At 63.9% G+C, this 53343-nt stretch carries 59 protein-coding genes and 1 tRNA gene (2 of these 60 only partly in view); 25 read left to right on the top strand and 35 right to left on the bottom strand.

What is annotated here, in order from left to right; genetic code table 11:
- Positions 1-359, top strand: the 3' portion of a protein-coding gene (locus JJT62_RS05530; RefSeq protein WP_202071718.1) for a hypothetical protein. Its footprint begins 238 nt before the window's first position; the window shows 359 of its 597 coding nt (coding positions 239-597); its start codon lies off the left edge, out of view; its stop codon occupies positions 357-359.
- 47 nt (positions 360-406) lie between these two features.
- On the top strand, positions 407-886 hold the full coding sequence (locus tag JJT62_RS05525; RefSeq protein WP_202071717.1) for a hypothetical protein: 480 nt from the start codon (positions 407-409) through the stop codon (positions 884-886).
- A 102-nt stretch (positions 887-988) separates the two neighbouring features.
- Here JJT62_RS05525 and JJT62_RS05520 read toward each other — a convergent pair whose 3' ends face one another.
- Positions 989-1864 carry a branched-chain amino acid aminotransferase gene (locus JJT62_RS05520; protein WP_202071716.1) on the bottom strand — a complete coding sequence of 292 codons (876 nt, stop codon included), beginning with the start codon at positions 1862-1864 and terminating at the stop codon, positions 989-991.
- Positions 1865-2066: 202 nt separating this feature from the next.
- On the opposite strand from JJT62_RS05520, the gene JJT62_RS05515 reads away from it, so the two are divergent.
- Genes JJT62_RS05515 through JJT62_RS05505 form a run of 3 tightly spaced genes read left to right on the top strand, consistent with a single transcriptional unit; the run spans position 2067 to position 4793 of the window.
- Positions 2067-2630, top strand: coding sequence for a MarR family transcriptional regulator (locus tag JJT62_RS05515; protein WP_210340580.1), 564 nt, complete (start codon positions 2067-2069; stop codon positions 2628-2630).
- Between the two features lie 6 nt (positions 2631-2636).
- Positions 2637-3413 (top strand): response regulator, encoded by a 777-nt coding sequence (locus JJT62_RS05510; protein WP_202071715.1) that lies wholly within the window; start codon positions 2637-2639, stop codon positions 3411-3413.
- A gap of 9 nt (positions 3414-3422) precedes the next feature.
- Positions 3423-4793, top strand: a complete 1371-nt coding sequence (locus JJT62_RS05505; RefSeq protein WP_202071713.1) for an ATP-binding protein — start codon at positions 3423-3425, stop codon at positions 4791-4793.
- On the opposite strand, the gene JJT62_RS05500 is transcribed toward JJT62_RS05505, so the two are convergent.
- The 4 genes from JJT62_RS05500 to JJT62_RS05485 all read right to left on the bottom strand — a co-directional run bounded on the left by JJT62_RS05500 (position 4790) and on the right by JJT62_RS05485 (position 7723).
- Positions 4790-5458 (bottom strand): helix-turn-helix domain-containing protein, encoded by a 669-nt coding sequence (locus JJT62_RS05500; RefSeq protein WP_202071711.1) that lies wholly within the window; start codon positions 5456-5458, stop codon positions 4790-4792. The genes JJT62_RS05505 and JJT62_RS05500 overlap by 4 nt on opposite strands.
- 72 nt (positions 5459-5530) lie before the next feature.
- Positions 5531-6358, bottom strand: coding sequence for a pyrroline-5-carboxylate reductase (gene proC, locus JJT62_RS05495; protein WP_202071710.1), 828 nt, complete (start codon positions 6356-6358; stop codon positions 5531-5533).
- Positions 6355-6858, bottom strand: a complete 504-nt coding sequence (locus JJT62_RS05490; protein ID WP_202071709.1) for a YbjN domain-containing protein — start codon at positions 6856-6858, stop codon at positions 6355-6357. The genes proC and JJT62_RS05490 overlap by 4 nt, the downstream gene beginning before the upstream one ends.
- Positions 6859-7198: 340 nt before the next feature.
- Positions 7199-7723: a L,D-transpeptidase gene (locus JJT62_RS05485; protein WP_202071707.1), complete on the bottom strand. Its 525-nt coding sequence runs from the start codon at positions 7721-7723 to the stop codon at positions 7199-7201.
- 235 nt (positions 7724-7958) lie between these two features.
- Here JJT62_RS05485 and JJT62_RS05480 point away from each other — a divergent pair, with 235 nt between their 5' ends.
- The 5 genes from JJT62_RS05480 (at position 7959) to JJT62_RS05460 (ending at position 11673) form a co-directional block, all read left to right on the top strand.
- Complete coding sequence (locus JJT62_RS05480; RefSeq protein WP_202071706.1) at positions 7959-8822, top strand: methyltransferase domain-containing protein; 864 nt, start codon at positions 7959-7961, stop codon at positions 8820-8822.
- A gap of 362 nt (positions 8823-9184) precedes the next feature.
- Positions 9185-9994: an SDR family oxidoreductase gene (locus JJT62_RS05475; RefSeq protein WP_202071704.1), complete on the top strand. Its 810-nt coding sequence runs from the start codon at positions 9185-9187 to the stop codon at positions 9992-9994.
- 642 nt (positions 9995-10636) lie between these two features.
- Complete coding sequence (locus tag JJT62_RS05470; RefSeq protein WP_202071703.1) at positions 10637-10849, top strand: cold-shock protein; 213 nt, start codon at positions 10637-10639, stop codon at positions 10847-10849.
- Positions 10850-11142: 293 nt separating this feature from the next.
- Positions 11143-11394, top strand: coding sequence for a hypothetical protein (locus JJT62_RS05465; protein ID WP_202071702.1), 252 nt, complete (start codon positions 11143-11145; stop codon positions 11392-11394).
- Between the two features lie 33 nt (positions 11395-11427).
- Entirely contained in the window at positions 11428-11673 is a 246-nt protein-coding gene (locus JJT62_RS05460; protein WP_202071701.1) for a hypothetical protein, read from the top strand.
- 15 nt (positions 11674-11688) lie between these two features.
- Here JJT62_RS05460 and JJT62_RS05455 read toward each other — a convergent pair whose 3' ends face one another.
- The gene (locus JJT62_RS05455) at positions 11689-12054 is read right to left on the bottom strand and encodes a protease inhibitor I42 family protein (RefSeq protein ID WP_202071699.1); all 366 of its coding nucleotides are present in this window, start codon (positions 12052-12054) and stop codon (positions 11689-11691) included.
- Positions 12051-13529, bottom strand: coding sequence for a glycosyltransferase (locus JJT62_RS05450; RefSeq protein ID WP_202071698.1), 1479 nt, complete (start codon positions 13527-13529; stop codon positions 12051-12053). Before JJT62_RS05450 ends, JJT62_RS05455 begins: the two co-directional genes overlap by 4 nt.
- Between JJT62_RS05450 and rlmN the strand changes: the two genes are divergently transcribed.
- Together rlmN and JJT62_RS05440 are read left to right on the top strand one after the other, a co-directional pair.
- Positions 13480-14661, top strand: a complete 1182-nt coding sequence (gene rlmN, locus JJT62_RS05445) for a 23S rRNA (adenine(2503)-C(2))-methyltransferase RlmN (RefSeq protein WP_202071697.1) — start codon at positions 13480-13482, stop codon at positions 14659-14661. The two genes, JJT62_RS05450 and rlmN, sit on opposite strands and share 50 nt — an antisense overlap.
- 17 nt (positions 14662-14678) lie before the next feature.
- Complete coding sequence (locus tag JJT62_RS05440; RefSeq protein WP_202071693.1) at positions 14679-15311, top strand: SGNH/GDSL hydrolase family protein; 633 nt, start codon at positions 14679-14681, stop codon at positions 15309-15311.
- Between the two features lie 14 nt (positions 15312-15325).
- Here the strand turns inward: JJT62_RS05440 and JJT62_RS05435 are convergent, their stop codons facing one another.
- From JJT62_RS05435 to JJT62_RS05420, 4 genes are all read right to left on the bottom strand, one after another.
- Positions 15326-15982 carry a Crp/Fnr family transcriptional regulator gene (locus JJT62_RS05435; protein WP_202071692.1) on the bottom strand — a complete coding sequence of 219 codons (657 nt, stop codon included), beginning with the start codon at positions 15980-15982 and terminating at the stop codon, positions 15326-15328.
- 103 nt (positions 15983-16085) lie between these two features.
- Complete coding sequence (locus JJT62_RS05430; protein WP_202071691.1) at positions 16086-16619, bottom strand: DUF4142 domain-containing protein; 534 nt, start codon at positions 16617-16619, stop codon at positions 16086-16088.
- A 72-nt stretch (positions 16620-16691) separates the two neighbouring features.
- A complete protein-coding gene (locus tag JJT62_RS05425; protein WP_202071690.1) occupies positions 16692-17198 on the bottom strand; it encodes a disulfide bond formation protein B in 507 nt (168 codons plus the stop codon).
- Between the two features lie 135 nt (positions 17199-17333).
- The gene (locus tag JJT62_RS05420; RefSeq protein WP_202071689.1) at positions 17334-17912 is read right to left on the bottom strand and encodes a YqaA family protein; all 579 of its coding nucleotides are present in this window, start codon (positions 17910-17912) and stop codon (positions 17334-17336) included.
- A 158-nt stretch (positions 17913-18070) separates the two neighbouring features.
- Here JJT62_RS05420 and JJT62_RS05415 point away from each other — a divergent pair.
- Positions 18071-18155: transfer RNA gene (locus JJT62_RS05415), tRNA-Leu, on the top strand.
- A 166-nt stretch (positions 18156-18321) separates the two neighbouring features.
- Here JJT62_RS05415 and JJT62_RS05410 read toward each other — a convergent pair.
- The gene (locus JJT62_RS05410) at positions 18322-19071 is read right to left on the bottom strand and encodes a hypothetical protein (RefSeq protein WP_202071688.1); all 750 of its coding nucleotides are present in this window, start codon (positions 19069-19071) and stop codon (positions 18322-18324) included.
- Positions 19072-19263: 192 nt separating this feature from the next.
- On the opposite strand from JJT62_RS05410, the gene JJT62_RS05405 reads away from it, so the two are divergent.
- From JJT62_RS05405 to metK, 3 genes are all read left to right on the top strand, one after another.
- Positions 19264-19566 carry a putative quinol monooxygenase gene (locus tag JJT62_RS05405; protein ID WP_202071687.1) on the top strand — a complete coding sequence of 101 codons (303 nt, stop codon included), beginning with the start codon at positions 19264-19266 and terminating at the stop codon, positions 19564-19566.
- A 549-nt stretch (positions 19567-20115) separates the two neighbouring features.
- On the top strand, positions 20116-23136 hold the full coding sequence (locus tag JJT62_RS05400) for an HAD-IC family P-type ATPase (protein ID WP_202071686.1): 3021 nt from the start codon (positions 20116-20118) through the stop codon (positions 23134-23136).
- Positions 23126-24301 carry a methionine adenosyltransferase gene (gene metK, locus JJT62_RS05395; RefSeq protein WP_202071685.1) on the top strand — a complete coding sequence of 392 codons (1176 nt, stop codon included), beginning with the start codon at positions 23126-23128 and terminating at the stop codon, positions 24299-24301. The genes JJT62_RS05400 and metK overlap by 11 nt, the downstream gene beginning before the upstream one ends.
- On the opposite strand, the gene JJT62_RS05390 is transcribed toward metK, so the two are convergent.
- Both JJT62_RS05390 and JJT62_RS05385 read right to left on the bottom strand, forming a co-directional pair.
- On the bottom strand, positions 24298-24741 hold the full coding sequence (locus tag JJT62_RS05390; RefSeq protein WP_202072018.1) for a hypothetical protein: 444 nt from the start codon (positions 24739-24741) through the stop codon (positions 24298-24300). The two genes, metK and JJT62_RS05390, sit on opposite strands and share 4 nt — an antisense overlap.
- Positions 24742-24743: 2 nt before the next feature.
- Entirely contained in the window at positions 24744-25061 is a 318-nt protein-coding gene (locus tag JJT62_RS05385) for a DUF5132 domain-containing protein (protein ID WP_202071684.1), read from the bottom strand.
- A gap of 286 nt (positions 25062-25347) precedes the next feature.
- Between JJT62_RS05385 and JJT62_RS05380 the strand changes: the two genes are divergently transcribed.
- On the top strand, positions 25348-27705 hold the full coding sequence (locus JJT62_RS05380) for an Orn/Lys/Arg decarboxylase N-terminal domain-containing protein (protein ID WP_202071683.1): 2358 nt from the start codon (positions 25348-25350) through the stop codon (positions 27703-27705).
- Between the two features lie 101 nt (positions 27706-27806).
- The gene (locus tag JJT62_RS05375) at positions 27807-28391 is read left to right on the top strand and encodes a GNAT family N-acetyltransferase (RefSeq protein WP_202071682.1); all 585 of its coding nucleotides are present in this window, start codon (positions 27807-27809) and stop codon (positions 28389-28391) included.
- Here the strand turns inward: JJT62_RS05375 and JJT62_RS05370 are convergent.
- From JJT62_RS05370 to JJT62_RS05340, 7 genes are all read right to left on the bottom strand, one after another.
- Positions 28388-29170, bottom strand: coding sequence for a tRNA nucleotidyltransferase (locus JJT62_RS05370; protein WP_202071681.1), 783 nt, complete (start codon positions 29168-29170; stop codon positions 28388-28390). The genes JJT62_RS05375 and JJT62_RS05370 overlap by 4 nt on opposite strands.
- Before the next feature lie 414 nt (positions 29171-29584).
- On the bottom strand, positions 29585-29962 hold the full coding sequence (locus JJT62_RS05365; RefSeq protein ID WP_202071680.1) for a hypothetical protein: 378 nt from the start codon (positions 29960-29962) through the stop codon (positions 29585-29587).
- Between the two features lie 156 nt (positions 29963-30118).
- Positions 30119-30694, bottom strand: coding sequence for a YdeI family protein (locus JJT62_RS05360; RefSeq protein ID WP_202071679.1), 576 nt, complete (start codon positions 30692-30694; stop codon positions 30119-30121).
- 74 nt (positions 30695-30768) lie between these two features.
- Complete coding sequence (locus JJT62_RS05355) at positions 30769-31626, bottom strand: patatin-like phospholipase family protein (RefSeq protein WP_202071678.1); 858 nt, start codon at positions 31624-31626, stop codon at positions 30769-30771.
- A 39-nt stretch (positions 31627-31665) separates the two neighbouring features.
- On the bottom strand, positions 31666-32154 hold the full coding sequence (locus JJT62_RS05350; RefSeq protein WP_202071677.1) for a DUF2165 family protein: 489 nt from the start codon (positions 32152-32154) through the stop codon (positions 31666-31668).
- Positions 32151-33281 (bottom strand): GNAT family N-acetyltransferase, encoded by a 1131-nt coding sequence (locus JJT62_RS05345; protein ID WP_202071676.1) that lies wholly within the window; start codon positions 33279-33281, stop codon positions 32151-32153. The genes JJT62_RS05350 and JJT62_RS05345 overlap by 4 nt, the downstream gene beginning before the upstream one ends.
- The gene (locus JJT62_RS05340) at positions 33278-34222 is read right to left on the bottom strand and encodes a hypothetical protein (protein WP_202071675.1); all 945 of its coding nucleotides are present in this window, start codon (positions 34220-34222) and stop codon (positions 33278-33280) included. Before JJT62_RS05340 ends, JJT62_RS05345 begins: the two co-directional genes overlap by 4 nt.
- Before the next feature lie 82 nt (positions 34223-34304).
- On the opposite strand from JJT62_RS05340, the gene JJT62_RS05335 reads away from it, so the two are divergent.
- The 3 genes from JJT62_RS05335 to JJT62_RS05325 all read left to right on the top strand — a co-directional run bounded on the left by JJT62_RS05335 (position 34305) and on the right by JJT62_RS05325 (position 37003).
- Complete coding sequence (locus JJT62_RS05335; RefSeq protein WP_202071674.1) at positions 34305-35009, top strand: glutathione S-transferase N-terminal domain-containing protein; 705 nt, start codon at positions 34305-34307, stop codon at positions 35007-35009.
- A 245-nt stretch (positions 35010-35254) separates the two neighbouring features.
- Positions 35255-35938 carry an orotate phosphoribosyltransferase gene (locus tag JJT62_RS05330; RefSeq protein WP_202071673.1) on the top strand — a complete coding sequence of 228 codons (684 nt, stop codon included), beginning with the start codon at positions 35255-35257 and terminating at the stop codon, positions 35936-35938.
- Between the two features lie 420 nt (positions 35939-36358).
- Positions 36359-37003: a M15 family metallopeptidase gene (locus tag JJT62_RS05325; RefSeq protein ID WP_202071672.1), complete on the top strand. Its 645-nt coding sequence runs from the start codon at positions 36359-36361 to the stop codon at positions 37001-37003.
- Between the two features lie 794 nt (positions 37004-37797).
- Here JJT62_RS05325 and JJT62_RS05320 read toward each other — a convergent pair.
- Positions 37798-38199, bottom strand: coding sequence for a type II toxin-antitoxin system death-on-curing family toxin (locus tag JJT62_RS05320; RefSeq protein ID WP_202071671.1), 402 nt, complete (start codon positions 38197-38199; stop codon positions 37798-37800).
- Positions 38196-38444 carry an AbrB/MazE/SpoVT family DNA-binding domain-containing protein gene (locus JJT62_RS05315; protein ID WP_202071670.1) on the bottom strand — a complete coding sequence of 83 codons (249 nt, stop codon included), beginning with the start codon at positions 38442-38444 and terminating at the stop codon, positions 38196-38198. The genes JJT62_RS05320 and JJT62_RS05315 overlap by 4 nt, the downstream gene beginning before the upstream one ends.
- 104 nt (positions 38445-38548) lie before the next feature.
- Between JJT62_RS05315 and recG the strand changes: the two genes are divergently transcribed.
- Positions 38549-40651 carry an ATP-dependent DNA helicase RecG gene (gene recG, locus JJT62_RS05310; RefSeq protein ID WP_202071669.1) on the top strand — a complete coding sequence of 701 codons (2103 nt, stop codon included), beginning with the start codon at positions 38549-38551 and terminating at the stop codon, positions 40649-40651.
- Between the two features lie 2 nt (positions 40652-40653).
- On the opposite strand, the gene JJT62_RS05305 is transcribed toward recG, so the two are convergent.
- The 10 genes from JJT62_RS05305 to pyrC all read right to left on the bottom strand — a co-directional run bounded on the left by JJT62_RS05305 (position 40654) and on the right by pyrC (position 49217).
- On the bottom strand, positions 40654-41166 hold the full coding sequence (locus JJT62_RS05305; RefSeq protein ID WP_202071668.1) for a hypothetical protein: 513 nt from the start codon (positions 41164-41166) through the stop codon (positions 40654-40656).
- Positions 41167-41559: 393 nt separating this feature from the next.
- Positions 41560-42780: a DNA methyltransferase gene (locus JJT62_RS05300; RefSeq protein WP_246744733.1), complete on the bottom strand. Its 1221-nt coding sequence runs from the start codon at positions 42778-42780 to the stop codon at positions 41560-41562.
- Complete coding sequence (locus tag JJT62_RS19505; RefSeq protein WP_370568485.1) at positions 42761-43294, bottom strand: HigA family addiction module antitoxin; 534 nt, start codon at positions 43292-43294, stop codon at positions 42761-42763. Before JJT62_RS19505 ends, JJT62_RS05300 begins: the two co-directional genes overlap by 20 nt.
- Positions 43295-43349: 55 nt before the next feature.
- On the bottom strand, positions 43350-44486 hold the full coding sequence (gene tgt, locus JJT62_RS05290) for a tRNA guanosine(34) transglycosylase Tgt (protein ID WP_202071666.1): 1137 nt from the start codon (positions 44484-44486) through the stop codon (positions 43350-43352).
- Positions 44483-44755: a hypothetical protein gene (locus JJT62_RS05285; RefSeq protein ID WP_246744732.1), complete on the bottom strand. Its 273-nt coding sequence runs from the start codon at positions 44753-44755 to the stop codon at positions 44483-44485. The genes tgt and JJT62_RS05285 overlap by 4 nt, the downstream gene beginning before the upstream one ends.
- A 59-nt stretch (positions 44756-44814) precedes the next feature.
- Positions 44815-45996 carry a tRNA preQ1(34) S-adenosylmethionine ribosyltransferase-isomerase QueA gene (gene queA, locus JJT62_RS05280; RefSeq protein WP_370568484.1) on the bottom strand — a complete coding sequence of 394 codons (1182 nt, stop codon included), beginning with the start codon at positions 45994-45996 and terminating at the stop codon, positions 44815-44817.
- A gap of 222 nt (positions 45997-46218) precedes the next feature.
- Positions 46219-46677, bottom strand: a complete 459-nt coding sequence (locus tag JJT62_RS05275; RefSeq protein WP_202071663.1) for a peptidylprolyl isomerase — start codon at positions 46675-46677, stop codon at positions 46219-46221.
- Between the two features lie 144 nt (positions 46678-46821).
- Entirely contained in the window at positions 46822-47376 is a 555-nt protein-coding gene (locus tag JJT62_RS05270; protein WP_202071662.1) for a peptidylprolyl isomerase, read from the bottom strand.
- Between the two features lie 27 nt (positions 47377-47403).
- A complete protein-coding gene (gene coaD / locus JJT62_RS05265; protein WP_202071661.1) occupies positions 47404-47901 on the bottom strand; it encodes a pantetheine-phosphate adenylyltransferase in 498 nt (165 codons plus the stop codon).
- Positions 47898-49217, bottom strand: coding sequence for a dihydroorotase (gene pyrC / locus JJT62_RS05260; RefSeq protein ID WP_202071660.1), 1320 nt, complete (start codon positions 49215-49217; stop codon positions 47898-47900). Before pyrC ends, coaD begins: the two co-directional genes overlap by 4 nt.
- Before the next feature lie 356 nt (positions 49218-49573).
- Here pyrC and JJT62_RS05255 point away from each other — a divergent pair, with 356 nt between their 5' ends.
- Entirely contained in the window at positions 49574-49738 is a 165-nt protein-coding gene (locus tag JJT62_RS05255; protein WP_202071659.1) for a hypothetical protein, read from the top strand.
- A gap of 64 nt (positions 49739-49802) precedes the next feature.
- Here JJT62_RS05255 and thpR read toward each other — a convergent pair whose 3' ends face one another.
- A complete protein-coding gene (gene thpR / locus JJT62_RS05250) occupies positions 49803-50372 on the bottom strand; it encodes an RNA 2',3'-cyclic phosphodiesterase (RefSeq protein ID WP_202071658.1) in 570 nt (189 codons plus the stop codon).
- 32 nt (positions 50373-50404) lie between these two features.
- The gene (locus JJT62_RS05245; protein WP_246744731.1) at positions 50405-51019 is read right to left on the bottom strand and encodes an arylesterase; all 615 of its coding nucleotides are present in this window, start codon (positions 51017-51019) and stop codon (positions 50405-50407) included.
- A gap of 97 nt (positions 51020-51116) precedes the next feature.
- Between JJT62_RS05245 and JJT62_RS05240 the strand changes: the two genes are divergently transcribed.
- Together JJT62_RS05240 and JJT62_RS05235 are read left to right on the top strand one after the other, a co-directional pair.
- A complete protein-coding gene (locus tag JJT62_RS05240) occupies positions 51117-51794 on the top strand; it encodes an ABC transporter ATP-binding protein (protein WP_202071656.1) in 678 nt (225 codons plus the stop codon).
- Positions 51794-53343, top strand: partial view of an ABC transporter permease gene (locus JJT62_RS05235; protein WP_202071655.1) — the 5' portion only. It continues 1009 nt past the right edge of the window; only the first 1550 of its 2559 coding nucleotides appear in the window; its start codon is at positions 51794-51796; its stop codon lies off the right edge, out of view. The genes JJT62_RS05240 and JJT62_RS05235 overlap by 1 nt, the downstream gene beginning before the upstream one ends.

Genomic DNA, 53343 nt, shown 5'->3' with positions numbered 1-53343 from the left:
GCAACTGGCGCGGCTTCACGCGAGGGCCCTTCGGCTATTTCGGCGGCGGCTACGGCGGCGGTTATGGCGGCGATGGCGTGGCGATCGTTCCCGGCCCCTCGGCCAACGTCTTCAATTACACCTACAACGACTACCGCCGGCGCGATGGCGGCTTTTACGGCGGCGGCGGCGTCTTCTATGGCGACGACGGCTATAGCCGCCTCTATTCGATCCGCCCGCCGGGGGACTACAGCGAGCCGACCTACGGTCCGACGGGCTACGCGCCCTATTCGGTTTACCGTCCTTCTCAGCACATCTTTTACCTGCCGGACAACAATCCGCGCGGCGCCCGAAAAGCTGCTCGCCATGCAGCCGAGTAATGAGTTTCAATGACGCGAATGTCGCGTCGCATCAGGGGGTGAGTAACATGCGTTTTATTTCGATTGTCCGGTCGCTTGCTCTGGCCGGCGCAGCCGCGGGGGGTCTCGCCGCGAGCAACGCCGTCGCACAGGACTTCGCGACGCCCTTCTTCGGCGGCGCCTATGCGCCGGGGCCGAGCTACGCCTATAGCGGTTACAATGGCGGCTACCAGGGCGGTTACGATGGCGCGGTCGGTTACGACCAGGGCTATTACCAGGGCGGCTACCAATATCCGGCCGGCGGCTATGGCGGCGGCGCCTATCGTCGCGCAGCCTACAGCGCCGCCGACGTCTATCGGAACGCCGGCTATTCCTACGGCCGGACCTATGAGCGCGCCTATGTCGTGCCGCGGACGGTCTATCGGCCTTATGTCCGCACGCATTACGTGCCGGTGACGACTTACCGCACGTACAATACGGTCTCCTATCGGCCGGTCACGCAGTACCGGGTGGTGCGCAAGCGCTGCCACTGCGAAACGATTTACTAAAAAGCAAAGCGGCGGCCCAAAAGGCCGCCGCGACATTTTTAAGACCGCGAGCCTTCAGGCTCGCTTTTTTATTGCGCGCCTGAAGGCTCGCGGTCCGAATACTCAGGCGTGGATCTCTTTATTGTAGTCCTCGACCATCGCCCGCGAGACGGCGCCCGGCGTGAAGCTGTATTTTCCGCCGATCTCGGAGACCGGGGTGACTTCGGCGCCCGTGCCGCAGATGAAGCATTCGTCGAACGACGCCATCTCTTCCGGCATGATGCGGCGCTCGATGATCTCGATGCCCCGGCGCTTGGCGAGGTCGATGACCGTGCGCCGCGTAATGCCGTCCAGGAAGCAGTCGGCGATCGGCGTATGCAGCGCGCCGTCCTTCACGAAGAAGACATTGGCGCCGGTGCATTCGGCCACCCTGCCCTGCCAGTCGAGCATCAGCGCATCGGCGTAGCCGCGCCGCTCGGCCCGGTGCTTCGAAATGGTGCAGATCATGTAGAGGCCGGCGGCCTTCGCCAAGGACGGCGCCGTGCGCGGGTCCGGGCGGCAATATTCGGCGATGTCGAGCTTGATGCCCTTCATCTTTGTGGCGATGTCGAACATGCTCGGCCAGTCCCACATCGCAATCGCGACATGGATGGTCGAATTCTGCGCGGCGACCGCCATCATCTCGCTGCCGCGCCAGGCGACAGGGCGAACATAACAGTCGGTGAAATTATTCGCCTTCAGCGTCGCGTCTTTGGCCGCGACCAGCTCTTCGACGCTATAAGGAATCTCGAAGTCGAGAATTTGCGCCGAATTTTTGAAGCGCTCGGAGTGCTCGACCGACTTGAAGATTTTGCCGCTATAGGCGCGTTCTCCCTCGAAGACGCAAGAGCCGTAATGGAGGCCGTGCGAGAGAACATGCAGTTTCGCGTCGCGCCATGGGACGAGCGCGCCGTTATACCAAATGAATCCGTCGCGCTGATCGAAGGGCGGAACAATCATGGCAAGCTCCGGGAAATGGCGCCTTGACAAAGGCCCGGCTGGCCGCAAGGGCGCGCGACGGAACCACTAGCCATCGGCCAGAAATATGTCAATATAGCTGACGTAAATTCGAGAGGACCGCGAGCCTTCAGGCTCGCTCCGATCCGAGATGCGAGCCTGAAGGCTCGCGGTCCCATCCGCTAGGCTGGCAAGGAAACGCGTCTTGAGCGAGCTTCTCGAGCGAAAGATCGCCCCAACGGCCAACGCCCCTGTCCCGCCTGGCGGCGCCCGGCCGGCGCGCCGTCTGGAAGAAGACGCCGAGGCGCTCGATCTGGTGGAGCTTTTCTTCTTCGCCTATCGCGACTTTGTCGGCGACGCCGACCGCCTGTTGGAGAATTATGGGTTCGGGCGGGCGCATCATCGCGTGCTGCATTTCGTCAGCCGCCGGCCCGGGCTCACCATCGCCGCGCTGCTCGATATTTTGAAAATCACCAAGCAGAGCCTCAATCGCGTTCTGAAGCAGCTTCTCGACGCCGGTTTCGTGGAAGCGCGCGCCGGCGCCGTCGACCGGCGGCAGCGGCTGCTTTACCCCACGCCGCGCGGCGCGCAGCTTGCCCGCGAGCTGGCGGCGCTGCAATCGGAGCGCTTCCGCCGCGTCATGGAGGAGTTGGCCTCCCCGGCGCGCGAGGCTGCGGCGGAGTTCCTTTTCGCCATGATCGACAAGGACGAACGCGAGAGGGTGCGCGCGCTTCTGGGCCGGCCGGACCTCGGCCGCGAGGGACGGTGAGCGCCAATGCGCCCCTCGCCGCCGCTCCGCGCAGTCTCCCCGCAAAATCCAAGCGCCGGCGCAAAGGACGCGCATATTCTCGTCGTGGACGACGATCGCCGAATCCGCGCGCTTCTGACACGCTATCTGATGCGCGAAGGCTATTTCGTCAGCGCCGCCGCCGACGCGCGCGAAGCGAGCGCGCTCCTGGTAGACTTCGCCTTCGATCTCATTGTGCTCGACTGCATGATGCCCGGCGAAAGTGGGACGCAATTCGCCGCGCGGCTGCGCGAAGGGCCTGAACCGTTGCGCTCGGCGCCGATCCTCATGCTCACGGCGCTGCACGAGACCCGCAATCGCGTCGAGGGACTCGAGGCGGGCGTCGACGACTATCTCGCCAAGCCCTTCGATCCCCGCGAATTGTCCCTGCGCATCGCCAGCATTTTGCGACGCGCGCGCCGGCCCGAGAGCGTCGATCCCCTCGTGCGCTTCGGCCCCTTCGCCTATGATCCTGCGCGCGCCGAGCTTACCACGCAGGCCGGCGAGGCGGTGCGGCTCACGACCCGCGAACGGGACATGCTGCAGATTCTGGTCGAACATGCCGGCGCCATCGTTTCGCGCCAGACTCTCGCCAGTCGCGAGTCGGAGCCCAAAGCTGCGGAGCGGTCGGTCGACGTCGAGATCGCCCGCTTGCGCCGCAAGATCGAGCTCGATCCCGGTGCGCCGCGTTATTTACAAACCGTGCGCGGCCAGGGATACCGGCTTGTCGTCGATGCGCCGCGCGCGCGGAAAATGCAGAGTTAGAGGCGCCCAATGTCGCTCGTGATTGCCGATGTTCTTTCCGCGCCGCGCCAGGCGTGGCGCCGTTTCGCCGACTGGCTGCATGCGCGCATGCCGAAGGGCCTTTACGCGCGCGCGCTGCTGATCGTCATCCTCCCCGTCGTGCTGCTGCAGTCGGCGGTAGCCTATGTCTATATGGAGCGGCATTGGGAGGTCATGACCTATCGCCTCTCCGGCGCAGTGGCGCGGCAAGTGGCGACAATTGTCGACATCTATCAGACCTTCCCGGACGACGCCGCCCATAGTCAGCTTCGGCGCATCGCGGCGCTCGATCTGAACATGGAGCTCTCTCTCCTTCCCAAGGAGCCGCTGCCCGAACCGCTCACCAAGAAGCCGATCTTCTCCCTGCTCGACAAAGCGCTGTCGATCGAATTGTCACGCAAGCTGCTGCAGCCCTATTGGATCAACACTGGCTTTTCCAGCGATCGCTTGGAAATCCGTGTCGCCATGAATGACGCGACCCTGCGGATGCTCGTCTTCCGCACCCACGCCTATGCGTCGAACTCCTATATTTTCTTTATGTGGATGGCGATCGCGTCGGTCATCATCCTCGCGATCGCGACGTCGTTCCTGCGCAATCAGATCCGCCCGATCCTGCGGCTAGCGCATGCAGCGGAGGAGTTCGGCAAGGGGCGCGACGTGCGATTCAGCCCGCGCGGCGCGCGCGAGGTTCGTCAGGCCGGGGCGGCCTTTGTGGAGATGAAGCGCCGCGTCGAACGCGCGATCGAGCAACGGACCACCATGCTCAACGGCGTCTCGCACGATTTGCGCACCATTATCACGCGATTCAAGCTCTCGCTCGCCTTGATGGGCGAGGCGAACGAAACGAGCGAAATGCGCAAGGACGTCGATGAGATGGAGCGCATGGTCGAGGCTTATCTCGCCTTCGCGCGCGGCGATGGCGGCGAGACCTCCACGCCGACGGATATAAAGGCCATTCTCGAAGAACTGAAGGCGGACACGGAGCGGCGCGGCGAGGCGGCCACGCTACATGTCGAGGGCGATCCGATCGTCGTCGCGCGACCGGCCGCGATCAAGCGTCTGCTCGCTAATCTCGTCGGCAACGCCCAGCGCTACGGCAAGGCGTTGGCGTTTTCTCTTGTAAATGACGGCGAGTCGATGATCGTCCATATCGACGACGACGGGCCGGGTATCCCGGTTGAGCGGCGCGAAGACGCCTTCCGCCCCTTCTACAGGCTCGATGAATCGCGCAATCAGGACAGCGGCAATTCGGGACTTGGGCTGGCGATCGCGCGCGACATTGCGCGCTCGCATGGCGGCGACATCACCCTCGACCGCAGTCCGCTGGGCGGGCTGCGGGCGACGGTGACGCTGCCGATTTAGGCCGAATGGTGGGGATATTCGTCTTCGGCGTGGCCATGGCGGCGGCGACGCATTCCGCCGCCGAATTCGAAGAGCCGATTCGCCATATCGGCGAAGGGCCGCGCGAAGCGGGCGACGTCCTCGACATGCTCGACATAGCGCTCGCCGCGGGCGATCTCGCGGTCGAGCGTCTCCAAAGCGAAGGAGAACCCGTCCTGGAACCAGGCGTCGAGCACCCTACCCCAGGCCATCGCCAGCCCTTGCAGCTTCAACGAGCCGACCGGACCGTCGCAATCGATGTCGGCCGCCTCCAGCATGAAGCGCATGGAATTGAGAGTTTCGCGATTGAGCGCGGCGCCGGTCAGCGGATCGCGCGTCGACCAGCGGAAGATGCTGGCGAGCGCGTCGCGATGGGGCTCCAGCACCTCCAGCCGCTTGCGCAGCACCTCGTAAAGCCGGTCGCGCGCCGGATCGTGTGAATCCTGGGCCGAGACGGCCTCCAGCACGTCGCGGTCGATCCGCCGGTTGAAGCCGCCGATGATCGCTCCCTTCGAGGGGAACTGATCGCGCAGATCCGCGAGCGAGATGCCTGCCTCATGGGCGATATCGGTGAGGCTGACGTCGCCGAAGTCGCGGCGCGCCGCCAGCCTCAAAGCGGCGTCGATCACCCTGTTTCGGACGCTCATCTTCGTTCTCCGATTGTCTATTGTCTTGCGGCGTAATTTATTGCTCCGCCGCCGAGTGGCAAGCGGGATTGCTCAGCCGGACAGCTCGCCGGCGCGCTTTTTCGCCGCCGTGACCGCGCGAGACATCAAGGGCGCGAGGCCCTCCTCGGCCATCAGCACGGAGAGCGCCGCGGCCGTTGTGCCGCCCGGCGAGGTGACGCGCTGCCGCAAGGTCTCGGCGGAAACATCCGCCTGCCGATGCAGGAGCTCGCCGGAGCCTTCTATGGTGGCGCGGGCGAGTCGGGCCGCGAGATCCGCCGGCAGGCCCGCCTCGACGCCTGCGGCGGCCAGACATTCCACCAGATAGAACACATAGGCCGGGCCGGAGCCCGAGACAGCCGTCACCGCGTCGATCAGCGGCTCGTTTTCGACCCATTCGACCTGGCCCGCGGCGGCGAGCAGCGCATGCGAGAGGGCGCGCTGCGCCTCGCTCGTCTCGAGGCTCGCAAAAGCGCCCGTCACACCGCGCCCTATGGCGGCCGGCGTATTGGGCATGGCCCGCACGATGGCTTTGGCGGCGGGCAGGCGCCCAGCGATGTCGGCGATGCGCTTGCCCGCGAGAATCGAAACGACGACCGACTGAGGCCCCACGAAAGGCGCAGCCGCCGACGTCCCGGCCTCCAGCATTTGCGGCTTGATGGCGAGGATCACCGCGTCGCGCGCGCCGCCGACCGCTGCGCCGTCGCCGAGCAAATAGCCTTTCGCCGCGCAAAGCGCCTGCAGGCGCTCGGAAGGGTTTGGATCGACCACCACGACGCGATCGCCGGCAAGCCCCTCGGCCGCCCAGCCCTCGAGCATGGCGAGCCCCATATTGCCCGCCCCGATCAGCGCGACGGTCTTACCCTCGAGCGCCCGGTTCACGCCTCGCCCTTCGTCTCGAAATTGGCGGCCTCCAGCGCTTCCTTGGCGGATTTGCCCGCCCAGAGGACGAATTGGAAGGCCTGATAATAACGCTCGCAGGATGAGAGCGCATTGTCGAGCAGCGCCGCGCATTGCGGGGCGGAGGGCTGCGCGCCCCCGGAAAGGATCAGGCCATGGCGATGCATGGCGACGTTCTCTTGCGGCCAGAAATCGAAATGGCCGATCCACATCTGCTCATTGATGGCGTTGACGAGCGCCATCACTTCGCGGCGGCGCCGCTCCGGCGCCTTGAGGTCGAAGGCGCAGCTCACATGCAGCGTTTCGAGATGCGGAAGCCAGGTGAAGGCGACGTGATATTCGGTCCAGGCGCCCGAGACAGAAATGCAAATCTCGTCATCGTCTTCGCGATCGAACGACCAATCATTCGTGGCGGCCAATTGCTCCACGACATCCACTGGATGTTCGGCGCGTTCGATTTCTTTTTCTGTAGCGATCAGCATAGCCAACCTTCATCGGAGTGTCAGCAGGACGCGGCGACCAACAGCAACATAATGTGACGCATCACGAAGCGTCGAGTAACAGGGGCGTCTCCAGACGAATCACCTGCCTGAGCCACTATACTCCACCTATCCGCAAACGCATGACGATCGCCATTGGCGCGTCAACTTGGTGCGCAGACTGCGGGATTCGGCTTCCGTCGTCTATGGCCGCGACGCCCTATTCCACAGATAGACGCCGGAGCCCCCAGAAAAAACCTTGGAGAACTCCGGCCGTTACTTTCCGCGCCTGAATTATCTAATGTTTTTGCAACTTTGCCGCGCGCTGGGCCTGTGGATAGGATCAAGGCTGCATGATGACAGGCGATCCGACGCTGACCCGGGAATAGAGGTCGACGACATCCTCGTTCAGCATGCGAATGCAACCGTAGGATGCGGCGGTGCCGACAGAGGCGCGCATTTTCGCCGTTGTGCCATGTATCGCGACCTCGCCGCGGTCGAGCGTCAGGGCGGCCACGCCCATCGGATTGCGGGGCGAGCCGCCGGGGATGAGATTGGGAAGCTCGGGATGGTCGGCGCGAACGACCGCCGGCGGCGACCAGTCCGGCTCGTAATATTTGCCGTCGACGGCGGCGTAGCCCGCCCATTCCTTGCCGCGCTTGGGCACGGCGACCGGATAGCGGATGGCGACGCCGGGGCTCACCACATAAAACAGCCTGCGCTGGCTGGCGCTGATGACGATCGTGCCTGGCTCGACGCCGGGCGCGAAGGCGACGGTGTCACGCGCCGAAGCGGCCTGCGGCAAGATGGCGAAACCGAGCGCCGCAGCGGCGCCGAAAAATACGGCTTTGAGGGACGAGCTACGCATGGGACTCACCTTTGACTGGCCGCTCGACACGGAAGATTCGGATGCTTTGCATTTTAGCTTCAGCTATGGCCTTGTCTAAGCGTTCCGCCTCTTGCGGTTAGGGCTTAACCTTAAGGTTTTCTGCATGTTGCGCTCATGCAACAGCGGTCTTCGCCTTTATTTAGCCCTCTCTGCGCCAAAATCCGTGTGGGCGCGCACTTGCCCCTTCGTGGCGGCGGGGCGTTAGGAAAACACGATGGAAAAACAAAGCTCTCCGCCGAAAATTTTTGATCGCGCGCTGCTGCATGCGCGGCTGCGACGGGCGCTCGCCAAGGGCGCCCCCGACTTCCTGCTGGCGCGGGCGGCCGACGACCTTCTCGACCGGCTTCTAACCGTTAAACGCGCCTTCCCGCGTTCATTGGATTTGGGGGCGCCGGCCGAGCATTTTTCGCAAGCGATCGTCGCCAGCGGCCGCGCCGCGCCGTTGCGGGCGAGCCGGCTCGGCGGCGCCGTCATCGCGGACGAAGAGGCCCTGCCATTCGCGCCGGCCTCATTCGACCTCGTCGTCTCGGGGATGGCCCTGCAATGGGTGAACGATTTGCCGGGCGTCTTCGCCCAGGTGCGCCGCATCCTCGCGCCGGATGGGCTGTTTTTGGCCTGTCTGCCCGGCGGGGCGAGCCTCGTGGAGCTGCGCGTGGCGCTGGCCCAGGCCGAGGAGGAGCTGACCGGCGGCGCAAGCCCGCGCGTCTCGCCCTTCGTCGACGTGCGCGACATGGGCGGGCTATTGCAGCGCGCCGGCTTCGCCCTGCCCGTCTCCGACATCGACAGCTTTACGCTGCGCTACGACTCGGTCCTGGGGCTGATGGCGGATCTGCGCGCCATGGGCGCGGCCAATGTGCTCGTCAAGCGCGCCGCGCGCCCGCTGCGCCGCGACGTGCTGGCGCGCACCGCGCAGATTTACGCCGAGCGCTTCTCGGACCCGGACGGACGGGTGCGCGCGAGCTTCGAAATCGTGTGGATTTCCGGCTGGGCGCCCCACGAGAGCCAGCAGAAGCCGGCCAAGCCCGGCTCGGCGACCATGCGGCTGGAAGATGCGATGAAGGCGGGGCGGCGGGAGTGAACGCCGCGCGCGGTTAAGCAGCCTTCGCTTGGGAAATGAATCCCGCGACAATCATCTTCGTCTTTTCCGAGGGAAGAATATTTTTACGGGCTGCGACAACCTGCTGATTTGGACATTTATCTCATGTCTAAGGAATCTAGCTCCAGAATTACAGGAAACATTATGATGTTGTGATAGTAGTACAATATATCAAGCCACTGCATTCCATGCTGTGAAACCGACATCGCGATCAAGACATAGCCGCGATCTCGACACAAAGCCCCATTATTGCACCGCTCGCGGTAAGAATACTCGCTTATCCGTTGTATCAGACTTCATCTTGGCGTTCTTCCCGAACGCTACTACGGAAAGATTTCTTCTCTATGACTTCCACGACCCAAGACTCCAGAGTCGTATTGGTTACTGGCGCTTCCTCCGGGATCGGAAAATGTTGCGCCGAGCGTCTCGCCGGCGCGGGCTGGCGCGTGTTCGGGGCGTCGCGCTCTGCGCCCGCCGCTGAGCGTTATGACGTGTTGCGAATGGACATCGCGGATGACGAGGCGGTCGAGAAAGGCGTCGCGCATATATTGGCCACATGCGGTCGCATCGACGCCATCGTCAATAATGCGGCTGTCAATTTACGCGGTTCGGTCGAGGACGTTCCGATGACCGAAGGTCGCGAGATCATGGAGATCAATTATTTCGGCACGCTGAGAGTGTGTCGGGCGGCGCTGCCCGCCCTGCGGGCGCGGAAGGGCTCTATTATCAATATAGGCTCCTTCGCCGGCTCGATCGGCACGCAGTTTGGCGGTCATTACGCCGCGTCGAAATATGCCGTGCAAGGCGTGACCGAAAGTCTACGACGCGAACTTGCGCCATTCGGCGTACGGGTCACGAATATTTCGCCGGGTTTTTTCCGGACGGGAATGTCCGAAAACATCGTCGTTTCGGACTCGATGCAAGACGGCGCCTATGCCGAGCGGTTCAGCCGCTTCATGAAAAACGCAGATAAGTTCATGAAGAACATGACCACGCCCGAGCCCGTCGCCGCGCTGGTCCAGGAGATATTAGAGAGCCGTAATCCCAAGGGATATTACTTCATTGGTCCCGCCTACCAGCGCGCCGTGTTGCTCGCGAAAAGGCTCCTGCCACAAACGGCGTTCGAGACGATCATGGATCGCGTGCTCGAGTGATCCTGAACCGCCAGGGCGGCGCGCGATGGCTTCCGGCTTTAGGGAGTGAAAGGGCGCCAGAACATCAAAACAGGCATGTGCGCGAGAACCTCTAACTTCGCAACGTGATACCATTTTCGTTTGAAAGGCTGAAAGCCCGACCGGGAACCCAGAGCCGGTTTTGCTCAGGCCCGTCATTGCGAGCGAAGCGAAGCAATCCAGGGCAGCAATGCGGCGCTGGATTGCTTCGTCGGCTCCGCCTCCTCGCAATGACGGCGGTAATTCCGATCGCTCTTTTTGCGAGCGGCATGATCAACACCGAACCAATCAAGCGGATCTCGTATCAGGCGCGTAATTCCGCGCAAGAATGGGGGCTAGCATGATCGCAGCGAAAATCTTCCCGGGGCGCAGCGCTGAAGCTTAGCTGAACAGGCGTCGAAAAGGAAATTTTGAACACAGATATTACCTCACCGAAATATTTCTCGAAGACAACGATTGTAATTCCAGAAGATAGGATTATGTTGATACCATCGGGTTTCGGCCGGACGTTCGTACTTTCTCTCTTGCCCCTGGCAAGTCGGCTTGTGACCTCCTCTCCAGAACTTTGATTAACTGCGGCGGCGACCCTTCGCCCCGCGCAACTGCTCCTGGAAAGGACATCTCATGCAAGTTGGCGTCGTCAAGTGGTTCAATGCGAACAAGGGTTTCGGCTTTATCCAGCCTGACGCCGGAGGTCCCGACGTGTTCGTTCACGTCACCGCGATCGAGCGCGCCGGCCTCCCCTCGCTCGTCGAGGGGCAGAAGGTCGGCTACGAGCTTTTCGTCGACAAGCGCAGCGGCAAGTTTTCCGCTGACCAGCTTCAACTCCAGAGCTGAGCTATCTCACGCCTTTAGGCCGACCGCGGATGTACCGGCGGCCCGATGGTGAGGGGTTCGGAGAGCGGCGACTGTGTTCGCCGCTCTCCCAGTAAAATCGCTCTCAACACCAAGGCGTAACGGCCATGTCCAAAGAGCAACGCCGCGGCAATCGCGAAGCGAAAAAGCCGAAAAAAGACAAATCCGCCAGCGCGCCACTCCCAGCGAGCGACTCGCCATGGGCCACGGTCGAGAAGTTGAAATCCCGTGACCTCAGCAAGAAGAAATAACCACAAACCACCGAGAGCGCGAACATGAGCGACTATATCGGCATCGGCGCGCGCGAACGCTTTCGAAGCGCCAAAGCAACGGCCACTGCGACCCACAAGTTCGATGTAGGGACGCTCGTCTCCCACCGGATCGGCGCGTCGTCGGAGCGTAGCCTGTTCCGCGTGACGCGCCATCTTCCGGATGGCGGACAGGGACTGCAGTACCGCGTCCGGTCCGAAAGGGATGGCCAGGAGCGCGTCGTTGTCGAAGCGTCTCTTCAGCGGGACATGCCTTAAGCTTAACGTAGAGCAACTGCTTTGGAGGCGGAAATGGATGCAGCGGATTATGCGTCGGAAGCCTCGCTCTATTACGCGAAGAACACGCAGCGAAAGCAGAAATCCTTGGTCTACCGGAAATTCACGGTGGCGGCGGAGGCGATCCGTTTCGCCGTCGAGGAACTCTCGCCCCAGACCCTCAGCGGCTGCTCGCTGGAAGTGAATGACGTGCATTATTTCGGGCGCGAGATCCGCCCACTTTACGACGACGGGGCGTTTCCGTTGCCCCGCCGCGGCTGAGCGCTGCAGCTCCTGCTAGGGTGAAATCTTGAAAACAATCCGCCGGGTCTCGGCCGGAGCCGGCTCCCAGGGACGCTTATAAACGAACTGGATCGTCGCCGTTCCCGGCTCGAGCGCCCGAATTGTCCAGCTATGCGTTCCCGGCGCGCCGGGGAGGCTCTTTCCGGCCTTGTGGCCGCCATCTGAAATAGCGAGAAGATCGAGCCCCGCGCTCGCGCTTGCATCGATGCTCCAAACATATCCCGTCGAGGGGTTTTCCTTATTGGAGACGCTGAAAGTTTCGCCGGGCTTCATCCGGCGCCCCTCATCCGCCAGCGCTTGCAGGCTCCCCGCGCCGAGGGCGAGGTAAAAAGCCACAAAAAATGCAACGCGTTTTCTCATGCCAATGCCTCCTCCTGCGCCAACGTGCGCTGGGCGATAAGCGCTGCGATCCGCAGCGCCGCCAGCGCCGCCCCGTCCTCGCGCCTGGCCTCCTCGGCCATGGCGGAGGCCCGAGCCTCATAGCCCGCATCGAAGGCCGCGAGCTCTTCATACAACGCCTGCGCCGTCGCCGTCTTGCCGTCCAGCACGCGGGCGACGCCGAGCCTTTGCAGCCGCTCGGCATTGTCGAACTGGTCGCCGAGAAACGGCGTCACCAACTGCGGCCGTCCGGCGCGCAGCGCCTGCCCTGTCGTGCCGATGCCGCCATGGTGGACGACCGCGCGCGCCCGCGGGAAGACCAGCGAATGCGGCGCATAGGAGGAGACGTGAATATCCGCGCCCAGATCGCCGGCAAGCTCCGCGACGTCGTCCTCATGCGCGAGCAGCACGGCGCGCCGCCCGAGCCGGCGGGCGGCGTCGATGCAATCGCGATAGAAGTCGCATCGCGCCCGAACGACGAAGCTCCCCAGCGTGAAAACAATCGGCGCTTCGCCAGCGTCGAGAAACGCGGCAAGCGCCGGCGACAGCCGCCCGCCTTCGAGATAGCGGTCATGGAACGTATGCCCGGCAATCAAGGTCCGCCGCCCGTGATCGGGCTGCGGCGGCGCCAGCAGCGGACTGAACAGGCCGACGACAGCGTCGCTGGATTTCACGCCGAGCAGCAGATCGAGCCCATAGCGCGGGTCGAGCCCGACGTCCCGACGCAACCGGCGCAAGGGCTCGGCCCAAAGCGCGATGGCGTGGGAAAGCGACCAGAGCAGGAAGCGGTTATAGACAATCTCGATCGGCCAGGCCGGGGCGCTGCGCAGCGGCATACGCGAGCCGAGCGGCGGATCATAAGCCGAATAGAGCATCATCGGCGAGAGCAGCGCCGTGACGAGCGGCAGGCCGCGCCGCTCCGCCGCAATCCGCGCGGCGAAGGCGAGGCTGTGCGAGACAACCGCGACGGCGCCCTCGCTCGCCAGGAGGAGATCCTCGTAGCTCTCCCGAAGATGCGGGAAAATCAGCGAGTCGAACAGGAACTTGTCGTCCTCCGACATTTTGCGGGCAATCTCGCCCATATCCATGCCGAGCCGAGCCGTCAGATCGTCGGCGTCGGGCCGGATGGGCGCGAAGGCGATCCCCTCGCCCTGGATATAATCGGCATAGGCCGCGCTGGTCGCGATGACCGGCGCGAAGCCCTCGCGCGCCAGGGCATGCGCAAGCGCGACAAAGGGATGCAGATCGCCGAGCGAACCAAATGTCGCGATCAGGATTTTTCGGGGAGACAGAGTGGCGGCCTTTTCTTTCTCTGGATAAATCGCCCAAAAAAGCGCATCTGGAAGATTGGAAACTTGAAATGCCGGCCGCCCGAGCTCGACAAGCGGGGCCAGCCAAAGGTAGAAAATGACTTTCTCACAGACCATCGTCGCCGAAAAGCCCTCGCTTGCCGGCATGACGCGCGCCGAAATCGGCGACGCCCTGCGCGCGCTGGGCCTGCCCGAGCGCGAAATCCGCATGCGCGTCTCGCAAATCTGGCACTGGGTCTATTTCCGCGGGGCGCGGGACTTCGGCGAGATGCTGAACGTCTCCAAGACCCTGCGCCAGACGCTCGACGCCGCCTTCGAGCTGCGCCTGCCGCAGATCGTCGAGGAGCAGATTTCGGTCGACGGCACGCGCAAATGGCTGCTGCGGATGCAGCCTGTCGACGCGCTCGACAAGGGCGCGGAAGTCGAGTGCGTCTATATCCCCGAGAGCGACCGGGGCACGCTTTGCGTTTCCTCCCAAGTCGGCTGCACGCTCAATTGCAGCTTCTGCCACACCGGCACGCAAAAGCTCGTGCGTAATCTGACGACCGCGGAGATCGTCGGCCAGCTTCTCGTCGCGCGCCAGCGGCTCGGCGATTTCCCCGACCGCGAGCGCCCGACCGACGGCCTCGTTCCCATGGGCGAAGGCGTGCGCGCGGTCTCCAATATCGTCTTCATGGGGATGGGCGAGCCGCTCTACAATATCGACAATGTCATGGCCGCGATCGACGTGATGGCGGACGGCGACGGGCTCTCGCTCAGCAAGCGCCGCATCACCGTCTCGACCTCGGGCGTCGTGCCGCAGATCGAGCGGCTCGGCGCCGATTGCGGCCCGGCGCTGGCCATATCGCTGCACGCGGTTCGTGACGATCTGCGTAATGTGCTCGTGCCGATCAACAAAAAATATCCGATCAAGGAGCTGCTGCAGGCCTGCCGCGACTATCCCGGCGTCAGCAACGCCAGGCGCATCACCTTCGAATATGTGATGCTGAAGGGCGTCAACGACAGCCCGGCGGAAGCGCGCGAGCTGGTGCGGCTCTTGAAGGGCGTTCCGGCCAAGATCAATCTCATACCCTTCAATCCCTGGCCGGGCGCGCCATATGAATGCTCCGATTGGGAGACGATCGAGCGCTTCTCGGACATCGTCTTCAATGCTGGCTACGCCAGCCCCGTGCGCACGCCGCGCGGCCGCGACATTCTCGCCGCCTGCGGCCAGTTGAAGAGCGAGACGGAGAAGCTGCGCGCAAGGGCGCGGCTGGCGGCGCAGGAGGCGGCGGAGTAACCACGGCGGCGGATCGCATGTCGCATCTCGTTCTTCTCGGCGACTCGATCTTCGACAACGGCGCCTATACGGCCGGCGCGCCGGCGGTGATTTCTCAGGTGAGGAAGCGCATCCCTATCGGGTGGCGCGCGACGCTCGCCGCCGTCGACGGCGCGACGATGGCCGATGTGGCCGCGCAGCTCGCGCGGCTTCCGGCCGACGCCGACCGCCTCATTCTGAGCATCGGCGGCAATGACGTCTTGCAGCAGGCCGATATTCTGGGCGCGCCGGTGACGACCAGCGCCGAGGCCATCGAGTTGATCGGCGCCGCGGCGCGCCGTTTCGAGGCCGCCTATCGCGACATGCTGCGCCCTTGCCTGCAGATCGACCGCCACACGACGATCTGCACCGTCTATTCCGGCAATTTTACCGAGCCGGCGTTTCAGCGCATCGCCGAGATCGCGCTGACGCCTTTCAACGACGCGATCATCCGCATCGGCGTCGAGCATGGGCTGACCATCCTCGACCTGCGTCTCATCTGCAGTGCGCCCACAGATTACGCCGGTTCGATCGAGCCCTCGTCCATCGGCGGCGGGAAGATCGCAGAGGCCATCGTCAGCGCGGCGAAGAACGACAGGAGCTGGCCGCGCAGCGCGCGAATCATCGGATGAACCGCGGCCCCGGATCAGCTCGTTAAACTCTGCAAACCATCGAGATCGAGGAGCGTTATACGGCCCTGCATCGTCTCGACCAATCCGCGCGCGGCCAGCCCCCGCAGAACCCGCGACACAACCTCTCTCGAGGTCGAAAGATGACGCGCGACCTGCTCTTGAGTCACCTCGACATTGGCTTCGCCTTTCGAACGACGCAGGAGGAAGGCGGCGACGCGGGCTTCCACACCCTGCGACGCCGTCTCTTCCATCAGCGCCATCAGCTCGACAATGCGGCTGGAGAGAGCGTCGAATGTAAATGCTTGAACGGCCGGTTCGAGCGTCAAGAGGCGGCGATAGACGTCGCCGGGGACGATGCTGATTTCCGTCTCCCCTTCACTCTCCACCCAGGCCGGATAGGGATGACGCGAGAACACGCAACTGATCGCCAATATGCAGGATTGGCCGGGGTCCACCCAATACAGCGTCCCCTCCCGGCCTTCCGCGTTGACGTAATAGATCCGCAGCGCGCCGCGCTCGACCAGATAGGCGCCCGCCACCATATCGCCGCGGGCGACAAGCTGTGCGCCGCCAGCGCAGGAGATATGGCGCACCGACGCGCCCAAGAGCTTGCGTCCTTCGGCGGATAATTCGCCGAGCGATGGAAAGAGCCGAAGGGAAGGAAAAGTCATCCGCCGATCATAGTCGGCTTCGGACTCTCGCGTCGACACAGCGGCGAACGACCTTCTTTCACACATGATTGCGGGTCCCCTTCGGCTCTCTGCAGCGGCCCGTTTAGCGGGCGCCAAATTCACGCGCCATCGCGCGCGTTTGCGAAAGATGCCCCTCGAAGGCCGGCAAAATTTCGTGCAGATGGGCGCGCAGCTCCGCACAGCTCGCCGCCGGCTCGAGCAGCTTTTTTGCCGCGTCGATGGCGCCTGCGTGAAAGGCCTCTTCATGGCGCAAATAGGCCTTGTCGAATTCAGCGCCTTGCAGCGCCGCGAGTCTCTGCATCGCCGCCGCATGATCGCTCGCCGCCGCAACGCGCTCAGCCGGCGTCGTGGGGGTGACACCGCATTTTTGGGCGAGATCATAAGCGGCTTTGCGTACGCCGATATGGTCCGCGGCAACATGAGCGGCAAGCTTGCGGAGCGCGGCCGACGCCCCCTGAGCGCGCGCGAGCAACGCGGACTCGATGTCGAAGCTGTTGACCTGGATGTAGATCCCTAAAATCTGCCCATCATCGAGGCCCGCCGCTTGAGCGGGGACGCTGGCGGATAGCCACAGGCCTGTCGCCGCGACGATTTGCAGGAATGTCAATTTTTTCATGGGAACGCCTCCCGGTTCGATTGCTATCGAGGCCGGTGTAAGGCGAAGCCCGTCAGAAGGCTGGAACTAAAGTCACACCTTGGTCGCGGGCGTGCGTTTCGCCCAAGCGGCGAAGGCCGCCGCTGCCGCCAGCGCCGCGGTAACCAGCACATTCCAATTCGCCAGCGTCAGCCCCAGCACATAGAGCGAGGGCTCGTCGCAGCGCACGACCTTCACGGTCTGAAGCTGCTTCATGAAATCCGCCATGGAGCCCGCTTGATTAACCGCGCCGGAGCAATCCGAAGGACCGGCAAAAATCTTCCACTCGACGCCGGAGTGGTAGATCGAAAGCGCGGCGTCGCCGGCAAAGAGCAAGGCGAGCAGCAGAAAGGCGCCGCGCGCAAGCCCCGCCCTGCCCGCCCGCGCGGCGAAGCCCGCCAGCGGCGCCAGCGCAAAGGCCGCGTAATAGGGAATGCGCTCCTTGTAGCAAAGCTCGCAGGGCAGATAGCCGAGGGATTCGTAAAGCCACGCGCCGCCGATGGTTGCGACGGAGGCGGCGAAAATGACTGCGGCCAGAGCCTGTCTTCTATCGAGGTTCATTCGGGACAATCCCCTGGCCCCTCACCCAGCCTCTCCCCGCGCGCGGGGAGAGGAGCCGCGCCGGCGCCGTTCTAATTCCTCTCCCCGCTTGCGGGGAGAGGTCAGGTGAGGGGCTCGGGGCGCGAACCAGAAAAATCAAAACATCTTCGCCGCGAGGGCGAAGCCGCCGACGACGATCGCCGCCATCACACTGACGAAAAGGCCGAAGTGGCTCTCGAGCTTCGCGCGGATGGCGTCGCCGAAATGGTTGATCGCCGCCGCCAGAATGAAAAACCGCGCGCCGCGGGTGATGAGCGACAATCCGATGAACAGCGGGAAATTATAGGCGAGCAGCCCCGAGACGATCGTCACCAGCTTGTAGGGAATGGGCGTCAGGCCCTTCACCAGAATGAAGATCGCCCCCCACTGGGCGTAAAAGGCGCGCAGGCTCTCCATCTTCTCGGTGTAGCCATAGAGATTGATGAGCCACAGGCCGATGGTGTCGTAGAAGAGCGCGCCGAAAGCGTAGCCGAGCGCCCCGCCCGCGACCGAGGCGATGGTGCAGAGCAAGGCGAAATACCAGGCCTTCTTAGGCTCGGCGAGGGTCATCGGCACGAGGATGACATCCGGCGGCACCGGGAAGAAAGAGCTTTCCGCAAAGGCGATCGCCCCCAGCGCAAAGGGCGCGTGCTTGCTGGCGGCCAGCGACATTGTCCAGTCGTAAAGCTTTTTCATTTTGCCTCGTGAGGTCGGGCCGAAGGCCGTCTTACGCCTGCCGGCAGCGCTTAGCACGAAAACTTTGGCCAAAGAAGGAGAGCGCCGGGTTGACGCAGCGCGGCGCCTCGCTAATATCCGCGCCGCTCGCTGGGTCGATTCACAACCGGCCGCGACGGGCCCCTGTGGCGGAATTGGTAGACGCGCTCGACTCAAAATCGAGTTCCGCAAGGAGTGCTGGTTCGACTCCGGCCAGGGGCACCAATCCAAAACGAAGCGACTGATTTTAAAGGCTTTTCAAGCCTGATTCCCGCACCGGATTCAAGGGTGCGGGAATAGATGTTCAGGGTTTGGCCCAAAGAGGGTTTTAGATGCTGCGGCAAGCGGCAAGCGCCCTTCCGTTGATCTTTTCCCGAGCGCCCGAAAATGATCAATCGATTTTGGTGCTTATCTTTTCGATGTTTTCCCATTTCAGGAAATTGATATGTCTCGACGAGTTATCAAAAAATAAAACCCCTTTATCTCCGGAACGAATTATTCTGCCTGAGACGTCGTCGAGCCCTTTTAGCGTGATAGTATGAAGCACGCCACCATCTGACACATAAGATCTGGCAATCATGTGCCCGAGCAAGAAAGACACCACAACAACAAATCCATACGAGAGAGATAGAAACGCGACATGTCTGTAGTCTTTTCTTATACGAAAATAAAGCACAGCAGATACAACAGGATACGCTATCATAAACAATGTCAATAATAGTATATTTGGTAGAAAATATAATATAAACCAAATATATACTAAACAGACAACAAACATGACTACGAATGAACCATATAGTTCGCGACGAACGCCAAACACACTTGCGCTGCCACGAAGCAACCTCTGCGCAAACCAGCGATGCGGAAATATGATATTCGGAATAGTAGCTAGAAAAAACGCAAAAGCAAATGGAATTGCCTCAAGTGTAAATAATACATGCTCACTAAATGCAAATAATGTAAACATATTTATATCAATTCCATAGAAATAACCAACCTCGAATGATATTGAAACAGATAGCGCTAATGCCGATACCAAGCCGGTTAAATTTGTGATGGCACTGAAATCAATTTTGATCCCCATATTTTTTTCTTCTATACGCTCAGAGTAGTCGGCGACTTGCTTGGAATCGAGTTCCATAACCGAAATGCTCCCTGAAAAGTCCCCGATAGCAAATAGGCTAACACATGGCGTTGCGTTTTGAGCCCCTCTCCAGCCTGCTCATCGCCTGCTTCGCGAGCCGGATGCGGTCCGCTTCTTTGGTATAGACCTCAGCCATGCGGCCGCTCTCCCAACTTACCGCGTGCAAATGCTGCATTTACGGAGGAAAGCATGATTGTAATGGTCACCGGCATCCTGCGATTTCCGCCGCAGAACATGGCCGACGTCCTGCCGCATTTGCGCGACCTTGTTGAGGCGACACGGCGGCGCGACGGCTGTATCGCCTATGATGCGGCCGAAGATATTTTCGAGCCGGGCCTGATCCGATTTTCGGAAAAATGGCCCGACGCGGAGTCCCTGGCGCGCCATCTGCAAGCGCCCCACATCGCCCCCTGGCGCGCTGTTTGCCGGGACCAGGGCCTGATCGAGCGGGCCTTCACGGCTTTCGAGGCAAGAAATCCTCGGGAAGTCTGATGCCGCCAACCGCGGACCGGCTAACCATTCCGGGCGGGGTTTGGCTCCACGCGCGAATAATCACTTCGCCCCTTGGGCGAAGGCTTGTCGAGAAGCCAAAGCTCAGATGTCGTTTGTGGAAAGAATCTCCGGGCCGCTCTGCATCGCTGTGGCGCGCGCACAATCACCGGCCGCACAGAGACGCGCAGAAAGCATCGCTCAACCGGAAACAAGTTGCAGGGCGATTATGAACGCCGCAACGAGAACGGAGAGCATAATTGCGTAAGAAATTTCCTCTCGAATGAACATGTGCCCAGCATCCTAGCCCAAAGACGCGCCTAATTGTCGCATCATTTTGGAGAAAGCGCGAGCCGGTCATTTTGATCCGCCGGGCGATTTCGCGCCGCCCATGAGTCGATCCGAGGCGCGTCGCGCTCCGTCTAAACGGCCCGGTCGCTCGACGCGCTAAATAGGCCTCGCGAGAAACGCGTCGGCGCAGGAGCACGCGGCGCCTATTTGTCATCTACGCGGAATAAGCAAACACCGACAATACGAGCCTGGCTGCGCCCGATGCTCCTGTCGAAGCTTGACCCCTCTGTCGACGCCGACGCGGCCATGGGCGCATGGATCGCGCACGAGGCCGTTCCTGGCCGCGTTCGGCTTCGGCATCCGAGCCTCCTCGGGCGGGACGAGGAGAGGCTGCAGATCGAAAAGGCGCTGCGACGGGTTCCGGGCGTCGGGAGCGTCAAGACCAACGGGCTGACGGGATCGGCGCTGATCGCCTTTCATCCGCCGGCGACGGCGCAATCGCTTTCACGCGCGCTCGACGCGGCGGCGCGGGAGGCGGAAGCTTGCGCCCCTCCCCCCGGAACAACGGCGGCTGCATCGCCGAAAAGCCTTTCCGAGGACGCGGACGCCTGTCACGCCGAGCCCCTCGATGCGCTCCTGGCACGATTGGGGGCGCTGCCCGCCGTCGGGCTGAGCGCCAAGGAAGCGGCGGCGCGAATCGCCAAATGGGGTCGCAACGAGCTGCGCCCCGCCGAGCGTCGCTCCGCCGCGGCGATCTTCGCCGAGCAGATGGCCAGCCTGCCGGTCGCCTTGCTCGCCGTCTCGGCGGCATTGTCGCTCGCAACCGGCGGGATCGCCGACGCCGTCATGATCGCAGCCGTCGTCGTGGTGAACGCGAGCATCGCCACGGTCACGGAGCGCGAAGCCGACCGCACCGTCCTCGGCATGATTGCCGAGAAGCGGCAAGTGGCGACTGTCATCCGCGACGGCGTCAGGCAATCGATCGATCCCGCCGCTTTGACGGTCGGCGACATTCTCGTGATCGAACGCGGCGCTTCCGTGCCGGCAGATGCGCGCCTGATCGAGAGCGACGATCTGAGCGTCAACGAGGCGCCGCTCACCGGCGAGGCGCATCCGGCCGCAAAGGACGCGCTGGCGTTGCTGCCGGTGAAAACCCTGATATCCGATCGCCGCAACATGGTCTTTCGCGGCACGGCGGTGACGGGCGGCTCCGGCGCCGCGATCGTCACCGCCATCGGCGCGCGCACGGAAATCGGCCGCGTGCAAGAGCTGATCGGCGCCGCGCGGCCGCCGGAGACCCCGATCCAGCGCGAGCTCGGCGAGGTCGGACGCGAGCTGGTGATCATCAACGGCCTGATCTGCGCGAGCGTTTTTGCGCTCGGCGCGTACCACGGCCATCCGCTCGTGCGCACGCTGCGCAGCGCGATCTCGCTCGCGGTCGCCGCCATTCCGGAGGGACTTCCCGCCGTCGCCACCACGACGCTGGCGATCGGCGTGCAGGACATGCGCAAGCGCAAAGTGCTGGTGCGCAAGATCGACGCGGTCGAGACGTTGGGCGCCGTCGAGGTCGTCGGCCTCGATAAGACGGGAACGCTCACGCAGAACCGCATGGCGGTCGAGGCGCTCCATCTCGACGGCGCGATGCTCGACTTGCAGGGCGACCGTTTGCTCAAAGACGGCGAAGAAACCGACGGCGCCCTGCGAGAGCTGGCGCGACGGCTCTTCGAAGTGGCGACGCTCTGCAGCGACGCGGTCGCCTTCCGCGCCGTCGACGGCGTGACATTCGACGGCACGCCGACCGAGATCGCCTTGCTGGCCGCCGGCGTCGCGCTCGGCGCCGATCCGGTCGATCTTCGGCAATCGACGACGGCCATGACGAGCGCCGCGCGCGGCGAAGGCCGCAAGCGCATCAGCACGCTGCACGAGACCCGCGATGGCGCGCGTCTGCTGTGCGTGAAGGGCGATCCCGCGGAAGTGCTGGCGCGCTGCGCGTGGCGACGCAGGAGCGACGGCGTCGCCCCATTGGACGACGACGCTCGCGCGGCGGCGCTGAAGGCCAATGAACGCATGGCTGGCGGCGCGCTGCGCGTCCTCGGCGTCGCCTATCGTGAGGACGGCGGCGATCCGCGCGACGAGCGCGATCTCGTCTGGCTCGGCCTCGCCGGCATCGCGAACCCGATCCGCGCCAGCGTGCGACCCGCGCTGAAGCAATTGCACCGCGCCGGCGTGCGCACGGTCATGATCACGGGCGACCAGAGCGCCACCGCCTTCGCCATCGCGCGCAATCTCGATCTCAATGACGGCGGCGAGCTGCGCGTTCTCGAAGCCGGACAGATCGCCAATATGCCGCCCGAGCTTCTCGAAGCGCTGGCCACGCAGCCACATGTCTTCGCGCGCGTCAGTCCCGTCGACAAGCTCAACATCGTCAAGGCATTGCAGGCCGGCGGCCACATCGTCGCGATGACGGGAGACGGGGTGAACGACGGGCCGGCGCTTCGCGCGGCGGATGTCGGCATCGCCATGGGCGGCGAAGGCGCCGACGTCGCGCGCCAAGTCGCCGACATTGTTCTCGCGACCGACGATATGGACGGCATCGTCGAGGCGATCAGGCTCGGCCGCGCGACCTACGCCAATATTCGCAAAGTGCTGCGCTATCTCGTCTCGACCAACGCTTCCGAAACCATCGCCATGCTCGGCGCGGCGCTGGTCGACGCCAGGGAGCCGTTGACGCCGATGCAATTGCTCTGGCTCAATCTGGCGACGGACGCCCTCCCCGCGCTCGCGCTCGGCCTCGAGCCGCCGGAGGCCGAGGTTCTCGACCAGCCGCCGCATGATCCCGGCGCGCCGATCATGGGCGCGAACGACTTCCGCCGCGTCCTGCGCGAAGGCGCCGTCATCGGAACCGCGGCGCTTCTCGGCTATTACAGCGCCGGCGGCTCCAATGGGCATGCGCGCGCGAGCACGATCACTTTCCACGGGCTGACCTTCGCCCAATTGCTGCATGCAATCGCTTGCCGGTCCGAGACCCGCGGCCTTTCGGCGGAAATTCGCCGCCAGCCCAACCTCCGTCTCTATGGCGGCGTCGGCGTGTCCCTGCTCGCTCAATGCGCGGCGCAGTTTCTGCCGCCGACGCGGCGGCTTCTCGGGCTTGCGCCGCTCGGCCCGGGCGACATTCTGCGTATCGGCGCCATCGCCATCAGCAGCGCGCTCGCCAATGATTTTCTGGGCTATCTGGTCGAGCGCGCCGCCGCCCGCCACGAGGAAGAAAGCCATGTCGGCTGACATGATCTTCACATCCCAATCGGTCACGCCCGGCCATCCCGACAAGCTCTGCGATCAGATCAGCGACGCGGCGGTCGACGCCCTGCTGAGAGAGGACGAAACCGCGCGGGCGGTGGTGGAATGCGCTCTCGCCACCGGCGTCCTGTTTCTCGCCGCCCGATATGCGGCCGACGCCCGGGTCGATCTGCCCTCGCTCGCGCGCAAGATCATCATGGACGCCGGCTATGTCTCGAACGGGTTCGACGCGCGCAACTGCTCGATCCTGACGAGCTTGACCGAGCTTCCGCTCTCCACCCGCGAGGCCGAGTCTCCGGGAGAGGCGCCGGAGGCGGTCGCGCGCAGGGTGGCGCATGAGCAGGCGAATGTTTTCGGCTATGCCTGCCGGGATACGAGCGAGCTGATGCCGGCGCCGATCAGCTACGCGCATAAAATGGCGAAGGCTTTGGATACGGCGCGCCGCGACGGCTTTCACGCCTTGTCGCCCGACGCGAAAACGCAGGTCTCCGTGCAGTATCGGGACGGACGCCCAGTGCGTATCCACAGTCTGTCGCTGACCGTCGCGCTCGACGACTCGGCCGCGCCGGACGCGCAGGATCGTCTGCGGGCTTTGGCGCTCGACGCCTTGGCGGGCAATGACGTCAGGCCGGATGGCGGGACGCAGGTCATCATCAATGAAGGCGAGCCCCTCGACATCGGCGGTCCCGGGCGCCACGCGGGATTGACCGGGCGCAAGAACGGGATCGATTCCTATGGGGAGATCGCGCGCATGAGCGGTTCGGCGCTTTCGGGCAAAGACCCCTCGCGCATCGAGCGCGCCGGCGCCTATGCCGCGCGCTACGCCGCCAAGAACATCGTCGCCGCCGGATTGGCCGAGCGTTGCGAAGTCCATTTGGCCTATGCCATCGGCCAGGCGGAGCCGCTGAGCCTGAGCGTCGAGACCTTCAATACCGGCAAGTTCAGCGACGAGGCGATCACTAAACGTCTCGCCGCGATCATCGATTTCCGCCCCGCCGCCATCGTGAAGCGTTTTTCACTCCGAAGCCGGCCGAAGGCCGCCGGCGCCTCCGGCTTCTATCTGCCGCTTGCAACCTATGGGCATTTCGGACGCGACGATCTCGCGCTCCCTTGGGAGGCGATTGATTTGGTCGAGGCCCTGCGCGGCTAGATCATGGCGTCGTCGCCGCTCTCGGGCGACCGCCAGACGCCGGCGAGATGGCCGGCGTACCACAGCAGCGTAAAGGCAGGCGGAAAGAACTTTTCCCGCGTCACCTGCCAGAGCGCGAGCCCGACCAGCGCCAATGCGACGAGCGCTTTCGGATCGAACTCGACCGGCTTGTCCGTCTTCGTCGCGGATCGCGCCTTGCCGATTGCAAAAAGCCCCGCTTCCCGCGCCGCCACGCTGATCTTCTCGAGCGCGTCGGCGTGCTCGATGAGCACGCTGCCGGTGAAGGGCCGCGCCGCCACCTTGTAGACGCCCGGCAGCGCCGAGAGGCTGCTGGAGACAGAGGCAAAAAAGTCCGAGTCGCCAAGGCGGTCCGGGAACCGCAGACGGGCCCGGCCCGGCATGGCGTGCGCGATTTCGGCGATTGGCAGGCCGGCGCCCATGCTCACGCCCCTTCCGAGGTCGGCTGCGGCGTCGTTTCGGCGGCGGCCCCGCCTTCCTCGGGCTTCGGGCCGGCCGACTTGCGGGCCTGCGCCATCGTGGCGGCGAATATGTCGGAAGCCGCCTCCGCCTTCGCCTCAGCGAAGAGATCCTCGGCCGTTTCCATCAGGTGTGCGCCCTGCACTCGCGCTTCGTGCAAGGCCAGCACGGCGGCCTTCAGGGCGGCCTTGGCGACGGGCCGCACGCGGTTTCCCTCTCGATCGAACAGGAGCGCCGCTGCGGCGCCGGCCGCCACGCCTAACGCAAATCCCCACGGCTTCATGAAGCTTCTCCCGGTCGGAAACCAAGGCGTTCCAATTTAAGCGCGACCATGACGCGCTCGTGACGAGCGCAAATACTGCCGTTCGCAAATGTTATAGGACAGTCGGCGTTTTACGAAAGCGCGGCAGATCTTGCCTACCCCGATAATTAACGCATGTTGGCCTAGCTTCTTCCCGTCTGACAAGTTAACGGCGCGCACTGTCACGATTGCGTCACGCAAGAAGTGTCTGCGAACCGTCGACAGCGCGGCTCAGCTTAACGCGCGCTTTCCGAATGGACGGCATTGGATGGACTTTTCCCAGCGCTTCACCTTCCTCTTCTCCGCGCCCAATTTCGAGGCAGACGACCTCGAAGGCCTGCGCGTCAATCAGATCATCGCGGCCATCGAGCGCATGGGCTTTCAGGTCGTCCGGGCCCGGCGGCTGGAGGACGCCGAGATCGTCGTGCAAACGGACGCTGCGATCGGATGCCTCGTCGTCGACTGGGGCAAGAGGGGCATCGAAGGCAAAACCGCCTCGCTCATTGATCTGATGCGCAAGCGCGGTCTGGACATGCCGATCGTCCTGCTCATCCGCCGCAAGCGTTTCGAGGATATTCCGGTCGAGGTGCTCGACTTCATCGACGGCTATGTGTTCCTGGCGGAGGAGACGCCGGAGTTCATCGCCAAGAACCTCGTCTCGCGGCTCAAGCAATATGCCGACACGCTGAAAACGCCTTTCTTCGGCGCCATTGTCGATTACGCGGAAGAAGGCAATCAACTCTGGACTTGCCCCGGCCATAATGGCGGCATTTTCTACAGCCGTAGCCCCATCGGGCGCATCTTCATGGAGCATCTCGGCGAAGCGGTGTTCCGCGACGATCTGGACAATTCCGTCGTCGAGCTCGGAGACCTCCTCACCCACGAAGGCCCGGCGCTCAAAGCGCAGAAGGCGGCGGCCGAAATCTTCGGGGCGGAAAAAACCTATTTCGTGCTCAACGGCACGTCCACATCGAACAAGGTCGTCCTCACCAATCTCGTGGCCGAAGGCGATCTCGTGCTCTTTGACCGCAACAATCACAAGGCCGCGCATCATGGCGCGTTGCTCTTGAGCGGCGGCGTGCCGATCTTTCTCCCCACCACGCGCAACGCCTTCGGCCTGATCGGCCCGATCGACCACAAAGCCTTCGACGAAGAGACGCTGCGCGCGCGCATTCGCGATAACCCGCTCGTCAAGGACAAGGACGCCTGGCGCAAGGAGCGGCCCTTCCGCGTCGCGGTGATCGAACAATGCACCTATGACGGCACGATCTATGACGCCGAATGGATTGTTAAAAAGATCGGCCATTTGTGCGACTACATCCTCTTCGACGAGGCCTGGGCGGGATTCATGAAATTCCACCCGCTCTACGAGCGCCGCTTCGCTATGGGGCTGAAATACCTCAATGAGTCCTCGCCCGGAATCGTCGCCACCCAATCGACGCATAAGCAGCTCGCGAGCTTCTCGCAGGCGTCGCAGATCCATGTGCGCGACCGGCATATCAAGGGGCAGAGGCGCCGGGTCGAGCACAAGCGCTTCAACGAAGGCTTCATGCAGCATGCCTCGACCTCGCCCTTCTATCCACTGTTCGCCTCGCTCGACGTCGGCGCGCAGATGATGAAAGGCCGTTCCGGCGAAGTTCTGTGGGACGACACGGTGCGTCTCGGCGTCGAGTTGCGCAAGAAGCTGCGCGCCGTGCGCCGCGAATTCGAGGACAAGGAGAAAGACCCGGCGCGGCGCTGGTTCTTCGATCCCTTCGTTCCCGACAAGGTTTCCATTCCCGACGCCGCGCGCGAAACCGGCGCGCATCAAGTCGGCTGGGAAATGGTTTCCACCGAGCAGCTCGCGCGCAACGCCGCCTTCTGGGAGCTTGCGCCGGGCGCGGGCTGGCATGGTTTCGAGGACATGGCGCCGGGCTTTGCGATCACCGACCCTTGCAAGCTGACCTTGCTCACGCCAGGCTTCGATCGCAGCACGGGCGCCTATGAGGACCACGGCGTCCCCGCCCCGATTGTCGCGCAATATTTGCGCGAGAACCGTATCGTGCCGGAGAAGAACGATCTCAACTCGCTCCTTTTCCTGCTGACGCCGGGCGTTGAGTCGAGCAAGGCTGGCACGCTCGTTTCGGCGCTCGTCGCCTTCAAGCGGCTGCACGACGACAATGCGCTTCTGCAGGACGTCATTCCTGAATTCGTCGCGCGGCGGCCGGGCCGCTACAAGGGCGTGCGGCTGCGCGATCTGTGTGGCGATATGCATCGCTTCTTCAAGGAAGCGGGCGTCAGCGCTTTGCAGCGCGCGCAATTTGCCCGCGAGCATCTGCCGGACATGGCGATGACGCCGCGCGAGGCGTATCTGCATCTCGTGCGCAACAACGTCGATTATCTGACGCTCGATGAAATCGAGGGGCGCGTCGCGACGACGCTCTGGGTCATCTATCCGCCGGGCATCGCCACCATCGTTCCCGGCGAGCGGCTCGGCGAAAAAGCGCGTCCCATGCTGCACTATCTGAAAATGTTCGAGCGCAGCGCCAATCAATTCCCGGGCTTCGACTACGAAATTCAGGGGCTCTATAAGGAAACCGACGCACAAGGCCGGCTGCGCCTCTACACCTATGTCGTGAGCGAATAATACGGGACCCGCTTGATGGGTTCAGTGTCATTCCCGACGCTCGCTTGAGCGAGCGATCGGGAATGACACGCGCCAATGCGAGCTATGCAAACGGAAATGGTATGACACTGGAGTCGGAGAGAACCGCAATTGCGGAAGCCGAGCGTTCGGCGATCGTCGTGAGAGCCTCGCGCGACGACGACGTCGACGCCATGCTCGCGATCTATCTGCATCACATCCGCAAGGGGCTCGATCCGTCCGAGGCGCCGCTCTACGACACGCCGCAGAAAGACGACCTCAAGCGGCGTCGGAAGAATATGGGCAAGCATCGCCTGCCCCATCTCGTCGCGGAGCTCGACGGCGCCGTGATCGGCTACGCCTATGCCGTGCCGTTTCGGAAGCGGCCGGCCTATCGCTATGTCGTCAAGCACTCGATCTATGTCGACCCGAGCCATTTGCATCGCGGCGTCGGCCGCCTTTTGCTGCCGGCGCTGATCGACGCTTGCGCAGCGGCGGGCTACCGCCAGCTTATCGGCTATATCGACGCGGCGAACGAAGCCTCGCTGAGGCTCCACAAGGCCTGCGGCTTCGTGCAGGCGGGCTATCTCTCGTCGGTCGGATTCAAATACGGCCGCTGGACGGATTCGGTGATCATGCAGCGCTCGCTCGGCCCCGGCGCATCGACGCTGCCGGGGGCGCAGCGTTAAGCGTCGGACCAACGTAAAGAACGAAACGCCCGCGCAATCGCCTCGGCGCGCGCCATTGTTTGGTCTTCCGCGGCGTGGTCGGCGTCAGTGCAGGCTTCGAACGCAATGTCGAGCAAGGCGGACTTCTGATAGGCTTGGCCCGAGCGGCCCGGATGGGCGCAAAAGTCGCAAGCGCACACCGTCATGAGCTGACGGAACCGCTCCGGCGCGTCAAAGGCCCCGAGGCGCTCGAGCATCGCGGCCACCGGTCCGGCGCGCATTTTCGAGACGCGATGCACCCGCTCGCATTCGGCCAGCGCCACAAGCGCCAGCTCCTTGCAGTCCTCAGGCGCTTCGAAGCGCGCACAGAGCGCCTCGATGCGTGGGCGTCCGCGTTCGACATGCTTGTAATGGACCGGAAGATGCTCACGCGGGGAATCGGACTTGCCGATATTCATCACCAGCAGCGCGAAACGCACCGGCAAGGACGCATTGCCGAGGGCCGCCTCGTCGAGCGCCCGTAGCATATGCTCGCCGAGATCGACCTGCGCCGGCTCATCCGACAGTTGCGGAACGCCGAAAATTGCGGCCACCTCGGGAAGTATCTGATAAAGCGCGCCGCACTCGCGCAAAGCCCCGATCATTCTGGAAGGGGATTGGCACATCATCCCGCGAACCAGCTCCGGCCATATGTGGGACGCCTCCACGCCGGCCAGAGCCACCGCCTCTACCTGGGCGGACATGAGGCTCAGCGCTTCGTCGTCCGGGTCGGTTTGCGATTCCGCAAAGAGCGTCGCCATGCGCAGAACGCCCAGCCCAGGATCAGTCTGGATGAAATCTGCCGAATTTGGAGGCTGGGATTGGGGTTTCATCGGAGCGGGGCCCTTGCTTTCCGCCCGCATGCTTCCTTGCGGCCGGAATGCGCACGAACGAATGGCTCCCTAGCAAACGCCTTGCCGCGCGCGGCGAGGCACGGGAGCGATCCCCGCCGCGAAACAAGCACGCTTCGCGCCGGGGGGCCCAGGCTCGGCGCCGCCGCCGTGGACACTTGGGGGTGCGCGGCGTCGAGCCCTTGGACCGCGAGCCTTCAGGCTCGCCGCCGCGAATGCGCGCCTGAAGGCGCGCGGTCCATTCTTAAGCTGCCGCCTTGTCGCGCTCATGACTCCAATGTTGCTCGCTCATGTCCGAAAGGCGCCAAAAGCGCAGCTCTCCCCTCACCTGCAATAATGCGAGGGGCGGACCCGCTGATAACGCACGAGGTCGCCGCCGGGGCTGGCGTTGATCTCGCTCGCGACGCACCGGCGCCCGACGCGCGCGAAGGGCGTCGTATAGCCCCACGGATACTCCGCCGCGCTCATCGGATAGCCGGCGACGGGATCGACATCCCAAGGCGCCGAAAGCCCCCAATCCCGCACCGCAGGCGCGCGCGACCAATCCTCCCGATCCCATCCCTCCTGGAGCCAGGGGCCGAGGACAGTCGGACCATCCGCGCGCGGGACGCGCCCGCGAAAGCCGGCGTCGGCGCCGGAGGCCGCCAAAAGAGGAAGCGCCGCCGACACGAGACAGACAGCCAAGGACGCAAGAAAGCGCATGATAACCTCCGCACTCGAGCCAACCATATCAGCGCCCCAAGGGCAGCGGAGAATTCCGCCGCGTAGCTACCCGCTTCGACAAGTTCACCGCCAACTTCTTCCCCTCAGGCGCGCGCTCGCAGCCGCCATCGCGTTTTGGACTTGATCGGCTCCGCTTCAGTGAAAGCGCTCGCCGCGATCAAGCTGGGCAAGGATTTGCGACAACCTCTTGGCGCGCGTCTCAGGGCGCTTGGCCGTGTGAAGCCTATAGTAGATCGAATAGAGATCCTTGCGATCCAGCGTCTGGTAGAGGGCCTTGGCGGCCGGCATTACCTCCAGAGCATCCAGAAAGTCTTGCGGGATGGTCATGGAGGCTGATCCTTCGTAGCCGCTGTCCCATCGACCATCAGCCTTTGCAGCCTCGACATGAGCGAGGCCCGCAGGCGTCATCCGCCCCTCTGCGATGAGCCGCGTCGCATGTTCGCGGTTCTTGGCGGACCAGTTTGACTTCTGTTTTCGAGGCGTTAGGCGTTGCAGAAACGACGCCTCATCCAGCGGCAGCTTCTGTCCATCGATCCAGCCAAAGCGAATTGCTTCGATCACGCAGTCTGTCCACGTCACCGACTGCTTGCCGGCCCCCTTCTTGAAGATTTGCACCCAAACCTCACTGCTGCACTGATGATGGCCCATCAACCACTCGCTCAATTCTGCAGCATTCTGGAAGGCAATCGAATCCCGTTTGCTCTTAGACATGTTTTGAGATTAGCAGAATTGAGAATATGTCGTAAGCGAACCGACTGAAGCATCGCTAGCACGCTTCCAGCGCGCTAATGCCGATGGTGATGCGGCGCGAGCTGCGACGGCGCCGCGCGCAAAGTGAGACCGCCTCCTTCGATCCATTTCTGCGTCGAGAGAGTCGCGCGCGTCATCAGCCGTTCCGACTGCGAGAAATCGTAAGGAGAGACGTCGAGCGGGCAGAGCGCGGGCGCCATATGCAGCTCCACCGTCTCCGACAGACGTTCGATGTCGCGGCTCAACTGCCAGGCGATCAGCAGCGTGATGGCGTGGAGCGCCCGCGCGACGGCGCCCGACGGCGGGCCTTGCAGATCGCAGGCGTAGCCGGTCGGCAGGATGAATATCTTTGTCGCGCCAAGCGACGCGGCGGCGCGGACCGGCGTATTGGCGGCGACCGCGCCATCCATCAGCGGCGCGCCGTCGATGTCGACGGTCGGATAGACGCCCGGGACGGCCGCGCTCGCCATGATGGCTTCGACGGCCTTGCCGCGCGACAAGGGAACCGCGACCCCTTGCATGTCGGTCGCCACGAGGCACACGGGCAGCTTGGCCTCCTCCAAGAGGCTGTACGGCAAAGCCTTCTCGACAAGTCGTCGCAGAGGAGAAGGATCGATCAGCGAGTCGCGCCGCTTGATGACGGACAAGGCGGTCGTGAGTGTGAAAGGAAAGATGTCCCTGCGCCGCACCGACGCCCAGATTTTGGCAAGCGACTCGACGCCCTTTTCATCCGGATAGGCGGCAAAGTAACAGGCGTTCAGGGCGCCGACCGACGAGCCGACGACGAAGTCCGGATAGACCCCGGCGGCCAGCAGCGCTCTCAGCATGCCGACCTGGATGCAGCCGAGGCTGCCGCCGCCCGCCAGGACAAAGGCCGTTTTCTCTTCGCTCATCAGCTTCCACGCGCCAAGCGGAAGGAAGTTAGCGCGCCTCTAGCTCAATTCCATATCGGCCAGCGCAAGGAAGATCATCGCAACGCCAATGCTGCCGATGAAACGAAACGCCGGCTCCTGCATGTTGTAGACGCCGGCGCGCCACATCTGGAACCATTCGCCGATCGCCATGAAACCGAAGAAATAGAGCAGGAAACCGACGCAAAGGCCCGCAAGCGCCAGGCTTTTGGCGTTGTTGAAAGCCGCCGCCCGCCCTGCCCGCGCCTTCCAAAGAATCCATGCGCCCCAGAGCGTGAGCCCGGCGGAAACAAATTCGGTCGCGATAATGAGAAGATAGCAGATGTGATGCAGCGCCGGGCTCGAGATCGCGCGCCATTTGAGAGGGCTCGACGGGATCATATCCATCGAGAGGATGTGCTGCACGACCTCGAAATTCGGGCCGTAGTCCAAGAGATTGTCGAAAGCAACGAGAAGGATCAGAACGCCAGCCGAAAAGGCGATCGCGATCTTCGCCAGCCTGACGATCATGTCGTTGTCTCCTTTGGCCTCGACACAGACAATCTAGCGCCCCGACGCCCGAAGGAGAACGCGCCTTTTACGCGGGCGAACGACGGCCCGGCGGCGCGAAGCACGCGTTTGACGAAAGGACGCAGCCGGGCGAGCGCGAAGGCCGCCAGGGCGCCGCTCAATGTCCGCGCGACGAAACGCGCCCCGATTTCCATCTCGCCGGTGGCCCAGCCAAGCTTATAGGCGTCGGCGGGCAGCAACATGTCATAGGCGACGAGCCCCTCTTGCGCGCAACGCGCGACGAGGCGGCTCGTCAACGCCTGGCCCGGCGATCCTTCCGCAAAGCGCTCATCGAAACAGCCGAGGAAGGAACGGTAGGCGCCGCCGCCAATAAATCCCAAATCCATCGCGCAAATCTCACCGCCCACGCGCAGCGCGTTAACTTGCAGGAAGCCGTCTCGCGCCAGCGCCGCGATGAAATCCTCCGCAAAGGGATTGGAGAGACCGGCGCTATAGGCGCCTCTGGCGGCGAGCCAGCCGCGCTTGAGCGCAAGCGCATGACGCGCGAGACTCTCGCGCTTCGCGGGCGTCTCGGCCTGAGCAAGCGCGAGCGGCCCATTGGCTTCGAGGCGTTTCACGCGACGCTCGATGCTCTTATGCCGCCGCGTCGTTGCGAGACGCAAATCGACATAGGGCGCCGAAAAAGATTCCCCTGCCCGCGTTCCATCTGCCATGACGGCGCCAGTGCGCAGCCGCGTCAGAGCGAAGAGATCGACGTCGCGCCAGCGCATCATCTCCGCTTCCGCGAGCTTGCGCCAATGTATCCGTCCCGCCTCGGCGCGCGCCAGCGCATCGCCATATTGAGTCATGGGTTCGCCCATCCAACGCGCGATGGAAACGCCGAAGCGCGTTTCGATCTGCAGCGGCAGCAACATTACGAGCCGCCCGCTCTCGCGCAGGCAGAGGATGCGGGGCCGGATGCTTGGCCCCGCGACAGCAATCCAGTTGCGGCACCAGATGAAGCTTTGGAAGCCCGTGGCCTCGGGCGTGGCGTTTTCCAGCTCCGCCCATTCGGCGGCGAGCGCGTCGATGGCCTCGAGCGTCTCGGCGCGCTCCAGGCGATAGGACGAGGGGGCCGATGCGCTCATTTCATCACCTGATATGGCGCGACGTCGCGAAAGCCCATCTCGGCCGCCGGATCGACCCGGAAGTCGATCGTCAGAGGCGCAACTGTGCGGCCGGCAAGTTTGCGCCAGCCCTTATGCGCGGCCGTCAAAGCAAGCTTGCCCCAAAAATCCGGGCCGGTCGTCGCGCGAGAAAGATCGCGGCCGCCAAGGAGCGGCCTCAGCAGAGCATTGGCGTAATCGACGACATAGCCGTCGCGCAGCTCATTCGTCCAGTGCTCCGTCGTGAACGAGACATTGACGCAATCGGCGTTGCGAACGCGGTGCGGGGCGTTACGGGGCCATGTCGTCCAGTCGCCCGGCAGAAGTTCGAAAGTTTCGGCGCCCGCCTCATATGCCGGGTCATAGGGAAGGTCCGTGTCGGCCGCGCGCCCAAGGACGATATTCTCGATCTTGTTTTGCGGCAGATAGGGCGCGCGCGGCGGATAGACCCAGACGCGCTTCTTGCCCCTGACCTGCCAAAGGCTCTGGCCGGGAACGTCGGCGTGCAGGGCGACATTCATGTTCGGGGACGAAATCAGCACGCTCATCGAGCGCTTGTAGCTGCGAAAGCCGGGCACATGCCGCTCGATGTCGGCGAACAGGTCTCCCAGAAAATCATCGTAGGTTTCAAAGGCTTCGTGCACGCGCTGAAGGTGAACCCAGATATTTCCCCGCGCCACCGCCGCCATCACCTCGCGTCCGGAAAGTCCGGACATGTCGCCCTCGCGCCATTTGCGAGGGTCGGTTTCCTCGCGGGCTATGGTATTTACGTGGAATCGCTCGCGGGGCGTCGCCTCGATCAGACGCTCCAGCGCCGCGTCGGAGAACAGCGGATGGTCCGCCAGCCTATGCCGCAACAGCATCGGTTTTCGGCCGAACGCCGTCATCTGATCGGGACGCCATTCTGTAAGAATTTTGGTCATCGCAGTGCTTGAGCCCGTGGAAAATCACGACAGGCTAGCGCTCGAAAAGGAAATAAAAGGTGGATGCGGCAAGGAGTCTCCTATGATCGACCTCTATTACTGGCCTACCCCGAACGGCCATAAGATCACGATCTTCCTGGAGGAGACGGGTCTGGCCTATCGCATCAAGCCGGTGGACATCGGCAAGGGCGATCAGTTCAAGCCAGAGTTTCTGGCCATCTCGCCCAATAACCGCATGCCGGCGATCATCGACCGGACGCCTGCCGACGGCGGGCCCGAGGTCACGCTGTTCGAGTCCGGAGCGATCCTTCTCTATCTCGCCGAGAAGACCGGCCGGCTGCTTCCTACGGACCTGCGCGAACGCATGCGCGCCCTGCAATGGCTGTTCTGGCAGGTTGGCGGGCTCGGCCCGATGGCGGGGCAAAACCACCATTTCGCCAAATATGCGCCGGCGCGCATCCCCTACGCCATCGAGCGCTACCGCAACGAGACCAACCGCCTCTATGGCGTGCTGGACCGCGAGCTCGCCAAATCGCCCTATGTCGCCGGCGACTATTCGATCGCCGACATAGCCTGCTATCCCTGGATCGTGCCGCACGCCGACCAGGGCCAGGATCTGGACGACTTCCCGCATCTCAAGCGCTGGTTCGAGTCGATCAAGACCAGGCCCGCGGTCGTGCGCGCCTATGCCGCCGGCGCGCCCTATGAGCGCAAAGGCCCGGATTTCTCCGCGCTCGAGCGCGAGATTCTTTTCGGCCAGACGGCCGAGCGGCCGGACGCGAAATAGGCTATAGGCTCCGGAGCCGAACAGGATGTTCGAAGGCGGCGGGATCAATCCCTCCCCTTTACGGGGAGGGTGGCCCCGCGAAAGCGGGGTCGGGTGGGGTCCGCCCCAATCCGACTCATTGCGGCTCGGCCCCACCCGGCGGTCTATGACCGCCGACCTCCCCGTAAAGGGGAGGTATGGATGACCCGCAGATTAGTATTCGCCCGGATGGCGACGGGAAGCTGAACAGGAGACGAAGCAGCAGCATGTCCAACGACCGTCAATTCTACGCCCAGGAAACCGCCAAGGCGCTCATCGAGGTGCAGGCCGTGCTCGTCAATGTCGAGAAGCCTTTCATCACCACGGCAGGATGGGCGTCGCCGGTCTATATCGACATGCGCAAGGTCATCAGCTTTCCGCGCCTGCGCCGCCGCCTGACGGAATTCGCCGCGCGCACGATCGAGCGCGACATCGGCTATGAATCCCTCGACGTGGTGGCCGGCGGCGAGACGGCGGGCATTCCCTTCGCCGCCTGGGTGTCCGACAGCCTGATGCTGCCGATGCAATATGTCCGCAAGAAGCCCAAGGGCTTCGGCCGCAACGCCCGCATCGAGGGCGATCTTCACGAGAACGGCCGCGCTTTGCTCGTCGAGGATCTCGCCACCGACGGCGGCTCCAAGAAGGATTTCGTGCAGGCGCTACGCGACGCCGGGCAGCGCTGCGAGCATGTGTTCGTATTTTTCTTCTACGACATCTTCGCCGGCGCCCGGGACGATATGGGCAAGCTCGGCGTCGAGCTGCATTATCTCGCCACCTGGCGCGACGTGCTGGCGGTAGCGCGGGAGCACGGCTATTTCCCCGAGCATGCGCTGAAGGAGATCGAGGCTTTCATCGCCGATCCCATCGCCTGGTCGGCCGCGCATGGCGGCGCGGACAAGCCGAAGGCTTAATCCCCCTCGCCTGACCGTCATTGCGAGCGAAGCGAAGCAATCCAGAGCCCCATCTCGGCTATGGATTACTTCGTCGCTGACGCTCCTCGCAACGACGGGCCTTCAATAGCAACTGATGAACTCCCGATAGCCCCAGCCGAGCCGCACCCAGGGAATCACCGCCGTCATTGCGAGGAGGCGGAGCCGACGAAGCAATCCAGGGCCGCCGCCGCCCTGGATTGCTTCGCTTCGCTCGCAATGACGGGCTCTGGGCAAATGCAGCGCTCTTGTGGCTCCGGACACGCGCCCGATGCGCGCTGTTCAAACGGGACTGGCGCCGAACCACTCAAGCGGAACTCGTATCAGTCTCGGACCTCCTCGATCTGCGCAATCCGCTATAATCACCCCGCGCGCCTTTGCGCGGGCGCATGAGAGCTTCCGATGAACAAGACCGCCCCTTTCGCCTGCCTCCTCGCCCTCGCCGCCACGACCGCCCGCGCCGAGCCGCCGCCCGGCTTCACGCGCCTCGCAGACGTTGCGCCAGATATTGCGCAGGACATGCGCTATGCGGGGTCGGATAATTTCACCGGCCATCCCGTTCCCGGTTATCGCGCGCCGCAATGCTGGTTGCGGGCCGAGGCCGCCATGGCGCTTGCCGCCGCGCAGAAGGAAGCGAAGGCCCAGGGCTTTTCTCTCGTCGTCTATGACTGCTACCGGCCCATGCGCGCCGTCGCCTCATTCGTCGACTGGTCGCGCAACGCCGACCAGGGAACCAAGCCCGCCTATTATCCCAATCTCGATAAAAGCCAGCTCTTTGCCCAGGGCTATATCGCCGCGCAATCCACCCATTCGACGGGCCTCGCCGTCGATCTCGGCGTCGTCGGCTGGGATTTCGGCACGCCCTTCGATTTCTTCGATCCGCGCTCCTGGACGAAATCAAAAGTCGCCGGAGACGCCCGCGCGCATCGCGACGCCCTGGTCGCTTTGATGAAACGCCACGGCTTCGAGAATTATCCGCGCGAATGGTGGCATTACGCCTTCAAGGGCGCGGGCGACGTGCGGGCCCATGACGAGGAAGTAAAATAGACTGACGCGCATTGATGGCGTTCTTCCACCGCCCCTTTGAGGTTATGCAGAGGAGCCCACGCGGTCTTTGCCGTCGCTGCCTCGCCGTAGCGTTGCTCAATGAAACGTAAAAGCCTGTGATCCAAAAGCGGCGCCGCAGCTTTTTGGCCCGCGAGACTCCGCTACGATGAATTGCGCGGCGGACGCGTGCTCAGGCGTCGAGCCAGAAGCGGCAATCACAGAAATTTTTCCTCCGGGTTCTACGCGAAAGGCCACACGAGCAGTTCCCGGCCCAAGGCCTGTCGATCGTGGCGTGTGACGCCGCATAGATTCCACGATGGCGGGAAGGCACGTCATTTGCGGCGAACTTACGCCGCCAGACGCTGCGGCCCCTTGGCCCGCATCCCTTGCCCCAGCAAGGGCTTCCGCCGGGAGCAGGAAACCAATCAGAACGACTACGAATATCCGGCTCATTATTCTTCTTCCGAAAATGGATAGCTGCGTCGTCAGATAATGACCGCAGATTAAGGCAGCAGTTCTTGAATTGCGAGCCCTTTGGCTCCCCCATCAGGGCTCGGAATCCAGTTTAACAAACCCTACGCAGCCGCGTCATGCCCGCGCTTGTCGCGGGCATCCACGCCAAGACGTTACGACACGCGGGGAGAAGAAACGGCGTTATTTCGCTCATGCCCTCAAGCTTTCAGCGTCGGCGCGGCGTGGATAGCCGCGACAAGCGCGGCCATGACGCCGGAACGTCTTCTCGTTAAGTGTGTTACCGAGGGGCCGCCGGCATTGCCGCCTCCGTGTTTCGGCGCTCACGCCTCCCCATTCTGCGCCCGACAATTCTCCCGAATCCAGGCCGCCAAAGTCATTTCGTCGATCTCGCGATTGGCGAATTGCGACATCAGAACGAAACATTCCTCGTCGCTCGCCGTCAGCTCATAGCCATTATCCACAAGAAACAGCTCCATCGCCACGAGCGCGACACGCTTCTTGCCGTCGACAAACGGATGGCAGCGGATGAAACCTGCGGCGTTGGCCGCTGCAAGGCGCGCGGCGTCGCATGCCGCCTCCTTCCGTGCAGTATCGCGCGGGCGCATGATTGCGTTCGTCAGCGCCGCTTCGCTGATGACGCCGACGGCGCCGCCATGCGCCGCAAGCGCCTCCTCGTGAATCGCAAGCGCGATATTGCGGTCGAGAAAGCGCCAGCCGGTCATTTCGCGAGCTGGCGCAGCGCATTGTGACGCTGGCTGATGATGCGCCGCGCCAGCGCTGCGCGGCGTTCGAAATCCGGATCGCTCTTCGTGATTCGATAGCCCTCGGGCGAGCGCGTCAGATACAGCCGGTCGCCTTTTTCGACCGCGAGATCGGCGACGATCTCGCGCGGCAGCACCACGCCGAGGGAATTGCCGATACGGATGACCTTGAGCGCGCCGAAGGCTTCGCCATTTTTCTCAGTCACGTTCGAACTCCCGTATTAACAATCGTCGTTAATACGAAAGTTAAAACACGCGGATGACGGCGGCAACATGACAAATGGCCGCCGGTGGATAAACTGCCCGCCCCATGCGCCCCGATATCCTCGCTCCGCTCTTTGGCCGCATTGCAGCCCTTCCCGGCGTCGGTCCGAAGACCGCGCCGCTTTTCGATCGTCTGTTGGCCAGACCCGGCCAGCAGGCGCGCCTTGTCGATATTCTTTTCCATCTGCCCACGAACATCATCGACCGCAGCCAGCGCCCGACCATCGCCGAGGCGCCGCTGGAGACCATGGTGGTCATCCAGGCGCGCGTCGCCGCGCATCGCCGGCCACAGGGGCGCTACGCCAAGCAGCCGTATCGAGTGCTCGTCGAGGACGACACGGGCGATGTGGAGCTCGTCTTCTTTCTGGCCAACGCCGACTGGATCGAACGCAGCCTGCCGCTGGGCGCAACGCGCTGGATCTCGGGCCGCATCGAGCTTTACGACGGCCGTCGCCAGATGGTGCATCCCGACCGCGTGCTCGACGGGGCCGGCCTCGCCAAATTGCCGCCCTATGAAGCTGTCTATGGACTGACCGAAGGGTTGCAGGCGCGCTTTGTTACGAGGGCCACGGAAGAGGCGTTGGCGCGCCTTCCTGCGCTGCCTGAATGGCAGGAGCCGACCGTGCTTGCCGCCAATAAGCTCCCGGCCTTCGCTGACGCCCTACGCGCGGCGCACCGCCCGGAGAGCCCCGCGGCTCTCTCGCCGCAGCATCCGGCGCGGCAGCGCCTGGCCCTCGATGAGCTGCTCGCAAGCCAATTGGCGTTGCGTCTGATGCGCGCGAAAATGCGCCGTCTGCCGGGCCGCGAGAACAAAGGCGACGGGCGCATCTCGCAGGCCATCGAGGCCGCCCTTCCCTACCGCCTCACCGGCGCGCAGCAACGCGCGCTCGCCGATATTCGCGCCGACCTCGCTTCCGAGATGCGCATGCTGCGGCTTGTCCAGGGCGACGTCGGCTCCGGCAAGACGGTTGTCGCGGCCCTCGCCATGGCGAGCGTCGTCGAGTGCGGGCGACAGGCGGCCTTGATGGCGCCGACCGAAATCCTGGCGCGCCAGCATTACGAACGCCTTGCGCCGCTCATGGAGCCCGCGGGCGTGCGCGTGAAGCTTCTCACCGGACGCTTGAAGCAGAGCGAGCGCGCCGCGGCGCACGCCGCCATTGCGGCCGGCGAGATCGACGTGGTGGTCGGCACGCATGCGCTGGTGCAGAGCGATCTCGCCTTCCACGATCTCGGCCTTGCCGTCGTCGACGAGCAGCATCGCTTCGGCGTGCAGCAGAGGCTTGCGCTCGGCGCCAAGGGCGCGGCGGTCGATGTGCTGGTGATGACGGCGACGCCTATTCCACGCACGCTGGCGCTCACGGCCTTCGGCGACATGGACTCCTCGGCCCTCGACGAAAAGCCGCCGGGCCGCACGCCAATCTCGACCCGCGCCCTGCCCGCGTCGCGCATCGGCGAAGTTGTCGCGGGGCTTCAGCGCGCGCTGGCCGAAGGCGCCCGCGCCTATTGGGTATGCCCGCTTGTGGAGGAGAATGAAGACCTCGATCTCGCCGCCGTCGAAGCCCGCGCCGCCGATCTGCGTCATTATTTCGGCGACGCCGTCGGTCTCCTCCACGGACAAATGAAAGGGCCTGAAAAAGACGCGGCCATGGAGGCTTTCCAGCGCGGCGACACGCGCCTGCTCGTCGCCACGACAGTGGTGGAGGTCGGCGTCGACGTGCCCGAAGCGACGATCATGGTGATCGAACACGCCGAGCGCTTCGGCCTTGCGCAATTGCATCAGCTCCGCGGCCGCGTCGGCCGCGGTTCGGGCAAATCGAGCTGCCTTCTGCTCTACAAGGGCCCGCTGAGCGAAGCCGCAAAGGCGCGCCTGATGGTTTTACGCCAGACGGAAGACGGATTCCGTATCGCGGAAGAAGATTTACGGCTCCGCGGCGAAGGCGAGCTGCTCGGCACGCGGCAGGCTGGTTTGCCGGGCTTTCGTCTCGCCGATCTTACCGCCCACGCCCGCCTCCTCGCCATCGCGCGAGACGACGCCGAGATCATTCTGAGACGAGACCCGGAACTGACGAGCGAACGCGGCGAGGCGCTACGCGCCCTGCTCTATCTTTTTGAGCGCGATGAAGCGATCAAGCTTTTACGCGCAGGGTAAAACTACGCCGCCGCCTGCCCGAGGCGACCGAATCCGGGGAGAAAGCCTGCGACCGTCTCGAAGGGGATGCGACGGTCGAAATTCAGCGTGCGGGCGTCGGCGACGATGAGCGCCTGAGGCGCGAGCAGCACCGTCTCGAAATCCATGTAATTCTGGAAACACTCCTGTTTCATCATCGCCTTCGCCACGGCGCGGTGCGAGCCCCTTTCGAAAGCCGCCAGCTCCTCCGCGCGCATCGCTCTTTCGGCATGCAGCGCAAAGCGCAGCTTTGTCTGCTCCACTTCGAAGATAAAGAGCATTTTCGTCGAGACGCGCCCGGTGGATTCCGAACGCCAGTTGCGCCACCAGGGGTCCGGCCCCTGAGCCTCCTGCTGCTCCGCTTGAAGCAACCGAACAAGGGGCCAAAGACGCGCAAACTTGGTTCGGCTAAGGAACCAGGAGCGGAATTCATGCGACGTCGCCAACGTCGACGCGAAGAGTTCGTCCAAATCGCTCGAAAGTGGGTCGCCCTGCATGTTCGATTTCCTATCAGGCAAGAGCAGCCCGGGCCGCGCTCGGGCTGTTCTCATCTTGCTAGGCTTCGCGCGTGAATCTTGTCTTTAAAAAAGCGTGTCGGAGCTTGGTAGGATTAATGACTGATTAATACGAGATTCGCTTGATTGGACCGGCGCCATCCCCGACGCTCGCTTAAGCGAGCGATCGGGAATCCAGAGCAAAACCAGCGCCCGTCATTGCGAGCGAAGCGAAGCAATCCAGGGCGGCGATGCGGCCCTAGATTGCTTCGTCGGCTCCGCCTCCTCGCAATGACGGCGGTGATACCCTGTGTATCCAAACGGCGCGAGCGTCGGGGATGGCGCCGAACCAATCGAGCGGATCTCGTATCGATCAAGCGGGGAGGATATACGGCGCTAAATGCGCCAGGCCACAACGATGCGGTTGCTGTTGACGCCTTTGCTGTTGTTGGCGACGCCCCAGCAATTGCTGGTCTTGGTGAAACGCTGGCGATTGACCATAACGCACAGCCTTTCGAAAGGCAGGCCTTCCATGGCTTCCCAAACGAGACGCTCGAGCAGCACCGCGCCGCCGCGCACCTCGCCGACTTCATAAGCGACATGGCCGCCAGGCCTGACGACGCGCGCCAGTTCTTCAAAAACGGCGCGCGTCATGCGCGTCCAGGCGTCGGGGCTCCGCAATTGCGAGAAAGCAATCCCATCGGCATCGACGCCCGCGAACCAATTGCGCAGCCAGTTGTCCCCGCGATAATCCACGACGTTGAGAAAGGGCGGCGACGTCACGACCAGATCGACGGAGGCCTCATGCAAATGCGCAAGCCTAGCTGCATCGGCCACAGCAAGAATCGCACTCGGTCCCGGCGGCGGCGCGCCATCGGAGAGAAGCGACCGCGACTTTCTCGAAATCAAGGCGGCGACGTCGCGCATGGGCGGCGTTTGCACACGGCGTTCGTTGATCTTTAACTGCGCCTTTACACTCACAGCCTGATTAGGAGGCATGGTGTAGACGGAAAAAAAGCCCGGCGAATGGCCGGTCAGACGGTTGAGCGCGACCATTCTAATCCAGTCATCGACCGGATCAGGCGCGACCTCGGGCGGCAGGCGCGCGATGAGCCAGGCGCGCAAGGCGCAGATCTGCCGCAACGTTTCCGGATGGTAGAAGGCAAGAAGATCGTCTCGCTCGATCTGGCCGGCGTCCAGCGGCGCCTCGGCAAGGCGCGCAACCACATCCTCTATCGCCGGCGGGCGCAGCCGCGGCCGCGTCAACATTACGGAAAGCGGATTAGCGTCGGAACCGACCGCGCGGCGCCCCAGCAACGCCGCCTGGAGCGGCGTCGTGCCGCGCCCCATGAAGGGATCGCAAACCACGTCGCCTTGTTTGGTCAGCCGCTCGATGAAAAAAGCCGGAAGCTGCGGCTTGAAGCAGGCGCGGTAGCTGACCTCGTGCAGCGAATGCGCCGAGCGCTGCGCGGCCCCCCAATATTCGTTTACGTAATACGTAATACCGCGCTCTTCCACCACTTGCGTGGGCGCGCCGAAAGCATCGAAGGCGCGCAACGCCGTGAGGAAATCGCTCTCCGCCGCCGGGCGCGCGGATTTACGCGATGCGATCGGCAAGCCGGGGGCGCCCCTTGATCTCAGCGCCAAGCTCCGCGCGCGCAAGGGCCAGCTCATATTGCAACTGCAAATCCAGCCATTGTTCCGGATCGACTCCAAACCAATGACCAAAGCGCAGCGCCGTGTCCGCGGTGACGCCGCGCTGGCCATTGAGAATGGCCGTCACGCGATTGACCGGCACGCCGATGTCTCTGGCGAGATCGGATGCCGTCAAACCAAGGTCGAAGAGATGTTGCGCGAGAATGCGGCCCGGGTGGGTTATTCCCTCCTCCGCAGACGAGAGCTCGAAACTGAGCTGGCGATTCGTGCGGCGAAGCGAGGCGCTCGGCGCGGCTTCCTTGGCGGCGGCGCGACGCGGCGCGGCAGCAATAGTCGGCGCTTTGCGCGCTGGCGCAGAAGCGACGGCAGCGCTGGCCTGGGCCTGCGGCGGCGAGCGATCGGCGCGCGCTCGGAAGCCGCCGGTCAGAAGAAGGCGGGTGAGCGCCTCGTAGTAAGTGCCCGCGATAGGCTCCACTCGCACCCTCCTCAATTATTACGCGCTCCGTAAAGCGCGTAGATTCGAATGCGCTCTAGGGTGCGAGATGCGACCCCTCGCCCTCGGCCCATTGCGCGCGGGTCTCGGCAATGAAATCGGAAAGCCGGCCCTCGACGATCGCGGCGCGCAACCCGACCATCAAACGCTGATAATATGCCACATTGGCCTGGGTCAGCAGCATCATTCCCAAGATTTCCCCAGCCTTTACGAGATGGTGGAGATAGGCGCGCGAGTAATCGCGCGCGGCCGGGCATGAGGAGTCGGGGTCGAGCGGGCGCAAATCTTCCGCATGGCGGGAGTTCTTGATGTTGATTTTTCCGAAGCGCGTATAAGCGAGGCCATGGCGGCCGGCGCGCGTGGGCATCACGCAATCGAACATGTCGATCCCGCGCGCGACCGCCTGCATAATGTCGTCCGGCGTGCCGACGCCCATGAGGTAACGGGGCTTTCCGGCCGGGAGATGCGGAACGGTCGTCTCCAGCATGTCGAGCATGACCTCTTGCGGCTCTCCAACCGCGAGGCCGCCGACCGCCAAGCCGTGGAAATCCATATCGGCGAGCGCCCGGGCGCTTTCGACGCGCAAGGTTTTGTTTGCGCCGCCCTGAACGATGCCGAAGATCGCCCTGCCCGGCTGTTCCTGGAAAGCCTTGCGCGAACGCTCGGCCCAGCGCAGCGACAGGCGCATGGCGCGTTCGGCCTCTTCGTCGGAGCAGGGCAGGCGCACGCATTCGTCGAATTGCATCTGAATATCGGAGCCCAGCAAATGCTGGATCTCCATCGAGCGCTCGGGCGATAGATGATGGCGCGAGCCGTCGATATGCGATTGGAAAGTGACGCCGCTTTCATCGAGCTTGCGCAGCTTGGCGAGCGACATGACTTGAAAGCCGCCCGAATCCGTCAGGATCGGATAAGGCCAGCGCATGAATTCGTGCAGGCCGCCGAGCTTGGCGACCCGCTCGGCGCCCGGCCGCAGCATCAGATGATAGACGTTGCCGAGCAGAATATCCGCGCCGGTCGCGCGCACGTCCTGCGGAAACATGGCTTTCACCGTCGCCGCCGTTCCGACTGGCATAAAGGCGGGCGTGCGGATTGTTCCGCGCGACGTAAAAATCTCACCCTTGCGCGCCGCACCGTCTGCCGCCTGCACGGCGAAGGAGAATTCATCGCTCATTTTCGTTCCTTGGCGCCGAGCTCGGCGAGCTTGACGATTTTATACTGTCCGTAATCCGTCTCGTTGAACCACACGGAGAAGATCTCGCCCACTCTTATTTCCGTCTTCCGTAAGTCGGTATGCCACGGGTCGGCGCTCTTGCCGAAATCGATCTGCCCGTCGCGTCGCAGAATAAAGGGGAGCGGCGCGGCGCCGTCGAGGTCGAAGGCGCCGAAGACATCCCATGTTGACGCAACGCGTAAATCCTCGATCCGCAGATCAACGGTCATACGCGCCTCGGTGGGATCGTCCCGCCATTGCGCGATTAGACGTAGGTCACGCGCCTCGCTCATCGGTCGGCGCGGTAGAGAAGGCTGGCGTCGCCGTAGGAATAGAAGCGATAGCCATTGGCAATGGCGTGCGCATAGGCGGCCTTCATGCGCTCGACGCCGCAAAAGGCGCAGACCAGCATGAAGAGCGTCGAGCGCGGCAAATGGAAATTGGTGAGCAGCATGTCCGTCGCGCGGAATTTATAGCCCGGCGTGATGAAGATGCTCGTACGCGCAGCGTAAGGAAGGATCTGTCCCTCCTCGCTCGCAGCGCTTTCGAGCGTGCGCAATGCCGTCGTGCCGACGGCGACGATGCGGCCGCCCTTGCTGCGCGCGGCGTTCAACGCCTGGGCCGTGTTCGCGTCGATGCGGGCGAATTCCCCGTGCATTTTATGCGCGTCGGTGTCATCCGCCTTCACGGGCAGAAAGGTGCCGGCCCCGACGTGGAGCGTCACGCGGTGAAGCGTCACGCCCATCGCTTCTATCTTTGAAAGGAGCGCCGGCGTGAAATGCAGCCCCGCCGTCGGCGCGGCGACGGCGCCCGCCTCGCGCGCGAAAACCGTTTGATAGTCCGTCTCGTCGCGCTCATCCGCCGCCCGCTTGCCGGCGATGTAAGGCGGCAAAGGCATTTCGCCGAAGGCTTCGATTGCTGCGTCGAGAGCGGGGCCAGAGAGGGCGAAACTCAGAGTGATCTCGCCTTCCGCGCCTTTCGCCTCGACGTGAGCCACAAGGGACGCAGCCTCGTCATTGCGAGGAGCGTCAGCCACGGAGCAATCCAGAGTCGGGTTGGCGCTCTCTATTGCTTCGCTTCGCTCGCAATGACGGAAGAAACGAATTTCGTCGCCGACGACGAGCTTCTTTGCCGGGCGCATGAGCGCGCGCCAGCGTGATGCGTCGAGCCGCTCGATCAGCGTCGCCTCGACGCCCGCGCTCAATTCGCCGCGAATGCGCTTTCCCGAAAGCCGCGCGTGAATGACGCGCGTGTCGTTGATGACGAGAGCGTCGCCGGGCCGCAAATAGGAGAGAAGGTCGCGCACGATCCGGTCTTCTAAAGAGCCTGACGGCGGAACGACGAGCATGCGTGCGCCATCGCGCGGCTCTACGGGCCGCAGCGCGATGCGGTCTTGGGGAAGCTCGAAGTCGAAGAGATCGACGCGCATGTTTGTTGCTCGATCAAACGGGCGGCAGGCGAGGCGCGCCATCCCCCGCTTGCCGGGAGGTCGGTGGTCGGAGACCGCCGGGGGCTCTTTCGCTGCGAAGAGCCCGCGTCGACGCCCCTCGCGCTTCGAGACGCCTGCTGCGCAGGCTCCTCAGCATGAGGGGCTTCTGCATCTGCGCCAAAACACTTCGGCCTCATCCTGAGGAGCGAGCGACGCTCGCGTCCCGAAGGACGAGGCCGCCTTTGTCAGCGGACTGTGTGGAACTCAGCCGCCCAGCGTCGCCTTGATGATCTTGTCGGGATCCTTCACCGGCTCGCCGCGCTTGATCTTATCGACATTCTCCATGCCGGAGATCACCTCGCCCCACACCGTATATTGGCGATCGAGGAAACGGGCGTCGGTGAAGCAGATGAAGAACTGCGAATTAGCGGTGTCGGGGTGCGACGCGCGCGCCATGGAGCAGGTTCCGCGCAGATGCGGCGCGTCATTGAACTCGGCTTCCAGGTTCGGATATTGTGAACCGCCCGTGCCGGTGCCTCGCGGGCAGCCGGTCTGGGCCATGAAGCCCTCGATCACGCGATGGAAGACAATCCCGTCATAGAAGCCCTCGGAAACGAGCTTCTTGATGCGCTCGACATGCTTGGGCGCGAGATCGGGGCGGAGTTTGATGACGACCGGGCCCTTGGTGGTCTCCAGCGTCATGGTGTCGGCGGCTTCAGTCATTCTCGTTTTCCTTAGAGAAAGGCTCCCTCACCCTGAGGAGCGGCGGAGCCGCGTCTCGAAGGGCGAGGGAGCCGTTGCAGAACGCCCTCCTGCTTCGAAACGCCGCCTACGGCGGCTCCTCAGCAAGAGGGCTTTTCACCTTGATTAGCTTTCGTCGCCCGCGGCGCGCATCTTCACGATCTTGTCCGGGGCAACGACCATGCCATTGTTGGATTTGTCGCCCTTCTTGATCTTGTCGACGACGTCCATGCCCGAGATCACCTCGCCCCAGATCGTATATTTGCCCTGGAGCTGCGGCGCGTCGGCGTAGCAGATGAAGAATTGCGAATTGGCGGAGTCCTTGTCGCCCGGCTGGCGGGCCATCGCGACCGTGCCGCGCTTGAAGGGCAGATCGCTGAACTCGGCCTTGAGATCGGGATAGCGCGAGCTGCCCATGCCCGTGCCTTCCGGGTCGCCGGCTTGCGCCATGAAGCCGTCGATCACGCGGTGAAAGACGATCCCATCATAGAAGTGTTCCTTGGCGAGGCGCTTGATGCGCTCGACATGCTTGGGCGCCAGATCAGGCCGCAGCTTGATGGTGACGCGTCCGTCTTTCGTGTCGAGGTAAAGAAGCTCGTCTTCCGCGCGGACGATCGAAGCGGTTCCCAGCGCGGCCGAAAAAGCCACGGTAGCGAGCAGCAGGCGGCGGGTAAGTTTCATGGAAATGCCTCCCTTTAGGCCTTGGTTTTATCCGCGCCTTGTGATGGCGCGTTTCAGGGCCTCGACGGAAGCGGCCGGCGCGAAGGCCGACACGTCGCCGCCGAGCGCCGCGATCTGGCGCACGAGGGTGCCGCTGATGTGGCGGAGCCCTGGCGAGGCCGGCAGGAAAACCGTGCGAATGCCGGGCGCGAGCGTCCCGTTCATCCCCGCCATTTGCATTTCATAGTCGAAATCCGAGCCGTCGCGCAATCCGCGCAGGATCGCGCCGGCCCCCTGCTCTTTCGCAGCCTCGACCACGAGGCCGTCGAAGCTTACGACCGCGACCTTCTCGCCGAAACCCTCCTGGGCAACGACCGTCCGGATTGTTTCGGCCCGCTCCTCGAAAGTCAGCCACGGCGCCTTGCCGGGATGCACGCCGATGGCGACGACGACCTTGTCGAAAAGCGCGACGCCCTGGCGGAGAATATCCAGATGACCGTTGGTCAGCGGATCGAAAGTGCCGGAATAGAGGGCGGTGCGGCTCATGAGGCGCGCTCGTAGACGATCTCGCCAGCGACCACAGTGGTCTTTGGCGCGCCCTGCAACAAGGCGCCGTCGAAGGGCGTGTTACGGCACCGCGAATGGAGCTTTTCGGGATCGACGACGAAGGGCTCGTCGGGATCGAAGCGGATGAGATCGGCCGGCGCGCCCTTTTGCAGACGGCCCTGCTCCAATCCGAGGACTTCCGCAGGGCGCGACGACATGGCGGCGAGGAGCTTGGGAAGCGCAATATCGCCGGAATGGACAAGCCTCAAGCCGGCAGCGAGCATTGTCTCCGTGCCGATGGCGCCGAACTCGGCTTCCGCAAAAGGCAGGCGCTTCATTTCCACGTCCTGCGGATCATGGTCGGAGACGACCACGTCGATCAGCCCCTCGGCGAGCGCGGCGACAAGCGCCTTGCGTTCGTCCTCCAGGCGCAGCGGCGGGCGCAGCTTCAGGAAGGTTCGGTAATCGCCAATGTCGTTTTCATTGAGCGTGAGGTGGTTGATCGTCACGCCGCAGGTGACGGGAAGCCCCGCCGCCTTGGCGGCGCGCAGCGCGTCGAGCGACAGCGTCGTCGTGACAATGGCCGCGTGATAGCGCGCGCCGGTGAGCGCGACGAGCCGCAAATCGCGATCCAGCATGAGCGCCTCCGCTTCGCGCGGCACGCCCGCAAGCCCCAGGCGCAGGGCGAAATCCCCTTCGTTCATCACGCCGCCGGCAAGGTCCGGGTCCTGGGGGAAATGCACCACCAGCGCGCCGAAGTCGCGCGCATAGCTCATGGCGCGACGCATGACGAGGGCGTTTTTGACCGAGCGCGCGCCATCGAAAAAGGCCACGGCGCCCGCCTGCTGCAGAAGGCCCAGCTCGGCGATCTCCTTACCCTCGCGGCCCTTGGTGAGCGCCGCCATGGGCAGAACGCGAACGCGCCCCGTATCGCGCGCGCGGCGCAGGACGAAATCGACCACTGCGGGGTCGTCGACCGCCGGGAAGGTCGCGCTCGTGGCGACAAGTGTCGTCACGCCGCCGGCGGCGGCGGACAGTGTGGCGCTGGCGATGGTCTCGCGATGCTCGGCGCCGGGCTCGCCGACGAAGGCCTGCATGTCGATGAGGCCGGGCGCGAGGACGTCGCCCGCGCAGTCAATGACTCGGGCGCCGTCGGGGGCGTTTTGCGCGGTCAACGCCGGCCCAAGATCGGCGATGCGGCCATCCACGGCGAGCAGCCCGCCGCGCGTCTCGCTCCCCGCGGCGGGGTCGATCAAGCGGGCGTTGACGAAAAGGAGCGGCGCGGAGGGCCGCGGCGACGGCTGATGAGGCGACATGGCGCCTGATTAGGGCATTTTGCCGGGGTTGGGAATGCGCCGAGGCGATGAATGTCCGGCGGCGCCGCGACGGCGCAAGGCCCAGCCACATCCCTCCACTTTCGTAAGACCAGTCTCGTCTTGAATCCAGCCAGTATAAATCTGATAGATCCAAATAAATTGCCCATCTGTTTGTGCGTCTGTGGTCCTTTTGCTTGGACGTTTTCTCGCTCAACCTGCCGGCGTCAACGAGACGGCGTTCCCCCTGTTGCCTTGTTGGCGAGCGACGGCCGGCCTCCCGCGAGGCCTTGGGAGCCGGCCGTCGCTCCCTCGTCGACAGGCGGAATTCGCAAACAATCAACTAAAGGGAGGGAAACATGGCTGTTAACGTCCATACCGGCGAAGTCGGAAAAGTCCTGATCTACATCGCCGGATTTGTCGCCTTCGTCATTGTCGCGATGACTTGGGTCCCCGCGTGGATCTCACCCGACTCGGCAAATATCACGGGCAACACGGGCTCGACCGCGCGCATGGTGCAATAAGCGCGTGCAAAAGGGCGTTCCAGGAACCGATCCGCCCGGAACGCCCGATTCTCTATCTGCTTGCCTATAACCCTACCGCCCCGGTCAGCGCCGGTCGCGCCTCATAAAGCGGATATTCCGCTTCGACGACGTAAGGTCCGCCGCCCACCGAATCGCGCGACGAGTAGAGCACGAAGCGCTCGGCCGTGAACCGCAGCGGCGGGAAATAGCCGCGCGCGCCGAGATAGGCCGCAACGGAGGCGGCGTTCGACCCGCGCAGCCGCGCCAGCGTCACATGCGGCGAAAACTTGCGCGGCTCCGGCGGCGCGCCGAGGCGGCGCATCAGCCTCTCCTGCTCGGCCTGCATCTCCAACACCGCCGGGTCCGGCCGCACGCGCGCCACGATGGCGCGCGGCTTGCCGCCGCCGAAAGAGGCGAGCTGATCGATCGTCACCACGACCTCGGGCCGGCGGATGAAGGACAGCGCATTGGCCACATCATGGGCGAAGCGGTCGTCGACGTCGCCGAGGAAGCGTAGCGTGATGTGATAGTTTTCGACGTCGATCCAGCGCGCGCCGGAGACGCCCCCGCGCAGCCGCGCCAGACTGTCAGCGATGTGGGGAGGAACTTCCAGGGCCGTAAAGAGTCTAGGCATGCGCTCCTCCTCGATGCTGTGAACATCCCGCGCTATTGCGCGCGCGACTGCACCTTCGCGTCCGGGGACGCGAGAACCTTTTCGACATAAGGGGCTATTTTCGTCACGACCTTGGCGACGCCCGCCGGGTTGGGATGCAAGCCGTCGCCGAGCAGCAGCTTGGGCTCGCCCCAGATCCCTTCCATGAAAAACGGAACCATCGTCACTCCATATTTGGCGGCGAGGTCGGGATAGATCGAATCGAATTCCTGTCGGTAAGCTTGCCCCCAATTGTTGCTCGAGACCATGGCCGCCAAAATGACAGTGGCGCCTTTCGACTGAAAACTTTCGATGATCTTCGAAAGATTGGCCCGGGCTTCCTGGGGGGGTGAGCCGCGCAGCATGTCATTGGCGCCGAGCTCCAGGATCGCGACGTCCACGTGGCCGTCGGACAATGTGTAGTCGAGGCGCGCGAGGCCGGTGGCGGTCGTGTCGCCGGAAACGCCAGCATTGATCACATCGACGTCGTAACCGTCGGCCTGTAGACGCTTTTTCAACTGGGAGGGCAGCGAATCCCCGGCGGGCAGCCCGAAGCCCGCAGTCAGGCTGTCGCCGAAGGCCAGAACCCGCTTTTGCGCCGCCTCGGCGCCGCCCGAAAACAACGCCATGGAAACGCTCAAGATTTGGAGCCAGCCCCCGAAGAGGCGATATAAGGGCGAAGCAAAAGGCGTCTGAAGCGGCGCGTCGTTCAAGGATCGTCTCTCCGTGCAACCAGTTATCGAACTCGCAGACGTCCATCTCACGCTGGGCGAAGGCGCCGCGCGGGTCCATGTCCTCAAGGGCGTCAGCTTGAACATAGCCCATGGCGAAACTGTGAGTCTTCTGGGGCCCTCCGGGTCGGGAAAATCAACGCTGCTCATGACCCTCGCCGGGCTGGAGCGGCCCGACTCCGGCGCCGTCAGGATCGACGGAAACGACCTCGGGGCGCTCTCGGAAGACGCGCTGGCGCGCTTCCGTGGTCAAAAGATAGGGGTCGTGTTCCAGTCTTTCCAGCTCATTCCGACCATGACAGCGCTCGAGAACGTCGCTGTGCCGCTGGAGCTTGCGGGCAAGCCCGACGCCTTCGCGGTCGCCGAGGCGGAGCTCGCCGCCGTCGGGCTCGGCCATCGTCTCTCCCACAATCCAACCCAGCTTTCCGGCGGCGAGCAGCAGCGCGTCGCCCTCGCCCGCGCGCTCGCCCCCGACCCGCTGATTCTGGCCGCCGACGAGCCGACCGGCAATCTGGACTCCGAGACCGGCGCGTCCGTGATCGACCTCATCTTCGCCCAGCAGAAGCGCCGGGGCGCGACGCTGGTGCTCGTCACCCATGACGCCACCCTCGCCGCGCGCTGCGGACGGCGCGTGCGACTGCGCTCGGGGCGCATCGAGACGGACGAAAACTAATGGCCGGCGCGCGCTTTCGCTCCCTCCCCTTTGGCCTGCGCTTCGCGTTGCGCGATCTCCTCGGCGATCCGCGCGGCTTTTCGATCTTCATCGCCTGCATCGTCATCGGCGTCGCCGCGATCTCGGGCGTCTCGGGCCTGTCGCGTTCGCTCTCTCAGGGCCTCGCTCGCGAGGGCCGCACCATTCTCGGCGGCGACGCATCTTTCAGCGTTATCGCGCGGGAGCTGACGCCCGAACAGCGGGCGTTTTTCCAGGCGCGCGGACGCCTCTCGGAAATCTCGCTGATGCGCGCTATGGCCCGGCGCGACGACGGCGAGGCGGCGATGATCGAAATCAAAGCCGTCGATCCCGCGACCTATCCCGCCTTCGGCGCTGTCGCGCTCGATCCCGCCGTCCCACTCGCCGAGGCGCTGGCGGAGAAAGACGGCGTCGACGGAATCGCCGTCGATCCGATCCTGCTGGCGCGGCTCGACGTGAAGCTCGGCGATACGCTCTTGATCGGCAATAGTCGGATGAGATTGCGCGCGCTGCTCATGAGCGAGCCCGATAAGCTCGCTGGCGGCGTCGGCTTCGGCCCGCGCGTGATGATGACGCGCAAAACGCTTGTCGCCGCGGGGCTCGTGTCGCCGGGCTCTGTGGTGCGCAACGCCACGCGCATTACGCTGAGCGGAAACGCCAGCGACGAGGAGGTGAAAGCCTTCGCCAAATCCGCCGACGCCGCTTTCCCGCAGGCCGGTTGGGATCTGCGCACGCGCGACGCGGTCTCCCCGCAATTCTCACGCAACCTCGATCGCTTCACCCAATTGCTGACGCTGGTCGCGCTGACGGCGCTGGTCGCGGGCGGCGCCGGCGTCGCCAACGCCGTGCAGGGCTTCGTCGAGCGCAAGCGCATGCAATTCGCCGTGCTGAAGGCGTTGGGCGCGACGGGCTCGCATGTCTTCGTCATCGCGCTTGCGCAGGTCCTGGCCGCGGCGGTTTTCGCGATCCTGCTCGGCCTCGCGGTGGGCGCCGTTATACCTGTCGCCGCCGCGGAGACTTTGAAGCAGCTTGCCGAGCTTCCCGTATCGGCGTCTCTCGATATGCGCGGCGCGTCTTTCGGCGCGCTCTATGGACTGCTCGTGACGCTGATCTTCGCGCTCGTTCCGCTCGGACGCGCCCATGAAGTCCCGGTCGCGGCGCTGCTGCGCGACGATACCCGCAGCATCAAGCTCACGCGCTACCGCGCCGGCGCCTGGGCGGCTGCGGCGTTGCTGGCCGCGCTGATCGTCCTCTCCTCTTCCGATCTCAAGCTGGGGCTCGCTTATGTCGGGGCCGCCGCCCTCGCCTTCGGCGCCTTACGCGGCGCCGCCTGGCTCACCATGCGCGCAGCCCGCGCCGTGCCGCGTCCGCGCGATGCGCGTGTGCGTTTCGCCCTCGCCAATATCTGGCGGCCAAAGAGCCTCACGCCGGCGCTCGTCGTCTCGATCGGCCTGACCCAGACCTTGCTCGTCGCCCTCGCGCTCGTGGAAGGCTCGATCCACAATGAGCTCGCGCGCGCCGACGCCGGGGA

Origin of the sequence: Methylocystis sp. Sn-Cys, from assembly GCF_016745395.1 — a bacterium.
GTDB classification, from domain to species: Bacteria; Pseudomonadota; Alphaproteobacteria; order Rhizobiales; family Beijerinckiaceae; genus Methylocystis; species Methylocystis iwaonis.
Note: the sequence above shows the minus strand (reverse complement) of the source record. Positions and strands in the feature narration are given on the sequence as shown.

What these genes read in the sequence shown, in the direction of transcription:
- JJT62_RS05425 (WP_202071690.1), bottom strand. Translation starts at nt 17,198, where the DNA reads ATGAACCTCGATAGAAGACAGGCTCTGGCCGCAGTCATTTTCGCCGCC.
- JJT62_RS05340 (WP_202071675.1), bottom strand. Translation starts at nt 34,222, where the DNA reads ATGACCAAAATTCTTACAGAATGGCGTCCCGATCAGATGACGGCGTTC.
- JJT62_RS05285 (WP_246744732.1), bottom strand. Translation starts at nt 44,755, where the DNA reads ATGACCGTTGATCTGCGGATCGAGGATTTACGCGTTGCGTCAACATGG.
- JJT62_RS05465 (WP_202071702.1), top strand. Translation starts at nt 11,143, where the DNA reads ATGAGCGACTATATCGGCATCGGCGCGCGCGAACGCTTTCGAAGCGCC.
- JJT62_RS05325 (WP_202071672.1), top strand. Translation starts at nt 36,359, where the DNA reads ATGAACAAGACCGCCCCTTTCGCCTGCCTCCTCGCCCTCGCCGCCACG.
- JJT62_RS05245 (WP_246744731.1), bottom strand. Translation starts at nt 51,019, where the DNA reads ATGGCGTTGTTTTCGGGCGGCGCCGAGGCGGCGCAAAAGCGGGTTCTG.
- JJT62_RS05455 (WP_202071699.1), bottom strand. Translation starts at nt 12,054, where the DNA reads ATGAGAAAACGCGTTGCATTTTTTGTGGCTTTTTACCTCGCCCTCGGC.
- JJT62_RS05255 (WP_202071659.1), top strand. Translation starts at nt 49,574, where the DNA reads ATGGCTGTTAACGTCCATACCGGCGAAGTCGGAAAAGTCCTGATCTAC.
- JJT62_RS05410 (WP_202071688.1), bottom strand. Translation starts at nt 19,071, where the DNA reads ATGGAACTCGATTCCAAGCAAGTCGCCGACTACTCTGAGCGTATAGAA.
- JJT62_RS05475 (WP_202071704.1), top strand. Translation starts at nt 9,185, where the DNA reads ATGACTTCCACGACCCAAGACTCCAGAGTCGTATTGGTTACTGGCGCT.
- JJT62_RS05510 (WP_202071715.1), top strand. Translation starts at nt 2,637, where the DNA reads ATGCGCCCCTCGCCGCCGCTCCGCGCAGTCTCCCCGCAAAATCCAAGC.
- JJT62_RS05440 (WP_202071693.1), top strand. Translation starts at nt 14,679, where the DNA reads ATGTCGCATCTCGTTCTTCTCGGCGACTCGATCTTCGACAACGGCGCC.
- JJT62_RS05380 (WP_202071683.1), top strand. Translation starts at nt 25,348, where the DNA reads ATGGACTTTTCCCAGCGCTTCACCTTCCTCTTCTCCGCGCCCAATTTC.
- JJT62_RS05405 (WP_202071687.1), top strand. Translation starts at nt 19,264, where the DNA reads ATGATTGTAATGGTCACCGGCATCCTGCGATTTCCGCCGCAGAACATG.
- JJT62_RS05505 (WP_202071713.1), top strand. Translation starts at nt 3,423, where the DNA reads ATGTCGCTCGTGATTGCCGATGTTCTTTCCGCGCCGCGCCAGGCGTGG.
- coaD (WP_202071661.1), bottom strand. Translation starts at nt 47,901, where the DNA reads ATGAGCCGCACCGCCCTCTATTCCGGCACTTTCGATCCGCTGACCAAC.
- recG (WP_202071669.1), top strand. Translation starts at nt 38,549, where the DNA reads ATGCGCCCCGATATCCTCGCTCCGCTCTTTGGCCGCATTGCAGCCCTT.
- JJT62_RS05385 (WP_202071684.1), bottom strand. Translation starts at nt 25,061, where the DNA reads ATGAAGCCGTGGGGATTTGCGTTAGGCGTGGCGGCCGGCGCCGCAGCG.
- JJT62_RS05275 (WP_202071663.1), bottom strand. Translation starts at nt 46,677, where the DNA reads ATGACTGAAGCCGCCGACACCATGACGCTGGAGACCACCAAGGGCCCG.
- JJT62_RS05345 (WP_202071676.1), bottom strand. Translation starts at nt 33,281, where the DNA reads ATGAGCGCATCGGCCCCCTCGTCCTATCGCCTGGAGCGCGCCGAGACG.
- JJT62_RS05470 (WP_202071703.1), top strand. Translation starts at nt 10,637, where the DNA reads ATGCAAGTTGGCGTCGTCAAGTGGTTCAATGCGAACAAGGGTTTCGGC.
- tgt (WP_202071666.1), bottom strand. Translation starts at nt 44,486, where the DNA reads ATGAGCGATGAATTCTCCTTCGCCGTGCAGGCGGCAGACGGTGCGGCG.
- JJT62_RS05520 (WP_202071716.1), bottom strand. Translation starts at nt 1,864, where the DNA reads ATGATTGTTCCGCCCTTCGATCAGCGCGACGGATTCATTTGGTATAAC.
- JJT62_RS05435 (WP_202071692.1), bottom strand. Translation starts at nt 15,982, where the DNA reads ATGACTTTTCCTTCCCTTCGGCTCTTTCCATCGCTCGGCGAATTATCC.
- JJT62_RS05320 (WP_202071671.1), bottom strand. Translation starts at nt 38,199, where the DNA reads ATGACCGGCTGGCGCTTTCTCGACCGCAATATCGCGCTTGCGATTCAC.
- JJT62_RS05375 (WP_202071682.1), top strand. Translation starts at nt 27,807, where the DNA reads ATGACACTGGAGTCGGAGAGAACCGCAATTGCGGAAGCCGAGCGTTCG.
- JJT62_RS05400 (WP_202071686.1), top strand. Translation starts at nt 20,116, where the DNA reads ATGCTCCTGTCGAAGCTTGACCCCTCTGTCGACGCCGACGCGGCCATG.
- thpR (WP_202071658.1), bottom strand. Translation starts at nt 50,372, where the DNA reads ATGCCTAGACTCTTTACGGCCCTGGAAGTTCCTCCCCACATCGCTGAC.
- queA (WP_370568484.1), bottom strand. Translation starts at nt 45,996, where the DNA reads ATGGCGCGCCTCGCCTGCCGCCCGTTTGATCGAGCAACAAACATGCGC.
- JJT62_RS05480 (WP_202071706.1), top strand. Translation starts at nt 7,959, where the DNA reads ATGGAAAAACAAAGCTCTCCGCCGAAAATTTTTGATCGCGCGCTGCTG.
- rlmN (WP_202071697.1), top strand. Translation starts at nt 13,480, where the DNA reads ATGACTTTCTCACAGACCATCGTCGCCGAAAAGCCCTCGCTTGCCGGC.
- JJT62_RS05525 (WP_202071717.1), top strand. Translation starts at nt 407, where the DNA reads ATGCGTTTTATTTCGATTGTCCGGTCGCTTGCTCTGGCCGGCGCAGCC.
- JJT62_RS05420 (WP_202071689.1), bottom strand. Translation starts at nt 17,912, where the DNA reads ATGAAAAAGCTTTACGACTGGACAATGTCGCTGGCCGCCAGCAAGCAC.
- JJT62_RS05355 (WP_202071678.1), bottom strand. Translation starts at nt 31,626, where the DNA reads ATGAGCGAAGAGAAAACGGCCTTTGTCCTGGCGGGCGGCGGCAGCCTC.
- JJT62_RS05270 (WP_202071662.1), bottom strand. Translation starts at nt 47,376, where the DNA reads ATGAAACTTACCCGCCGCCTGCTGCTCGCTACCGTGGCTTTTTCGGCC.
- JJT62_RS05370 (WP_202071681.1), bottom strand. Translation starts at nt 29,170, where the DNA reads ATGGCGACGCTCTTTGCGGAATCGCAAACCGACCCGGACGACGAAGCG.
- JJT62_RS05430 (WP_202071691.1), bottom strand. Translation starts at nt 16,619, where the DNA reads ATGAAAAAATTGACATTCCTGCAAATCGTCGCGGCGACAGGCCTGTGG.
- JJT62_RS05350 (WP_202071677.1), bottom strand. Translation starts at nt 32,154, where the DNA reads ATGATCGTCAGGCTGGCGAAGATCGCGATCGCCTTTTCGGCTGGCGTT.
- metK (WP_202071685.1), top strand. Translation starts at nt 23,126, where the DNA reads ATGTCGGCTGACATGATCTTCACATCCCAATCGGTCACGCCCGGCCAT.
- JJT62_RS05330 (WP_202071673.1), top strand. Translation starts at nt 35,255, where the DNA reads ATGTCCAACGACCGTCAATTCTACGCCCAGGAAACCGCCAAGGCGCTC.
- JJT62_RS05500 (WP_202071711.1), bottom strand. Translation starts at nt 5,458, where the DNA reads ATGAGCGTCCGAAACAGGGTGATCGACGCCGCTTTGAGGCTGGCGGCG.
- JJT62_RS05365 (WP_202071680.1), bottom strand. Translation starts at nt 29,962, where the DNA reads ATGCGCTTTCTTGCGTCCTTGGCTGTCTGTCTCGTGTCGGCGGCGCTT.
- JJT62_RS05460 (WP_202071701.1), top strand. Translation starts at nt 11,428, where the DNA reads ATGGATGCAGCGGATTATGCGTCGGAAGCCTCGCTCTATTACGCGAAG.
- JJT62_RS05490 (WP_202071709.1), bottom strand. Translation starts at nt 6,858, where the DNA reads ATGCTGATCGCTACAGAAAAAGAAATCGAACGCGCCGAACATCCAGTG.
- JJT62_RS05360 (WP_202071679.1), bottom strand. Translation starts at nt 30,694, where the DNA reads ATGTCTAAGAGCAAACGGGATTCGATTGCCTTCCAGAATGCTGCAGAA.
- pyrC (WP_202071660.1), bottom strand. Translation starts at nt 49,217, where the DNA reads ATGTCGCCTCATCAGCCGTCGCCGCGGCCCTCCGCGCCGCTCCTTTTC.
- JJT62_RS05335 (WP_202071674.1), top strand. Translation starts at nt 34,305, where the DNA reads ATGATCGACCTCTATTACTGGCCTACCCCGAACGGCCATAAGATCACG.
- JJT62_RS05450 (WP_202071698.1), bottom strand. Translation starts at nt 13,529, where the DNA reads ATGCCGGCAAGCGAGGGCTTTTCGGCGACGATGGTCTGTGAGAAAGTC.
- JJT62_RS05485 (WP_202071707.1), bottom strand. Translation starts at nt 7,723, where the DNA reads ATGCGTAGCTCGTCCCTCAAAGCCGTATTTTTCGGCGCCGCTGCGGCG.
- JJT62_RS05390 (WP_202072018.1), bottom strand. Translation starts at nt 24,741, where the DNA reads ATGGGCGCCGGCCTGCCAATCGCCGAAATCGCGCACGCCATGCCGGGC.
- JJT62_RS05305 (WP_202071668.1), bottom strand. Translation starts at nt 41,166, where the DNA reads ATGCAGGGCGACCCACTTTCGAGCGATTTGGACGAACTCTTCGCGTCG.